Below are 56,438 nucleotides of genomic sequence, written 5' to 3'. Positions count from 1 at the left end.
CGCCACCGACGTCGCGGTGTTCGCCAGCGCCACCGAGACCTTCGCCCGGCGCAACCTCAACCGCTCGGCGGACGAGGCGATGGCGATGTTCCGCCCGGTGGTCGAACGGGCCGGCCAGGCCGGCGTGCCGGTCCGCGGCTACCTCTCGATGTGCTTCGGCGACCCGTGGGAGGGGCCGGTCGGCACCGACCAGGTGATCCGGCACGGCCTGCAGTTGCTGGAGCTGGGCTGCGCCGAACTCAGCCTCGGCGACACCATCGGCGTGGCCACCCCGGGCCAGGTGACAGCGCTGCTGGCCGGGTTCGTCCGGGCCGGCGTCCCGGTCGAGCGGCTCGCGGTGCACTTCCACGACACCTACGGCCAGGCGCTGGCCAACACGCTCGCCGCGCTGCGCAGCGGGGTGACGGTGGTCGACGCCTCGGCCGGCGGCCTGGGCGGCTGCCCGTACGCCAAGAGCGCGACCGGCAACCTGGCCACCGAGGACCTGGTCTGGATGCTGCACGGCCTGGGCATCGAGACCGGCGTCGACCTGGCCGCGCTGGCCGCCACCAGCGGCTGGATGGCCCGCCGGCTCGGGCGGCCCAGTCCGTCCCGGACGGTCCGGGCCCTGCTCGGGGCGGACGGCTGAGCCCGCCCGGGCCGCCCACCGCCTCCCCCCTCGTGTTCCCCCGTCCCGGCGCCGCTCCCGCGGCCGGGACCCGTGCGGCCGGCGGCCGAACCCGCCGGCCGCGCCGAAGGTCGCCGGGCACCGCCCGGCCCGGACCGGACCGCTCCGGGCCCGCCGACTGCCCTCCGAACCGCCCTCACCCCGGCCGTACCGGCCCGATCCCAGGAGGATCCCCATGCTCGACCACAGGCTGGACCACGAGCACGAGCAACTGCGCCGCACGGTCGCCGAGTTCGCGCAGGACGTGATCGCGCCCAAGATCGGCGAGTTCTACGAGCAGGAGGAGTTCCCGTACGAGATCGTCCGGGAGATGGGGCGGATGGGCCTGTTCGGCCTGCCCTTCCCTGAGGAGTACGGCGGTATGGGCGGCGACTACTTCGCGCTCGGCCTGGTGCTGGAGGAACTGGCCCGGGTGGACTCCTCGGTGGCCATCACGCTGGAGGCCGCGGTCTCGCTCGGCGCGATGCCGATCTACCGGTTCGGCACCGAGGAGCAGAAGCGCTCCTGGCTGCCGCGGCTGGCCTCGGGCGAGATCCTCGGCGCCTTCGGCCTGACCGAGCCCGAGGCCGGCTCGGACGCCGGCGGCACCCGCACCACGGCCCGCTACGACGAGGCCACCGACGAGTGGGTGATCAACGGCACCAAGTGCTTCATCACCAACTCGGGGACCGAGATCACCGGCCTGGTCACGGTGACCGCACTGACCGAACCGCTCGCTCGTTCGAGTGAAGGTGCCGGAGAGGTCTCGCCGTCGCGCGAGATCTCGTCCATCATCGTGCCCACCGGAACTCCGGGGTTCCAGGTGGCCAAGAAGTACTCCAAGGTCGGGTGGAACGCCTCCGACACCCGCGAACTCTCCTTCACCGACTGCCGTGTCCCCGCTGCCAACCTGCTCGGCCCGCGCGGCCGCGGCTACGCCCAGTTCCTGCGGATCCTCGACGAGGGCCGCATCGCCATCGCAGCCCTGTCCACCGGCCTGGCGCAGGGATGTGTCGACGAGTCACTCAAGTACGCCGCCGAGCGCCGGGCCTTCGGCCGCCCGATCGGTGCCAACCAGGTCATCCAGTTCAAGCTCGCCGACATGGAGATGCGCGCCCACACCGCCCGCCTGGCCTGGCGGGACGCCGCCTCCCGGCTGCTGCACGACGAGCCCTTCAAGAAGGAGGCTGCGATCGCCAAGCTCTACGCGTCCGAGGCCGCCGTCGACAACGCCCGGGAGGCCACCCAGATCCACGGCGGCTACGGCTTCATGAACGAGTTCCCGGTCGCCAGGTTCTGGCGTGACTCCAAGATCCTGGAGATCGGCGAGGGCACCTCCGAGGTGCAGCGCATGCTCATCGCCCGCGAGTTGGGCATGCGGTACTGAGCCGACCACCACGACCCGACCGTCACCGCTTCGTCGCCGTCCGGGCCCGGACCCGGGCGGCGGCGGGGATGGCGGCCGGGACGGTGCTCCCCCTGCGACCGGCCCCGGAGCCAGGCCTCAGGGGATCACGATGACGGGTCGGTTGGCCCGGCGGGCCAGCCGGCCCGACACCGAACCGAAGAGCTTGCCCAGCAGGCCGTGGGTGCTGCCGACGACGATCGCGTCGGCCGCGTACTCCCGGCCGACCTCCTCGATCTCGTGGCAGATGTCCCCACCGCGCTCCACCAGGATCCACGGCACCCCGGACAGGAAGTCGGCGCAGGAGAGTTCCAGGCCGAGGATCTCGGTGCGGTGGTCGGGCAGGTCCACGAAGACCGGGGGCTCGCACCCCGCCCAGACCGTGGCCGGCAGCCGGTTGGCCACGTGGACGATCACCAGCCCGCACTGCGAGCGCCGGGCCATGCCGACGGCGTAGGCCAGCGCCCGCTCGCTCGACAGCGATCCGTCGAAGCCGACCACCACCCCGTGCTGGAACGCCGGGTCGCACGGCCGGACGGCCTGCTCCTGGGGTTCCCGCTCACCGGCACCGCTGACCGCAGGGCCGCCGGCTCCGGCGGTGGCCCGGCGCACCGGCCCGGCCCCGCGGCCGCCCGTCTGCGCGCCCTCGCCGGCACCGTCCCGCTGCACCGCCTCGGCCCGGATCGCTCCGGACGCCCCCGACAAGCCCGACAAGCCCGACGGCCGGGGAACTCCCGCACCGTCCGCCGGGTGGCGCTGCTGCCTGCCGAGTCGCAGGATCAGGCCGGCCCATGCGCGGGCGCTCCGGCGGGCGTCCCGGGAGCGGGGCACGGAGTCATCGACCCGGCGTGCGGCGGCGTCCGCCTGGGGGGAGGCGGGAGGCTCAAAACCAACCATGGCTCAAAGCTCTTCAGACTGAGGCGGGCCGACAGGAGGGGCGAGTTCTGCCCCGGCAACAAGTCCCGTTCGCGGCACCGAGCCGTTCCGCACCGTGCACCACAGAATGTGACCTGTTCCTTTCAGAGTACGACGAGCCGGGTCCCCGGCCCAGCAGCAGAGCCCCCGATTCCGGCGATCATCCCGCTGATGGCGGGTGCGCGCCGGACCGTGCGCGCCCCCCGACCCGCCGGGCCGACGGGTGCTCCCGAGCCCGGCCGGAGAGAAGGTTCCCTGGAGCTTGACCGACCAGCCCCCCGCACGCAACAGGATGTCCACACAACGTGACCCGACCGACACCCCGTTGCGTCTTGTCGGACCGGTCATACCGGTTGTCCCGGTCGTTCCACCCTTCCCGTCCACGGCACCGGCGAACCGCCGCCGACGCCGCAGTATCAGTGGGATCCGGCCAATCCCCGGCATTTCGGGCCGCCGTTTGGCAATTGCCAGATGCATAGGGATCGCCGCTGGCAGCATGCTGCGCATGTCGCTGCTCCTGTTCGACCTCGACAACACGCTGCTCCCGAGAGACGCCGCCTACCGGGCCTGGGCCCAGGACTTCCTGGCCGAACACCGGCTCCCCACCACCGACATCGACTGGTTCTCCACCATGGACGGGAGCGGCTACGTGCCGCGGAGCACGGTGTTGGGTGCAGCCAAACGCCGCTACGGTCTCGACCACTCGATGGACCTGCTGCTGGCCCACTACCGGCGCGGCATCAACTCCCACATCGCCTGTCCGGATTCGCACATCCAGGCACTCCGGGCGGCCCGCGCCGCGGGATGGACCCTGGGCATCGTCAGCAACGGCGGCACCCGGCCGCAGTTGGAGAAGATCCGCCGGACCGGGCTCGGTGCGCTGGTCGACGGCTGGGTGATCTCCGAGGAGGCGGGCTGTGTCAAACCCGATCCGCTGATCTTCGAGATCGCCGCCAAGCGCTGCGGCGTCCCGCCGGTGCTCGACTGGACCGCCCACACCTGGATGGTCGGCGACCACGCACCGGCCGACATCGCCGGCGCCGAGGCGACCGGCCTGCGCAGCGTCTGGCTGCACCACGGCCGCCCGTGGAGCGAACAGGGGTACCGGCCGACGGTGAGCGCACGCGGCCTGCCGGAAGCGGTCGGCCTGGTGCTGAGCGCCCGCAACGCCCCGACGGCCGGCTCCCGTACCCCGGCGGCGCGCGCAGCCGCCGCCCCGGTCACCGCCGACGCCGCCGCCCTCGTCGGGGCCGGCGTCGCCAAGCCGGCCCGGCTCCGTCCGCGGGGCGCCCGGTTCGACCCCGCGGCCACGCCCCCGGCCGAGCAGTTCGGCACCGTGGCCCGGATCGCCGCCGGCGTCCTGGCCGGCGCACCCGGCTCGCCCGGCGCCTCCCGCTCGCCCGAGCACCGGGCCGCCCGGCTGGACACCGCCTGACCGTCGCCCGTCCGAGCGCCGTTCCCCGAACTCCCCCGAACTCCCCGAACTTCCCCGACCGGATGCCCGCCTGGCGCCCGATCAACCCCCGGCGCCGATCAACTCCCGGACCGCTCCCCGCCGTACGCCGGCGGGGCGCCCGGGAACCGCCACCAGCGGCTCACCCCGTGCTCACGGAACCCCATCCGCCGGTACAGCGGTTCGCCGAGCAACGTGGCCGTCAGCGTCACCGCCCGCTCCTGGTACCCGGCGAGAGCCCGCTCCAGCAGCGCCCGGGCCGCCCCCTTGGAGCGGTGCTGCGGCAGGGTGGCCACCCAGTAGACGCCGACGCTCTCCCCGTCGTCGTACGTCACGCAGGCGGCCGCCGGTGCCCCGTCGATCCGGGCGAGCCAGGCGCGGTGGCCCGGCAGGCCGAGCAGCACCTCCGGGAGCAGGCCCCCGCGCTGCCACGGCAGTCGGGAGAACACCGGGAAGCCGTCGACCACCGTCCGCTCCACCACCGCCAACCCGTCGGCGTCGACCGCCTCGTGGACCGTCAGTCCGTCGGCGGTCGCGCGCCCGGCCACCGCCGCGTCCCGACCGGCGGCGCCGGGCTCACGGACCATCACGGCCTGACCGATTCCCGCCTCGCAGCCGTACCGGGAGAGGTCGAGGCCCCCGTACGGGTCCTCCAGGCAGAGGTGCCCGGTGCGCCACTCCTTGAACAGGGCGACCAGTTCGGCCTCCAGCGCGGTCCGGTCCGGGTAGCGGCGGGTGACCACGACGCGGTGCGCCTCCAGCGGTTCCGGGTCGCAGCGCACGGCGGCGTACCCGGGGCGGCGGAGGTGTTCCCACCCCCGGACGGCGGCCTGGGCGAGGTGGAACGCGGCCGCGTTGTCGTTGGCCAGTTCGAGCCGGCCGCGCATCTCCATGGGCCGACCCTAGTCGGCCGCGGACGGTCGGTGCCCGGCCACCCGGGCCGCCCCGTGGCCGAACCCCGTACCACCGGGCGCCTCGTGGATCCGGCGCCCGCCCAGCGCCCACTCCGCGCACGCTCGGCGCGGTCGTCGCAGCGTGACCGCCCCGTCCGACCGACCACCGGCAGCGCGCGTGACCGGGTCGCACGCCCCCGTTTCCCACCGCCTGTTTTCGGTCAATCTGCAACCACCCCCTTCCGCTTGGACAAAGCCGCAGTCCACGGCGGTGACGGAGGGGTGGCGATCGGCGACGGCGGGTGATCGGTCGTGCGACAACCAGCCAGCATTGCCCCCGCCCCCTTCACAGGGGGGTCGACGGGTGCCACGCTTCGTGATCGAATGCATCGCGCCAAATTGCCATGTCGACATAGCGTCGGATGGTGAACTTGTCACAACGGCAACGGTCCACCAAGTAGATTCGATCTTGGCGAACAGCGCGGCACCACCACACCACACCACCGAGGGGGCTGGAGCGCCTTGAGCAGGGTGAGCAGGAGCGACACGGGTCCTGACAGCGGCCGGCCGTCGACCAGTCTCCCGGGCCGTACCGCCTCCAGAGCCGTCGCCCCCCGTCCGGACCGGTTCACCCCGGGGCACCCCGGCCACCCGACCGGTGGTCAGTTCGGCCACCGGGCGGCCGATTCGGCCACCAGCTCCGGCTCCACCGCCACCGGCCCCGGCCCGATGACCGGCTTCGGCTCCGCCGCCGGAACCGGCCGCACCGCGCCGACGCACAGCCAGTTCGCCACCGCCACGGGCCAGTCGGCGGGCTTCGGCGCCTCCGGCGGCTGGGGGCAGTCCGCACCGCACCCGGCCGACGGCCCGTCCGCCGCCGGGCCGGGCACCGCGATCCTGTCGGCCGGCCCGTCCGCCGCCGGCTCCGCCACGGCTCCTGGCGCCCCGTCAGCCGGTACGGCCCAGCTCGGCCCGGGCGGCGGCCCCGGGGGCATGAACGGCGGCGCCGGGCCGGCCGCGCTGATCACCCCCGCCCCGCGCAAGCTCTCCGGCCGGCGGCGCCGCGAGACGGTCGCGGTCCTGATCTTCAGCGGTGCGCCGATCTTCGAGAGCTCCATCCCGCTCTCGGTCTTCGGCGTCGACCGCCAGGACGCCGGCGTCCCGCGCTACCGCCTGCTGGTCTGCGCGGGCGAGGACGGCCCGCTGACCACCACCGGCGGGCTGACCCTGACCGCCCCCTACGGCCTGGAGGCGCTCTCCCGGGCCGGCACCATCGTGGTCCCGGCCTGGCGCTCGATCTCCCAGCCGCCGCCCGCCGAGGCGATCACCGCGCTGCGCAAGGCCCACCACGAGGGCGCCCGGATCATCGGCCTGTGCACCGGCGCGTTCGTGCTCGCCGCCGCCGGCCTGCTCGACGGCCGCCCGGCCACCACGCACTGGATGTACGCGCCGACGCTCGCCAAGCGCTACCCGCGGGTGCACGTCGACCCGCGCGAGCTCTTCGTGGACGACGGCGACGTGCTCACCTCGGCCGGCACCGCCGCCGGCATCGACCTGTGCCTGCACGTGGTCCGCAGCGACCACGGCGCCGAGGCCGCCAACGCGCTGGCCCGCCGTCTGGTGGTGCCCAACCGCCGCAGCGGGGGCGGACAGGCCCAGTACATCGATCAGTCTTTACCTGAAGAGATCGGCAACGACCCGCTGGCCGAGGTGGTCACCTGGGCGCTGGAGAACCTCAACCAGCAGTTCGACGTCGAGGTGCTGGCGGCTCGCGCCTACATGAGCCGGCGCACCTTCGACCGGAGGTTCCGCACGCTCACCGGCAGCGCGCCGCTGCAGTGGCTGATCACCCAGCGGGTGCTGCAGGCCCAGCGCCTGCTGGAGACCTCCGACCTGTCGGTGGACGACGTCGCGCGCCGGTGCGGGTTCCGCTCGCCGGTCGCGCTGCGCGGCCACTTCCGCCGCCAGCTGGGGGTCTCGCCCGCCGCCTACCGGACCACCTACCGGGCCCGCCGGCCCGCGCCGGCCGGCGGGGTGCCGCCGCAGGCGCTGCCGGGCGACCGGTCGGTGCAGAGCCTGGGCGCGGGCGGTGCGGGCACCCTGACGGGTGGTCCGGGCCTCGGCGGCGGGCTGGTCGGCGCGGGTGCCGGCGGCCCGTCCGCGGCCTCGGCACAGCCGTACGCCGGTGCCTCGGCGGCGGCGTACGCCTCGGCCTACCCCCCCGTCCAGCCGCAGCCCGGTCACCCGGGCGGCTACCAGCCCTCCGGGCAAGGAGCGGCGGCGCAGGCCGGTGCGGGCGCCCCCGGCGGGCGGCCCCGGATCCGGCCGCTGGTCCCGCCGCAGCCCGGCCCGGTGCTGCCCCGCGCGGCCCGGCCGGCCGAGCGGGCCCCGGAGCGTCCGGGCGGACGGCCGGTCACCGGGGCGGACGGCCCTCCCGAGGGCCGGACCGGCCCGCGCACCGGACTGCGGGACGGCCTGCGGGACGGGATCCGCGACGGTGTCCGGGACGGCGCCCGCGAGGACCGGACGGTGGTGGAGCACGCGGTCGCCGACGAGCACGGGCACGACCAGCCGAGCGCCCGCGGCCAGGGCCTCGGCCACCGCCCGGACGGCGCCGCCAGGCCGGCGGGCCCCCATCCGGACGAGCCGGCCACCTCCGGCGCCGGCCCGGACGCACCACCGCACCCGGAGGACGGGACGGACCACGGCGCCGGGGCGCAGCACCCCCGCACGGCCCGACCGCTGTCCGCCTCGCGCGATCGCGCCGTAGGGTGAGTGGCGTGAATGACCGCTTGGTATGGATCGACTGTGAAATGACCGGCCTCGACCTCGACCGGGACGCCCTGGTCGAGGTCGCCGCCCTGGTGACCGACTCGGAGCTCAACATCCTGGGCGAGGGCGTGGACGTCATCATCCGCCCCCCGGCCGAGGCGCTGGAGACCATGCCCGAGGTGGTGCGCACCATGCACACCTCCTCCGGGCTGCTCACCGAGCTCGAGCACGGGGTGACCCTGGCCGAGGCCGAGGAGTTGGTGCTCGCGTACATCCGCGAGTTCGTGCCCGAGGCGGGCAAGACGCCGCTGTGCGGGAACTCGGTCGCCACCGACCGGGGCTTCCTGGCGCGGGACATGCCCACTCTGGAGGGCTACCTGCACTACCGGATCGTGGACGTCTCCTCGATCAAGGAGCTGGCCCGCCGCTGGTACCCGCGCGCCTACTACAACAGCCCGCAGAAGGGCGGCAGCCACCGGGCGCTCGCGGACATCCGCGAGAGCATCGCCGAACTCCGCTACTACCGCGAGGCGGTGTTCGTCGCCCAGCCCGGACCCGACGGCGACACCGCTCGGGCGATCGCGAGCAAGCACCAGCTGCCGACCCCCTGACCAGCCCTCCGGTCCGGACGATCGGGGAAACCCTGGCGCGAGCACTCTCCCGGATCCTGTAGAGTTCTTCCTGTCGGAGCGGGAACGCTCCGGACAGATGGTGGGTGTAGCTCAGTTGGTAGAGCACCTGGTTGTGGTCCAGGTGGCCGCGGGTTCGAGTCCCGTCACTCACCCCATCGAGCCTGAGGGCCCGGTCTCTTCGAGAGACCGGGCCCTCAGGCCTTTTTCGTGCCCGCCGGTGCCCGTGCCCGCCGGCTTTCCGTGCCCCCGGTGCCCGTGCCCGCCGGCTTTCCGTGCCCCCGGCACCCGTGCCCGTCCGGTTTTCCCGCCCGGCACCCCTCCCCGTTCAAGCTACCCACTAGTAACATTGCTGCCATGACCACTCCTTCGGTCGGGCAGCTGCTCGACTCCACCGTCCCGATGGCCCACACGCTCAAGATCGAGTACCTGGAGACGACGCCCGAGCGGGCCGTCCTCCAGCTGCCCGACCAGGCCGAGTTCCACAACCACGTGGGCGGTCCGCACGCCGGCGCGATGTTCACCCTGGCCGAGTCGGCCAGCGGCTGCATCGTGCTCGCCGCCTTCGGCGACCAGCTGTCCCGGGCGGTGCCGCTGGCCGTCAACGCCGAGATCGCGTACAAGAAGCTCGCGATGGGCGTGGTCACCGCCACCGCCACGCTCGGGCGGCCGGCCGCCGACGTGGTCGCCGAGCTGGACAAGGGCGAGCGCCCGGTCTTCCCGGTCACCGTGGAGATCACCCGCGCCGACGGCGCCGTCACCGGTGTGATGACCATCACCTGGACCCTGCGCCCCAACTCCTGAGCCACCGGGGCACCTGAGGGCCCGAGCGGCCCACGGGCAGCCACGGCCGCCGGACCGCCCCGGCAAGCGTCCGGCACCGTCCGTGGCGACCCGAGCGGTTCGCCACGGCGCCGTCCCGGACGGTGCCGGCGGCCGACCGGTGCCCCCTCCGACCACCGCCGGCGGGGGCACCGGTCGCCCGAGTACGCCTCCCGGCCGGAGCGGACCCGATTCGGCTGGAAATCGCCCCTCCCGGCCCCCGTACGGTGGAAGTCGCCCCCGGACGGTGATGACGGACAGTCACCACCCGGCGTGACCCGACCGCCGTCCGGTCGTTGCCCTCACGTGCGAGCCAATCACGCGAACCACCCGCCGTCCGAGGCCGACGGAGACCGCCGTGCCGCCTGCCGGGCCGGCGCCGGCCGGCTGCCCAGGGCCCGGACGCTGGCGGCGGGAGGTGCCGTGCTCGCCCAAGTCTGGGGACTGGGGCTCGGGTTCTGCGCCCCGGCGGAGGCCGCGGCCGGCGAGCCCGGCACCGGCCGCTCCCAGCACGCGGACGCCCCGGCGCCCGGCCTGGTGGACGGGCTCACGGAGACCGTCGCCCCCGTCCTGGACGGTGCGGCCGCTCCGGTCGGACAGGTGCTCCGGGACCGCATCCGGGCGGGCGACCTCCCGCTCCCCGGCCAGGCGGCCACCGTGCCGGACGCGTTCACGATCGCCACCGTGCTGCTCCCGACCGTCCCGCCGCAGCCCCGCCGCGAGCTGCCGGCCCGCGCCTCCCGCTCGGGCCAGGCCGTGGAAGCGGTGCTCCCCGCCGCCGGGGCGACCGCCACCGGCCCCGCGCAGGACGCCGGCACCCGCCCCGGCCCGCAGGCCCCGCCCCCGGCCAGGCCGCCGTCCGGCGCGACCCCGACCGCCGTCCCCCACCCCGCGACGGCCCCCGACGACCGGGACCGTCCGCCGACCGCGGACGAACTCGCGCTCGCCGCAGCCACTCCCCTGCACCCGGACGGCACGGACGGCGGCACGGCCGTCCTGGTCCCGATCGCCGCCGGCCTGCTGCTCGCCGGCGCCGCCGCCTTCAAACACCGGGGCCTGCCGAGCGGCCACTGAGCCGACCACCGGACGGCAGCCACGACCGGGCGCGGACACACACCCGGAAGCCCCGCTCGCAGAAGGGTGGTTCGGTCCCGATCGGGCCAGGTGTCAGTGGAAGACGCCCGGGGGTGGGGTCGGGGACGGGGCGGCGGTGGCGTCGGTGGCGGCGGGGGCGCCGGCGGTGAAGTCGGCCAGGGCGCGGCCGTGTTCGAGGCGGCCGAGGTAGGAGTCGGAGGCCACCCGGCGGCCCAGGTCCTCCAGCGGCAGGGGTTGCTGCCCGGCCGCCAGGATCAGGTTGCCGAACCGCTTGCCGCGCAGCACCGCCGGGTCCGCGATCAGGCAGACCTCGGGGAAGACGGCCAGCAGAGTGGCGGCCTGGCTGCGGGCGAAGGCAAGCGCCGAGCCGTCGGTGAGGTTGGCGGCGAACCGGCCGCCCGGGGCCAGCGCCTTGGCGGCGAGCGCAGCGAACTCGACGGTGGCGCAGTGCGCGGGCACCCGGGCGCCGGCGAAGACGTCGGCGATGACCAGGTCGACGGTGCCCTCGGGGGTCCGTTCGAGCACCGCGCGGGCGTCCGCGCCGCGCACCTTGATCTGCCAGCCGCGCTCCAACGGGAGTTCCGCGCGCACCAGTTCGGTCAGCGCGGTGTCGATCTCGGCGACCTGCTGCCGCGAGCGCGGGCGGGTGGCGGCGACGTACCGGGCCAGCGTGAGCGCACCGCCGCCCAGGTGCAGCACGGTGATCGGACGGCCGGGCGGGGCGGCGAGGTCGATCAGGTGGCCGAGCCTGCGCTGGTACTCGAAGCCGAGGTGGGTCGGGTCGTCGAGGTCGACCAGCGACTGCGGGGCGCCGTCCAGCAGCAGCTGCCAGCCGCGCGGGCGGTCCCGGTCCGGACGCAGTTCGGCCCGCCCGGAGTCGACCGCGCGCACCAGCGGGCCCTGCGCGTGGGTGCGGCCGCCGGGTGCGCCGGCGGCGGAGGTGGCCTCGTCGGCCCCGGTCGGAGCCCTGCCGGCCCTGCTGCGTCCCATGGTGACCATTATCGCCGCAGCGGACGACCGGGCTCAGAACGGGCCGAGGCCGCCCGCGGTGAGCGTGCAGGCGGCCTCGCACAGGGCGGAGCGCAGGACCCAGGCGTCGGTGGGCCGGGCCGTCGCCCCCGGGCCGGCCGGCGGCATCACCCAGCGGGGGTCGGTCGGGGGCAGCGGGACGGCGCCGGCGGTACAGGAGCTGCCGGGCAGGTGCCAGCTGGCGGCCGTGCCCGCCGGCACCAGGAAGGCGATCGCCGAGCCGCCGGCGGTCTGCAGCACCGCACCGCACGCCCGCCGCAGCCGCAGGATGTCGACGGTCTCCAGGCCGTGCCGGACCGAGACCGTCACCAGGTCGTACCGGACGGCCGGGCGCACCGCCCCCGCCCCTCCCCCGCCGAGCGCGGGGAGTTCGCCGCCGGGCGCCTCCGGCAGGACCGCGGGGGCGACGCCCGGCGGCACCCACCGGGTGCTCAGGCCTCGATGGTGCGGCAGTCCGGTAGCCATGAGCCCTCCTGTCACCTCGTCAGGTCGGAAGCCGGGTCACTCGGTCGGGTGGGGGCGAGCGGCGCGGGCGTCCAGGTACACAGGACAACGCGGACCGGGCCCGGGAGGCCACGGGGTGGCGTACGGCAAGCCATGGCATTTCATGGCGGATCCCGGGCGGAGCGGGCGAATTGTCCGCTATTGCCCGGAGCCCGGACCGGCACGCGCCGTGGCCGGACCGTAACTGCGAGTACTCTCGGTGCCGACGCCGGACGGACCCCCGATCCCGTCCGGCACACCAGCACCCGCCGGCCCCACCCGGCCCGGCACCACGGCCGCACCACCGCCCCACCCCCGGCGGCGCTGTCCGACAGTGCCGCCCGGGACCGGCACGACGTTCGGTGCACGATCTCGGAGCGCAGCATGACAGCCACGCGACCGGACGGGCCCGGGCCCGCTCCCACGGCCCCCAACACCGTGATGCGCGAGCTGCGCGGCGCCCTGTCACCCGGAGAGTTCGCCACCGCGGTCCGCCGGGCGGCGCGGGAGATCGGCGAGCACGTGTCCTGCGACGCGCGCTACGTCGGACGGGTGGAGGCCGGGGAGATCCGCTGCCCCAACTACGCGTACGAGCGGGTGTTCCGCCACATGTGGCCGGGACGTTCCCTGACGGACCTAGGCTTCGCCCCGCGGACCGCGGTCCGCCGCCGGGCCCCCGGCGGCGGACCGGCCGCCGCTGCCCCGCCCGACGAACCGCCATGGCCCGATGAGGAGATCGACGACGTGCGTCGCCGGACATTCGTGAGCGGCGGCCCGACCGCCCTCGCGGCCGCGCTCGGCCTGGACGGCCCGGCGCGGGCCGCGGCCCCGCCGCCGCTCGCGGCGCGGCCCGAGCTGCCCGCACCCCGGAAGGTGGGCGCCGCCGAGGTGCGCGGGGTGGAGGAGGCCGTCCGCGAGATCCGGCTGCTCGACGACGCGCACGGCGGTGACACCCTCTTCGAGCGGGCCGGGCAGTCGCTGCGCACCGCCTACCTGCTGCTCAACGACGGCACCTACTCGGCCGCCACCGAACGGCGGTTGCAGGCCGGCGCCGGCGAACTGGCCATCTCGGTGGGCTGGTTGGCACACGACTCGAACCGGCTGATGGACGCCCGCTCGTTCTACTCGGAGGCGCTGGCGACCGCCCGGATGGCCGGGGACGCGGCGCTGGAGGCCCATGTCTTCTGCAACAGCGCCTTCCTGGCCCGGGACGCCGGCCGGCCGCGCGAGGCGCTGCGGGCCGCCCAGGCCGGGCAGGCCGCCGCCCGGCGGCTGGGTTCGGACCGGCTGCTGTCGCTGCTCTCGATGCGCGAGGCCGGCGGCTGGGCCCTGCTGCAGGATCGATCCGCCTGCGAGCAGGCGCTGACCCGGGCGCACACGCTGTTCGAGCGGGGCGGGCGGAGCACCGACCCGGAGTGGATGTCGTTCTTCGGCGAGGCGGAGATCGCCGGCCTGGAGGCCCAGTGCTGGGCGGCGCTCGGCGTGTGGGACCGGGCCGGCGAGCGGGCCGGGCTGGCCTGCGACCTCCAGGAGCCGCAGTTCGTCCGCAACCGGGCGCTCTACACGGCCGAGCTGGCCCACGACCGGCTCGGCCGGGGCGACCTGCCGGGGGCGGCGGCGCACGCCGAGGCGGCCGCCCTGCTGCTCGCCCGGGTGCGGTCGGCCCGGATCCGCGGGATGCTCGCGCATACCGCCGAACGGCTGCGCGAGCACCGGCGGGTGCCGGAGGTGCGGCACTTCCTGGACGTCTACCAGGGCACCCCGGCGGCCGCCTGACCCCGACCGGTCACCTGGCCCCGACCGCCCGCCCGCCCAGCCGCCCCCCGACCCAGGACCGGCGCCGTCACTCCAGGTGGCTGTGGTCGTTCCAGATCTCGACCGCGGGCAGGCCGTACTCCCAGGACAGCACCGAGAGCGCGGCGGTGCCGAGCTTGAACCGCTGCGCGTACTCCGGCGGCAGGCCGAGCCAGCGGGCGGTGAGGATCCGCAGCAGGTGCCCGTGGGCGAAGAGCACCACGTCGCAGTCGGCGCCGTGCATCTCGGTGGTGTCCGGGTGCGGCTGCCCGTGGCGGGAGTTGAGCTCCTCGATCAGGCCGTCGACCCGGGCGGCCACCTCGGAGAGCTTCTCGCCGCCGGGCACGCCGTCGCGCCAGATCAGCCAGCCGGGGTGGTCGGTGGCGCGGATGTCGACGCCGGTGCGGCCCTCGTAGCGGCCGTAGTCCCACTCCAGCAGTTCGGGCCGGTCCACGGCCCGGTCGCCGAAGCCGGCCAGCTCGCAGGTCTCCCGGGCGCGGGAGAGCGGGCTGGTGTAGACGACGGCGTCGGGCAGGCCGTTCCAGGGCGCCCTGGCCAGCCGGGCGCCCAGGGCGCGGGCCATCGCGCGGCCCTCCTCCGTCAGCGGGACGTCGGTGCGGCCGGTGTGCCGCCCGGTGGCCGACCAGGAGGTCTCACCGTGGCGGACGAGCACGATACGGGCTGGCATGCGGTTCTCCTCGCGACGTGGTACGCGGCCGGCTCGCCGTTGAGGGCCTGCCTCCATGATCCCGCACCGGGGGGCCGCGGGGCGCGCCGGGCACCGATCCCGGCCGCCACCACCGGACCGCGGACCGGGCGGGCGGACCGGGCGCGGACCGGGCCCGCGGCGGGGTGCCCGCCCGGATTGTCGGTGCCTGGTGCAACACTGGGGCGCACCATGAACGTCTCGCATCCCGCGCAGGCCGAACCCCTGGCGCAGCGCCTCGCCGAGTTGCGCGGCGCGGCGCCCCAGCGCAGCCTCGACGCCCGCGCCCTCGCCGCCCTGGCCGCCAATCCCGGCTGCCGCCGCCGGGCCGTGCTGGACGCCGCCGGCATCGACAAGGCCGCCGTCGCCCAGCAGCTCGGCCGCCCCGCGCCGTTCGGCCAGTCCCCGTTCGCGATCGCCCGCGGCAACGTCTTCGAGGCGCGGCTGAAGAGCGACGGCTACGCGGCCCTGCTGGGCCCGCTGCGCCGGCTGCTCGGCCTGCCGCCCGAGGGCGGCGCGCCACCCGCCGTGCCGGACCTGCTCGCCCGGGCCACCCCGGCGGTGCGGGCCGAGCGCACCCGGGAGGCGCTGGCCGAGGCCGCCGCCGACCCCGAGGGCTGGACGCTGCTGGACCACCCGATGCTGCGGCTGACGGTGGCCGGCAGCCAGGCCTACCTGGAGCCGGACGCCGTGGTGGTGCACGGCGGCCGGTGCACGGTGGTCGAGATCAAGTCCTTCCCGGTGCTGGACGGCTCGGCCGACCCGGCCAAGGTGGGCGCGGCGGCCCGGCAGGCGGCGGTGTACGTGCTGGCGCTGCAGGAGACGGCCGCCCGGCTGGCCGGCCGGGAGCCCGCCGCCGGCCCGTACGCCGTGGACGAGCTGCCGGGGAGCCCGGCGCTCACCGTGCTGCTGGTCTGCCCGAAGGACTTCTCCAACCTGCCGACCGCCGAGGCCGTCGACGTCCGGCGGGAACTGGCCACCACCCGGCGCCAGTTGGCCCGGCTGACCAGGATCGAGCAGCTGCTCGACACGCTGCCCGCCGGTACCACCTTCGACCTGGCCCCGGACAGCAGCGGCGCCCCGGCCCGGCCCGCCGAGGAGCTGGCGGCGGCCGTCGCCGCGGTGCCCGCCGCGTACAGCCCGGACTGCCTGGCGGCCTGCGAGCTCAGCTTCCACTGCCGCGACCAGGCCCGCTGCGCGGACTCGGTGGAGCAGCTGGGCCGCGGGGTGCGGGGCGAGCTGGGCTCGATCCGTACGGTCGCCGGGGCCCTCGCGGCGGCCGAAGGCGGCAGGACTCACGAGACGCACGGCACCGACGGGACGGACGGGACGGACGGTCCCGACGAGGCCGCGGCCCGGCTGGCGTACGCGGCGGCGCTGCGCGCCGAGGCGCTGGGGAGGCCGGCCCGATGAGCCTGCTCACCACGCTCGCCCGGCTGGAGGCGGTGCGCAGCGGCCGGGCCGAGCCGCTGGCCACCGTCCGGCACCGGCACCTGTCCGAGCGGCCGATGGTGCTGGTCCCGCTGGCGACCGCCGGCGAGGACGGGGCGCCGCTGGCCGTCCTGCTGGGCACCGAGCGGGACGCGCCGAAGCTGCTGCTGGTGCCGCAGCCGCTCAACCGCAGCCAGCGGTTCGAGTTCCTGGCCGACTTCGCCGCCGAACTGCTGCCCTACCTCGACTCGTTCGCGGACGAGGTGGAGCAGGTCGAGGGTTCGGAGAAGGACCCGGAGACCGGCGAGAAGGTGCCGGTGCTGCGCGAGCTGTGCGCGGACGCGCCGCAGCTGATCGTCCCCGGCTCCGGTGCGGTGCACCACCTCGCGCTGCTCGGCCGGTCGACCAGGTTCCGCCGGACGGCCGAGGACCCGGATCCGGGCCCGTACCCGGCCCCGACCCGGGTGCCGCTGCTGGGGCGCTGGCTGACCCACCTGACCGACCGCGCCCGGGTGCCGGGCAGCAGCCTGCTGCTGCCGATGACCGGCCTGCTGGCCCGGCACTGGGCGACCGGCCAGAGCCACCTGGAGGACCAGCACCTGGCCGCCCAACTGGCCTGGCACTTCCCGCCCGAGGGGATGACCGGGGCCGCGGCCGCCGAGCGCGCCGAGACCGGGAGGGACGCGGACGGGCGGCTGCTCCACCCGCCGGCCGGCCCGGCCACCGACCCGCGCTTCGACACCAAGGTGCTGGCCCCGGCGATCACCCGGCACGACGCCGCCCTCGCCGCGCTGCGGCAGGCCGCCGCGGGCGAGGAGGCCCGGTCCGAGCTGTACCTCAAGCAGGCCCGCGAGCGGCTGCACGAGGCCCTGGAGTCCGAGCTGCTGCCGACCTGGCGGGACCTGTGGCAGGGGCTGGACCTGCTGCGCGCCCTGCCGCCCGCCGCCCACCTGCCCGAACGCTGGGAGGGTGACCGCTGGTCGTACACCGGCCACCGGGACCGGCTGGCCGCCGGCGAGCCGCCGCAGCCGCGCCGCGACGACGCCGTGACCGCGGCCCGCAAGCTGGCGCAGCGCGAGCGCGAGCAGGCGCGCCTGGACATCCAGGAGGCGCTGGACGATCCGCTGGCGATGGCCGGGCACCGGCTGGCCGGGGAGGCGTTCAGCGGCACCGTGACCGCCGTGCTGCTGGAGTACGACACCTCGGGCCGCTCCGCCAAGCCCCGTCCGCTGCTGACCCTGGCCACCCCGGACCGCCCGCACGCCGACGCGGGCCGGGAGGTGCACCGGGCCGGGGCGGCGTCCGCGCAGAAGGCGGAGATCGTCGCGGCCGGGCCGGGCGAAGTGACGGTGCGGGTGCTGTCCGGGATGGGCCGCAAGCGCGAGCCGGAGCCGGGCAGCCTGCCCGAGGTCGGCGAGCAGGTCGTCTTCACCCTGTTCGAGCTGACCGCCCGGCAGTCCGCCCCGCTGCCGGAGCCGGACGACACCCCGTGGACGCACGGCGGCCCGCCCGGCGCCGACCGGACGTCGCCTACCGGACCCGAAGACTGGGAATGAACACCGTCATGACTGCTCATCAGCCGTCCGCCGCCGGTACCGCGGGCCCCGCGCCCGACTCCCCCGGGGCCGCCGCCGACGCCGCCGTGGCGGCGATCCTGGCCGCCGCCGTCCGGCCCGGCCCGGGCGCGCCGCGCGGCGTGGTGGTGGACTCCCCACCGGGGGCCGGCAAGTCGACCCTGGTGGTGCGGGCCGCCCGGGAGCTGGTCGCGGCCGGCGAGCGGCTGATGATCGTGGCGCAGACCAACAGCCAGGTCGACGACCTGGTGGACCGGCTCGCGGTCAAGGGCCCGGACCTCACCATCGGCCGGCTGCACGCCGGCGACGCCCGCCCCGCCCCGGAGGCGCTGCGGCACGGCAACGTGACCGCCTCCGCCAAGGTCGGCGACCTGCTGGAGACCGACGTGGTGATCTCGACGGCCGCGAAGTGGCAGTGGGTCAAGGACGTCGACCCGTGGCGGCACGCGATCGTGGACGAGGCGTACCAGATGCGGTCGGACGCGCTGCTCGCGGTGGCCCGGCTGTTCGAGCGGGCGCTGTTCGTCGGCGACCCGGGCCAGCTGGACCCGTTCACGGTGGTGGGTACCGAGCAGTGGGCGGGCCTGTCCTACGACCCGTCGAGCAGCGCGGTGGTCACCCTGCTCGCGCACAACCCGACCATCCGGCCGCACCGGCTGCCGGTCTCCTGGCGGCTGCCGTCGACCGCCGCGCCGCTGATCTCCTCGGCGTTCTACCCGTACACCCCGTTCCGCTCCGGCACCGGGGAGGGCGACCGGCTGCTGACCGCCGCGGTGCGGGCGGACGGGTCGGCGGTGGACGCGGCGATCGACGAGGCTGCCGAGCACGGCTGGGCGCTGCTGGAGCTGCCGGCCCGGCACACCGTGCGGACCGATCCGCAGGCGGTCGCGGCGGTGGCGGCCACCGTCCGGCGGCTGCTGGACCGCGGGCTGGCGGCCCGCTCCGAGCAGGGCGTGGCCCCGCTGACCGCCGGCCGGATCGCGGTCGGCACCGCGCACCGGGACCAGGCGGCGGCGGTGCGCGCCGCGCTGGCCGGGCTCGGCGTGCCGGTGGACCCGGCGGCCGGGCCGGCCGTCACGGTGGACACCGCCAACCGGCTCCAGGGCCGGGAGTACGACGTCACGGTGGTGCTGCACCCGCTCTCCGGGCGGCCGGACGCGACCGCCTTCCACCTGGAGACCGGGCGGCTGTGCGTACTGGCCTCCCGGCACCGGCACGCCTGCATCGTGGTGGCGCGGGCCGGGATCGCCGAGCTGCTGGACGAGCACCCGTCCGCCGAACCGGTGCAGCTGGGGGTGGCGGTGAAGTTCCCGGACGGCTGGGAGGCCAACCACGCGGTGCTGGCTCATCTCGCGGAGCACCGGGTCCGGCTCGGCTGAGGGCCCCGACCGGCCCGCGGGCAGCGGTCCGTGCCCGGGCGGCGACCCCCGGTGCACGGCCCGTCCGGGGGGCGCGCTGGTCGCGGCCGCGCTCCCCGTGCGGGGAATAGCAACCGCACGCGCACCGTTCCGCTACCCGTGTCCGGCGAGTGACAATGGACGGCGGTCCGGTCCCGACCGGCCGGCCCGCGAGCCGGCCGACCATCTGGAGGAGCGTTCATGCCCGATGCCCACCGACAGGCGTCCGACCGCAGCGGCATACCCGCCCCGGCCGACCGCGAGCTGGGCAGCACCGCACCCCGGCGCATGCGCCCGGCCCAGCTGATCTTCGAGCCGCAGGCCGACGAGCCCGAGGCCGAGCGCTTCTTCGACCTGGACTCGATCGACGACCCGGCCGAACTGCTCCGCCGCTCGACCGAATTGACCCTCGCCTTCCGGGCCGCCGCCGAGCGGGCCAGCGACTTCCAGGCGATCGCCGCCGCCCAGCTCGCCGACCCCCGGCGCTTCGACGCGCTGACCCCGGCCGAGATCGCCGCCCGGGCCGACTGGACCCCGGACTACGCCTCCCGGATGGTCGACTACGGCCGCGGCCTGCAGCGCCGGGGCGAGGACCACTAGGCCCACCGCTCGGTCCCACCCGTCCCACCGGGACCACCCGTACCCCGCGAATCGCCTCTGGCATATGCGGCCGGTAAGGGTACGCCGTCCGCCCCCGGCTTGTCCGCCGAACGTCACTTTCCGCGCGCACCCCGGGCCGGGCGGTCCACGCTGCTGCCGTGGACATCTGGACGTATCAATCCGTGGAGTACGTCACCGTGGCCGGCGAGAGCTGGCTCGCCTCCGCCAGCGAGTACCCGCGCAGCATGCGGGCGCTGTGGGAGTCCCGTCCGTGGGCGCCGGCGGTGCTGCCCTGCGGCCGGGTCTTCGACGTGATCAGCATGCCGGCGCTGTTCGGGCGCCGGGTGCTGGACGAGCTGTGGGCCTCCGGCCCCGGGTGCGGCCCGGTCGCCTCGTTCCGCGGCCGCACCCTGCTGTTCGTGCAGCCGGGGGCGGCGGCGCGGCTGCGCTCGCTGCTGGCCTGGGAGGAGTGGGCCCGGGACGTGCCGCCGCTGCTCTGCCACGGCCAGGGCGACGCCGTGACGGTGCCGCCGGTCCAGCGGATGGTGCACGCGCCGGACTCCCCCGGCCAGGGCCCGGGGCGCTGGATCGTCGCCCCCGACAGCCAGGAGCCGTGGCTGCCCGGCGCGGCCGTGGTGCTCTGGGCCTGCGTGCGCGCGGCCCGGGCCGGTGCGGCGGCGGCGGACGCGCCCGAGGAGGCCCCCGGGCCGGAGCCGGTGCCGCGGGCGTGACGGGCGGCGGAACGCCCGGCCAACCCCGGGTGCCCGGGCAGCGGTATTCGATTTTGGATCCGCGCCGGGCCGCTGCTAAAGTCTTCCTCGTCAGCAGGCGCCGCTAGCTCAGTTGGTTAGAGCAGCTGACTCTTAATCAGCGGGTCCGGGGTTCGAGTCCCTGGCGGCGCACAGACGGTCGAAGGCCCCCTCGCTCTCGCGAGGGGGCCTTCGGCGTTCCCGGAGCCGGATCGGCCCCGCCGGACGAGACGAGACGAGCGGCCGCCGGTCCGGCCCGGGGCGCCGCGCACCCCGGGCCGGACCGGGCCGGCTCAGCGGCCGCGCAGCTCGCGGTAGCGGGCGACCAGGGCCGCCGTGGAGCCGTCCAGCGCGTCCAGGCCCTCACCGGTGAGCAGCACCGGCTCGATCCGCTTGGCCAGCACCTTGCCGAGTTCCACGCCCCACTGGTCGAAGGAGTCGATGTTCCAGATCGCGCCCTGGACGAACACCTTGTGCTCGTACAGCGCGATCAGCTGGCCGAGCACCGAGGGGCTGAGCTCGGTGGCCAGCACGGTGGTGGTCGGGTGGTTGCCGCGGAAGGTCTTGTGCGGGACCAGCTCGGCCGGCACCCCCTCGGCGGCGACCTCCTCGGCCGTCTTGCCGAAGGCGAGCGCCTGGGTCTGGGCGAAGAAGTTGGCCATCAGCAGGTCGTGCTGGGCGGCCAGGCCGCTCTCCAGGTCGTCGACCGGCCGGGCGAAGCCGATGAAGTCGGCCGGGACGGTCTTGGTGCCCTGGTGCAGCAGCTGGTAGTAGGCGTGCTGGCCGTTGGTGCCGGGGGTGCCCCAGACCACCGGGCCGGTCTGCCAGCCGACCGGGTGGCCGTCCCGGTCGACCGACTTGCCGTTGGACTCCATGTCCAGCTGCTGGAGGTAGGCGGTGAACTTGGACAGGTAGTGCGAGTAGGGCAGCACGGCGTGCGACTGGGCGTCGAAGAAGTTGCCGTACCAGACCCCCAGCAGGCCGAGCAGCAGCGGCACGTTCTGCTCCGGCGGGGCGGTGCGGAAGTGCTCGTCGACCAGGTGGAAGCCGTCCAGCAGCTGGCGGAAGGCGTCCGGGCCGATCGCGATCATGAGCGAGAGGCCGATCGCGGAGTCGAAGGAGTACCGGCCGCCGACCCAGTCCCAGAACTCGAACATGTTGACCGTGTCGATGCCGAAGTCGGCCACGCCCTCGGCGTTGGTGGACAGCGCGACGAAGTGCTCGGCGACCGCCTCCTGGCCGGCGCCCAGCTCGGCCAGCAGCCAGGTCTTGGCGGAGACGGCGTTGGTGATGGTCTCGATCGTGGTGAAGGTCTTCGAGGCCACGATGAACAGCGTCTCGGCGGCGTCCAGGCCGTGCAGCGCCTCGTGCAGGTCGGCGCCGTCCACGTTGGAGACGAAGTGCAGGTCGAGCCCGCGGTCGGTGAACGGGCGCAGCGCCTCGTACGCCATCGCCGGGCCCAGGTCGGAGCCGCCGATGCCGATGTTGACGACGTGCCGGATCCGGCGGCCGGTGTGGCCGGTCCACTCGCCGCTGCGGATCCGGTCCGAGAAGGCGGCCATCCGGTCCAGCACGGCGTGCACGGCGGGCACCACGTTCTCGCCGTCCACCTCGACCACGGCCCCGCGCGGGGCGCGCAGCGCGGTGTGCAGCACGGCGCGGTGCTCGGTGATGTTGATCTTCTCGCCGCGGAACATGGCGTCCCGCAGCGCCGCCACGCCGGTGGCCTCGGCCAGCTCGCGCAGCAGGGTCAGGGTGCGGTCGGTGACCAGGTGCTTGGAGTAGTCGACCTGGAGGTCGCCGACACCGAGGGTGTAGCGGCGGCCGCGGTCCGGGTCGGCGGCGAACAGCTCGCGCAGGTGCTGCTCACCGAGCTCCGCCCGGTGCTTCCCCAGCGCGGCCCACTGCGGCGTGCGGTCCAACGGGGTACGGCCGGTGGCGGGGTTCTCCGACATCGGTTTGCTCCTCAGGATCATCCGGGTTGCGGTTACCGGCAGGGCCTGGCGGAGGGTTGCGCGAGGTCCGGCGGTACAGCGGTGCGTGCGCCGACTCCGTTGACGGCCTTGCCCACGGCCAGCCTAAGGCCACCCGCGCCCGGGGCCGCCACGGCGCCGCGCCCGGGCTCACCCGGTGTCAGGTCGAGCCGCCGCGGGGCCTGGTCACCGGGCGTCACTTGCGGTCCGAGCGCAGGTCGAGCTGGCGCAGCACGTGGTCGGCGACCTCCGGGTCGGCGCCGGGCTCGCTCCGGGCGGCGAGCACCTCGCGGCGGGAGGCGGCGATCATCTCCTGCTCGATGCCGTACGCGCGGCGCCACCGCGAGAGCCGGCGCTTCGCGTCGGCGGCCTCCTCCTCCTCGTACCGCTCGGGGTAGATCCGGGCCAGCCGGTCGTGCTGGCGCTCGCGCAGCCGCTCGACCAGGTCGGAGGGCAGCTGCTCCTCGTCCTCCAGCTCGCCCAGGCGCTTGAGCCCGGCCTTGGAGGCGCGCCACCAGAGCTGCTTGGCGGCCTGCTCGTGGGCGTCGGCGCCGGCGTCCAGGCCGAGCCGCTTGACCAGCCAGGGCAGGCTGAGCCCCTGGATCAGCAGGGTGAAGAAGACCACCGCGAACGCGACGAAGATCAGCTCGCTGCGGCCGGGGAAGGGGCTGCCGTCCTTGAGGGTGAGCGGCACCGCGAGGGCGAGGGCGACGGTGGCCACCCCGCGCATGCCGGACCACCAGAGCACCACCGTCTCCCGCCAGCTGATCGGGGTGTCCTCCTCGCCGTGGCTGACCCGCCGGGAGAGCCAGGCCGCGGGCAGCAGCCAGACCAACCGGACCAGCACCACCGTGGCGATCACCGCGGCGGCGTCGCCGAGCATGCCGCGCCAGCTGTCCTTGACGTCCTCCAGCACGGTGGACAGCTCCAGGCCGATCAGGCCGAAGGCGACGCCGGTGATCAGGGTCTCGACGATCTCCCAGAACGCGTTGCCGACCAGCCGGTACGCCACGTCGTCGGCGTCCGCGGCCCGGTCGGCCAGGTAGAGCGCACAGACCACGACGGCCAGCACCCCGGAGCCGTGGCCGACCTCGGCCAGGGTGTAGGCGGCGAACGGGACCAGCAGGTTCAGCGCGACCTGGAGGGTCGGATCGTCCAGCAGCCCGGCCAGCCGGGCGTTGAGCCAGCCGAGCAGAACGCCGATCACCACCGCCACCACCGCGGACAGCACGAACCGGGCCAGCGCGTGCGGCACCGAGAGGTCGTGGCTGACCACGGCGGAGACGGCCAGCGAGTAGATCACGATCGCGGTCACGTCGTTGAACAGGCCCTCGCTCTCCAGCACCGCGACCAGCCGCCGGGGCAGGCCGACGGCGTTGGCCACCGCGACGGCCGCCACCGGGTCGGGCGGCGAGACCAGGGCGCCCAGCGCCACCGCGACGGCGAGCGGGACGGCCGGCACCAGCCACTGGTAGACCCCGGCGACGACCAGCGTGGTGACCACCACCAGGGCGACGGCGAGCAGCAGGATGGAGCGGATGTTGGTGCGGAAGTAGTGCACCGAGGAGCGTCTGGCCACCGCGAAGATCAGCGGGGGCAGCACCAGCGGCAGGATCAGCTCGGGTTCGATCTTCACGTCGGGGAGCTGCGGGATCACCGCCATCACGATGCCCAGCAGGGTCATCAGCACGGGCTGGGGGATGCTCGTCCAGCGCGCCAGCGGCACCGTCACCACTGCGGCGAGCAGCACCAGGAACAGCAGCGACAGCTGGGCCACCGGGCGATCCTTCCCTCGGCCCGGTCCGACCGCGCGGGCGCTCGGATCAGCTTAAAAGCGGTTAACCACACCCATGCGGCGGCACGCCGGGCCCGGACGGCCGGGCGGGCCGGGAACCGATTGGGAGTTTCGGCCGCTGACCAGGTAATGTTCTCCACGTCGGACAGGCGCCGCTAGCTCAGTTGGTTAGAGCAGCTGACTCTTAATCAGCGGGTCCGGGGTTCGAGTCCCTGGCGGCGCACAGACGGTCGAAGGCCCCCTCGCGAGAGCGAGGGGGCCTTCGGCGTTCCCGGAGCCGGGCGGACAGGCCTAGCCGCCGCTCACCTCGTGCACGCACAGGATGTTGCCCTCGGTGTCCTTGAACCAGGCGGCCCGCATGCCGTCCGATTCGGCGACCCCGTCCAGGGTCTTCAGGCCGGGGAGGTCGTACTCCTCGAAGACGATCCCGCGTCCCCGCAGGTCCGCCATCTCGGCGTCGAGGTCGGCGACCTTCCAGCTGGCCAGGGTGTGTGCGGCCTGCCCCGCACTGGGCGTCTCGTACAGGTCGAACCGGGTACCGCCGCAGATGAAGCCGATCCCTTCCGCACTCTCGTCCACCAGGGAGAGGCCGAGGGTGTCGCGGTAGAACCGCTTCGCGCGATCCACGTCGCCGACCGGGACGACCGCTTGCAGGGGCGCGTCTGACAGCATCGCCACCACCTCCTCACTCCAGGCTAGGCAGCCCGCCGCCGCTCCGCACGCCCCGCACCGGCCGGCACCCTGGGGTGACCGGCCGGCGACGGGGCGTGACGGGCGGCGGGCGCCCGGTGGATCAGCCGAAGTAGCTGTCGAAGTTCTTCGAGAACTCCTTGCCGCCGAACTGGTCCCAGTTGATCGACCAGGTCATCAGGCCGCGCAGGTTGGGCTGCGCGCCGCTGCGGGGCTGGTAGCCGCCGCAGCCGACGGCCTTGGTGAGGCAGTCCAGCGCCTTGTCCACCTCGGCGGGGGCGATGTAGCCGTTGCCGGCGTTGACGGTGGCCGGCATGCCGATCGCGACCTGGGAGGGGGCCAGCGCCGGGAACATGTTGGCGGTGTTGCCCGCCACCGGGAAGCCGGTGAGCAGCATGTCGGTCATCGCGACGTGGAAGTCCGCGCCGCCCATCGAGTGGTACTGGTTGTCCAGGCCCATGATCGAGCCCGAGTTGTAGTCCTGGACGTGCAGCAGGGTGAGGTCGCCGCGCATCGCGTAGATCACCGGGAGGTAGGCGCCGGCCCGCGGGTCCTGGCCGCCCCACGGCCCGGAGCCGTAGTACTGGTAGCCGAGCTGCACGAAGAAGGTCTCCGGCGCCATGGTCAGCACGAAGTTCGGGCCGTACTTGGCCTTGAGCGTCTTCAGCGCCGAGATCAGGTTGACGATCACCGGGGTGGTCGGGTTCTTGAAGTCGGTGTCACCGGTGTTCAGCGAGAGCGAGTGGCCCTCGAAGTCGATGTCCAGGCCGTTCAGACCCCACCTGTCGATGATCGCGGACACCGAGTTCACGAAGGCGTCGCGGGCCGCCGTGGTGGTCAGCTGGACCTGGCCGTTCTGGCCGCCGATCGAGATCAGCACCTTCTTGCCCTGGGCCTGCTTGGCCGCGATCGCGGCCTTGAAGTCGGCGTCCGACTCCACCGAGGGGCATTCGGTGGCCGGGCAGCGGTTGAAGCGGATGTCGCCCGAGGTGACCGAGGTCGGTTCGCCGAAGGACAGGTTGATCACGTCCCAGGAGGCCGGGACGTCGGCCATCCTGGTGTAGCCGGCGCCGTTGGCGAAGCTGGCGTGCAGGTAGCCGACCAGGGCGTGGGTGGGCAGCCCGCCGGGCGGCGGGGTGGTCGGCGGCTGCGACGTCGGCGGCTGCGAGGTGGGCGGCTGGGACGTCGGGGGCTGCGAGGTGGGCGGCTGGGACGTCGGGGGCTGCGAGGTCGGCGGGTTGGTGGGAGCCCCCGGGCCGTCCAGCGAGACGTCGTCCGCGTAGTAGGTGGCCTGGCCGTACCAGCCGTGGGTGAACACGGTGGCGCTGGTCTGGCCGGCGGTGGTGGTGAAGGAGACCGAGAGCTTCTGGTAGCCGCCGCCGGTGCTCGGGGTCCAGCTGCTGGCCCCGCCGTTGACGCCCAGGTAGACGTAGGCGCCCTTGACGTACGCGCTGAGCGTGTAGGCGGTGTTCGGCTGCACCGCGACGGTCTGGGCGCACTGGGCGTTGTCGCTCGCCGAGGCCGCCCCGGCCAGTGCGTAACTGCCGCTGTGGGCCTGGCCGGTGACCACGCTGCCGGTGCCGCCGGTGCAGCTCCAGGGGGCGGCCGAGCCGGTCTCGAAGCCGCCGTTGACCAGGAATTCGCCGGCGCTCGCGGAACCGGCCAGGCCGAAGCTGAGGGCGACCGCGCCGGCGGCGGCGACGGCCCAGGCGGTGCCGGCGGCGACCGCGGTGCGGCTGCCGCGGCGGACGGCTGTTCTTCGGGGAGTACGCATGTGGGGATGCTCCTGCCTCATGACATGGGGGTGCCCAAAGGCCTTGTGGGGAAGGCCGGACGCGGAACGGGCGCCACCTCTTTGGACTAGACCACTGAAGCGAATCCGGCAGGCCGTGTCAATGGATCCGGAGCCGGCCCGCGGCCCGCCCCCGCGCCGCCCGCCCGTCCGAGTCAGTCGCTGGTCAGAGCCTGGTCAGCCGGGCGTGTTCGCATGTTGCCCACGTGGGGCCGGCAGGGACGACGGCCCAGAACCGACGGAGGCGGTCGCATTGCCGAACTTCTCCCCGCGCGGAAACGGGTGCACGCGATGAGTGAATCCATACCGACGATCGAACTGCTCCGGTCGCTGCCCCGGTCCGAGCGCCGGGAGGCCCTGGAATCCCTCGTGGTGACGGAATTCAAGGCCAGCCTGCTGATGGACGAGGACGAGTACCTGCCGACCGACGAGAGCTGGTTCCAGCTCGGGTTCACCTCGCTGCGCATCGTCGAGGTGAAGACCAGGCTGGAGACCCAGCTGGGCATCGCGGTCAGCACCACCGCCCTGTTCAACAGCCCGACGATCGACCAGCTCCTGGAGCACCTGACGGGCGATCTGCTCGGAGACCTGTTCGACGAACTCCCGGCCCGATCCGCCCTCTGACGGGCCCGGACCGGCATCTCCACGACCTGCCGCAGCACGGCGGCTGACCAGTGAAAGGGAAGAACGGGAATGTCGAACAAACCGGAGCAGAACGAGCCCATCGCGATAGTCGGTATCGGTCTGCGCTTCCCGGGCGGCAACGAGTCGCCCGAGGGGTTCGCCGAATTCCTCGGCCAGGGGCGGTCCGGTATCCGCCCGGTGCCCGAGGACCGCTGGGACGTCCCGGCGTTCACCCCCGCCGACGAGGAGCAGAAGGGCAAGGTGCACACCACCGGCGCCGGCTTCCTCGACCAGATCGACCAGTTCGACGCCCAGTTCTTCAACATCTCGCCCAAGGAGGCGAACTTCGTCGACCCGCAGCAGCGGCTGCTGCTGGAGACGGCCTGGGAGGCGCTGGAGAACGCGAACATCGACCCGGGCACGCTGCGCCACGGCAACGGCGGCGTGTACATCGGCGCCAGCTCGATCGACTACGCGCTGGAGATGGAGGGCCTGCCGTACGAGGAGCTGGACGGCCACCTCGCGGCGGGCATCACGCTGTTCCCGCTGTCCGGCCGGCTGTCGTACTTCCTCGGCCTGCGCGGCCCCAGCCTGAGCGTCGACACCGCCTGCGCCTCCTCGCTCACCGCGATGCACCTGGCGGTCGAGGGCCTGCGCAGCGGCGCCACCGACATCGCGCTCTCCGGCGCGGTGAACTGCCTGCACCACCCGCGCATCTTCGTGATGTTCTCGCAGGCCAACATGCTGGCCCCGGACGGGCGCTGCAAGACCTTCGACGAGTCGGCCGACGGCTACGTGCGCGCCGAGGGCTGCGCCGTGCTGGTGCTCAAGCGCCAGTCGGACGCCGAGCGCGACGGTGACCGGGTGCTCGCGCTGATCCGCGGCACCGCGATCGGCGAGGACGGCGAGAGCGCCGGCCTGACCGTGCCCAACGGCACCGCCCAGGAGATCGTGATCCGCTCGGCGCTGCGCAACGCGCACCTGGAGCCCGCCGACATCCAGTACGTCGAGGCGCACGGCACCGGCACCCCGCTCGGCGACCCGATCGAGATGGGCGCGATCAGCGACGTGTTCGCGAAGTCGCACACCAAGGAGAACCCGGTCACGGTCGGCTCGCTGAAGACCAACCTGGGGCACATGGAGCCGGTCGCCGGCATCGGCGGCGTGATCAAGACCGTGCTGCAGATGCGCACCGGCACCGTCTTCCCGCACCTCAACCTGAGCACCCCCTCGGGGCGGATCCCGTGGGACTCCATCCCGGTCACCGTGCCGGTCGAGGCCAAGCCCTGGCAGGCCGAGACCCGGCGCGCGGTGGTCAACAGCTTCGGCTTCGCCGGCAGCATCGCCGCGGCCGTCCTGGAGGAGGCGCCCGAGGCCCCCGCGGCCGGGCCCGCGCAGCGCACGCAGGCCGAGGGCGGCCACGTGTTCACCATGTCCGCCAAGACCAAGCGCTCGCTGCAGCTCCAGGTGGAGCGCTACCGCAAGCACCTGGAGCGGCACCCGGAGCTGGACCTCGGCGACCTCTGCTACACCGCCAACGTCGGCCGCAGCCACTTCAGCCACCGGATCGCCGGACAGGTCGCCGACCGCGAGGCGCTGGACGCGCTGCTGGCCAAGCACGCCGGCACCGAGCCGGCCGGCCCGCGCGGCGACATCCGCAAGGTGGCCTTCCTGTTCACCGGCCAGGGCTCGCAGTACCCGGGCATGGGCGCCGCGCTGTACGGGCAGTTCCCGCTGTTCGCCGAGCACGTCGACGCGTGCGACCGGCTGCTCGCGGAGCACCTGGGCCGCTCGGTGAAGGACGTGATGTTCGACCGGGACGGCCAGGGCGAGCTGCTCGGCCAGACCCTGTACGCGCAGCCCGCGCTGTTCACCCTCGAGTACGCGCTGGCCAAGCTGTGGATGTCCTGGGGCGTGAAGCCCAACGTGCTGATCGGGCACAGCATCGGCGAGGTGGTGGCGGCCGCCGTGGCCGGGCTGTTCGACCTGGCCGACGCCGCCGCGCTGGTGGCGACCCGCGCCAAGCTGATGCAGTCGGTCACCGCCCCCGGCGGGATGGCCGCCGTCGCGGCGCCGGTGGACCAGGTGGCGCCGCTGCTGGAGCCGTACCCGGACCTGGCCGTGGCGGCCGTCAACTCGCCCGAGCAGACGGTGATCTCCGGCGGGTCGGACGCGCTGGCCGCCGTGGTGGCCCAGCTCACCGAGGCCGGGCTGCGGGTCAAGGAGCTGAAGGTCTCGCACGCCTTCCACTCGCCGCTGATGACCGAGGTGTTCGACGAGTTCCGCGCCGCGATCAAGGACATCGCCTTCCGCGAGCCGTCGCTGACCCTGATCTCCAACCTGACCGGCAAGGTGGCCAGGTTCGCCGAGATCAGCGACCCCGAGTACTGGATCCGGCACATCGGCGAGGCCGTGGAGTTCTCGGCCGGGATGCGGACCCTGGAGCGGCGCGGCAAGCACGCGATCATCGAGATCGGCCCCTCCCCGGCGCTGACCGGCGCCGCCAAGCAGTCGGTGACCCCGCAGGACCACCTGTGGATCGGCGGCACCAGCCCCAAGGACACCGACGGCCGGGCGCTGCGGGCCGCCGTCGCCCAGTTCTACGCCGCCGGGCTGGCGTTCTCCTGGCACGGCTTCCACGCCGGCCGCAGCCACCGCCTGGTGTCGCTGCCCGGCTACGCCTTCGACCGCAAGTCGTACTGGCTGCCGAACCGGGCCACCCGGCACGGGCTCGGCGCCCGGGTCGCGGACGGCCGCGCCGCGGTCCACCCGCTGCTCGGCAACGAGACCAGCACCCCCGAGCAACTCGCCGACGGTATCCGCGAGTTCAGCAGCTCGGTGAGCCCCGCGCAGCCGGCCTACCTGGCCGACCACGTGGCGATGGGCCAGGTCGTCTTCCCCGGCACCGGCTACCTGGAGATCGTGCTCGCCCTGCTGGACGCGGTGCACGGCCACACCCGCCGCCCGGTGCGCGACGTCGGCTTCCGGGAGGCGCTGTTCCTGGACGAGGAGCGGCCCACCCGGCTGCGGACCCGGCTGCGTCCGGGCCCGGACGGCACCGGGTCGGTCGAGATCGTCAGCCTCGCCGAGGCCGGCGACGGCCAGGCCGGTGGCGCGGTGATCGAGCGCCTGCACGCGGTGGCCACGATCGGCGCCGAGTCGGAGGTCTCCGACGAACTGACCGACGCCGCCCGGGAGCTGATCGACCTGGCGGCCGCCGCGGGCAACCCGGAGGACGTGCTGCGGGCCGAGGACGTGTACGCCGCGTACTCCGGCGCCGGGCTGGACTACGGTCCGGAGTTCCGGCTGATGCGCTCGGTCGACCGGTACGCCGGCGACCTCACCGTCGGCGAGCTGGAGGGCCGCCCGGCGGGCGCCCTGGAGCACCTGCCGCCGGCCCTGCTGGACGCCGCGATGCACAACATGGCGGCGCTGGCGGACGACGGCAACGACTACCTGCCGGTGCGCTTCGGCCGGTTCCGGCTGTTCCGCAAGCCCAAGGCGGACACCCTGCGCACCCTGCTGCGGGTGGTGCCGGCCGACACCGACGAGGTCGACCTCAGCGCGGACCTGCTGGCGCTCGACGGCGACCGGCCGGTCTTCGAGCTCAAGGGCCTCGGCCTCAAGCGGGTCGCCGAGACCTTCGCCGGGGCGCGCCGGAGCTTCTTCCACGAGATGCGCTGGGTCAAGCGCTCGCAGACCGGCCCGAACAGCGTGACCGGGCGCCACCTGCTGGTGGTCGGCCGCTCCGCGCAGGAGTTCGCCGACCAGGCGCCGGCGGTGGCCGAGCGCGGCGGGCGGCTGAGCTTCGCCGCCACCCCCGCCGAGGTGACCGCGGTGCTGGCCGAGGAGCAGATCACCGACCTGGCCTGGTACTGGCAGGCGGGTGACGGGCAGCCGGGCGCCGCCGCGCTGCGGGCCGAGTCCGAGCGCAACTACACCGCGCTGCTGGAGCTGCTGGCGGCGCTGGAGCAGGCCGGCTTCGGCCGCAACCAGCGGCTGTGGCTGGTCACCGAGCGGGCCCAGGTGCTGTACGGCGACGAGCCGGGCACCGGCGCCGCGCTGGCCGCCGCCAGCCTGTGGGGCTTCGGCCACGTGCTGCTGAACGAGTTCCCGGCGTACCGCACCACCCTGCTCGACCTGCCCGGCACCGGCGGCCACCAGCCGCTGGTGGACGAGGTGCACGCCCGGGAGAGCGGTGAGTTCCAGATCGCGTACCGGGAGGGCTTCCGGCACGTGCGCCGGCTGCTGGCGGTGGACCCGCGCTCCCGGCAGGACGCCAACTTCGGTCTGGCCATCAAGGAGTTCGGCCAGTTCGGCGGCATCAAGCCGGTGCCGGCCGAGGACGTCGCACCGGTCGGCGACCAGATCCAGGTCGAGGTGCACGCGGCCGGCCTGAACTTCAAGGACGTGCTGAACGCGCTCGGCATGCTGAAGGACTTCGGCGACCAGCCGCTCGGCTTCGAGTGCGCCGGCACGGTGGTCGCGGCCGGCCCGCAGGCGCAGTTCGCGGTCGGCGACGAGGTGATCCTCAACTACCTCGACCTGTTCAAGCGCCGGGTGACGGTGCCCTCCGCGGTCGCCGTCCGCAAGCCCGCCAACATCGACTTCACCGCCGCCGCCGGCCTGATCTCGGTGTACGTCACGGCGTACTACGCGCTGCACCACCTGGCCGGGATCAAGGCCGGCGACCGGGTGCTGGTGCACGCGGCGGCCGGCGGCGTCGGCCAGGCCGCGGCGCACCTGGCCCGGCTGGCCGGGGCGGAGGTGTTCGCCACCGCCAGCCCGCACAAGTGGCCGCTGCTGCGGGCCCAGGGCATCGAGCACGTGATGAACTCGCGCACGCTGGACTTCGCCGACGAGATCGAGCGCAGCACCGGCGGCCGCGGGGTCGACATCGTGCTGAACAGCCTCAACAAGGACTACATCCCGGCCGGCATGCGGGCGCTGGGTGAGGGCGGCCGGTTCATCGAGCTCGGCAAGGTCGGTGCCTGGACCCCCGAGCAGGTGGCCGCCGAGCGGCCCGACGTCACGTACCACAACTTCGACCTGAGCGAGCTGCCGCAGGACCAGCTGATCCCGCTCAACCAGGAGATCATGCGCACCGTGATCGCCCTGGTCGAGGCCGGGCAGCTGCCCCCGATCGTCGCCACCTCGTACACCCTGGACGAGGTCGAGGAGGCCTTCGGGGTGCTCAGCCGGGGTGCCAACGTCGGCAAGCTGGTGCTGGACTTCGCCGGCGAGCGGGCCCCCGCGGCGCGCGAGGTGACGATCAGCCCGGACCGCACCTACCTGATCACCGGTGGGCTCGGCGCGCTCGGCCTGGTCACCGCCAAGAAGCTGGTCGACCTCGGCGCCCGCCACCTCGCGCTGGTCAGCCGGCGCCCGGAGCCGGCCGCCGACGTCAAGCACCTGCACGACCGGCTGGCGGAGCGGGCCGAGGTGACCGTCCTGCAGGGCGACATCGCCGAGCCGGCCGACCTGGCCCGGATCGTGGAGCGGCTGCGCGCCGGGGAGCACCCGCTGGGCGGCATCATCCACTCGGCCGGCACCGTGGACGACCGTCCGATCCCGGCGCAGACCTGGGAGAGCATCGACGAGGTCTTCCGCGCCAAGGTGTACGGCACCTGGCTGCTGCACGAGGCCGCGGCGGACTTCCCCGAGCTGGAGTTCTTCGTCGGCTACTCCTCGGCCGCCTCGGTGGTCGGCGCACCCGGCCAGTCCAACTACGCGGCGGCCAACTACTTCCTGGACACGCTGCTGCACTGGCGGGCCGGGCAGGGGCTGCCGGCGCTCTCGGTGAACTGGGGTCCGTGGGCCGAGGTCGGCATGTCGGCCCGGCTCGACGACTCGCTGATCAAGAAGTGGGAGGACGAGGGCATCCGGCTCTTCACCCCGGCGAAGGGCACCCGGGCGCTCGCCTCGATGCTCGGCCGGCCGGTCGCCCAGATCGTCGCGGGCGAGGCGGACTGGGACAGGTTCACCGCCGCCAAGCCGGTCGACGACGCCCTGTACGAGCTGCTGGTGCGCGGTGGCGCCGACGCGGCCCGCAGCCTGGACCTGGACGCCCTGGTGGCCCTGCCGAAGGCCGAACGACTGGTGGCGATCGACGAGTTCGTCCGCTCCCGGGTGGCCGACGTGCTGCACTTCGAGGACGCCGACGCGATCGACTCGTACACCGAGTTCGTCCAGCTGGGGCTGGACTCGCTGGTGGCGGTCGAGCTGAAGAACTCGCTGGAGGCGGCCTTCCGGGTGCCGCTGCCGCCGTCCCTGGCCTTCGACCACCCGTCCGCCGGGCAGCTGAGCGAGTTCCTGGAGCAGCAGATCGCCCCGGCGCCGGCCGCGGCCTGACGCCGCTCCGGGTGGGGCCGCAGGCAGCTGCGGCCCCACCCGGCCTGACCGAGATCGGACGGAGAGGACCATGAACCAAGCAGCAGAGGCCACCATCGGCGCCCGGGCCGCCCGGCACGCCGCCGAGCGGCCGGGGCACACCGCCGTCGTCTGCGACGGCCGCGAGCTCAGCTACGCGCAGCTGCACCGGGAGAGCAACCGGACCGCCCACGCGCTGCGCTCGGCCGGGCTCGGCCGCGGCGCCCGGGTCGCCTACCTGGGCCGGGAGACCGAGCACTACTACGACCTCGCGGTCGGCTGCGCCAAGAGCGGCGTGGTGCTGGTGCCGATCAACTGGCGCCTGACCGCCCGCGAGGTGGAGCACATCCTGGCCGACTCGGGTGCCGAACTGCTCTTCGTGGAGCGGGAGTTCCTGGAGCCGGCGGAGAAGGCCGGGGCCGCCTCGCTGAAGGCGCTGGTGGAGCTGGACACCGACCGGGACCGGGTCGGCGGCTTCCTGGCCTGGAAGGCCGACGCGCCCGAGGACGACCTCGACCACCTGGCGCTGACCGACGACCCGGTGCTGCAGATGTACACCAGCGGCACCAGCGGCCTGCCCAAGGGCGTGGTGCTGGCGCACCGCAGCTTCTTCACCTTCATCGAGTCCATGCACCGGCACGGCACCGACTGGATCGACTGGCGCCCCGAGGACCGCACCCTGATCTGCTTCCCGGGCCTGCACTCGGCCGGGATGGCCTGGTTCATGCACACCCTGAACGTGGGCGGCACCAGCGTGATCATGCGGATGTTCAACGCCGAGGAGGCGGTCCGGCTGATCGAGCGGCACGCCGTCACCACCACCTGGGCCGCGCCGGCGATGCTCGACATGATGCTGGCCGAGCGCGGCGTCACCGCGGCCACCTTCGCCTCGCTGCGCAAGGTGGTCTACGGCGGCGCGCCGATCTCCCCCGCGCTGCTGGCCCGCTCGATCGACGGCTTCGGCTGCGAGCTGGCCCAGATGTACGCCGCCGCCGAGACCGGCAGCGTGGTCACCTGCCTGGCGCCCGAGGACCACGTGCCCGGCAACCCCCGGCTCACCTCGGCCGGCCGCTCCTGCCCGGGGAACCGGGTCCGGATCGTCGACGACGAGGGGCGGGAGCTGCCGCCCGGCCGGATCGGCCAGGTCTGCGTCGACACCCCGGCGCACTTCGTCGAGTACTGGCAGCAGCCGGAGGCCACCGCGAAGGCGCTGGTGGACGGCTGGCTGCGGCTGGGCGACCTCGGCTACCTGGACGAGGACGGCTACCTGTTCCTGTGCGACCGGATCAGCGACACCATCATCGTCGCCGGCCAGAACATCTACCCCGTCGAGGTCGAGAACGCGGTGCGCGAGCACCCGGCGGTGGCCGACGTGGCGGTGATCGGCGTGCCCGACCCGCGCTGGGGCGAGACCGTCCGGGCCTGCGTGGTCCGCGCCGCCGGCGAGCAGGTCAGCGGCCGGGAGCTGATGCTCTTCCTGCGCGGCCGGCTGGCCGACTTCAAGATCCCGAGCAGCTACGGCTTCCTGGACGTGCTGCCGCGCAACCCCACCGGCAAGGTGCTCCGCCGGGTCCTGCGGGACCAGCTGGCCGCACAGAGCCCGTCCTGAGGAGGTCCTTTCGATGGCCGACCGCACCGCCCCGGTCACCGGCCGCTGGTTCCAGGCGGAGTCCGACCCGGACGCGCCGACCCGGCTGTTCCTGTTCCACTACGCCGGCAGCGGCGCCTCGATCTACCGGGAGTGGCTGCCGCTGCTGCCGGCCGACGTCTCGGCCCAGTTCATCCAGCTGCCGGGTCGTCAGGACCGGCTCAAGGAGCAGCCGTTCACCGAGATCGAGCCGCTGATCGAGCAGCTCGCCGACGAGTTCGAGGCCGAGCTCGACGACCGCCCGTTCGCCTTCTTCGGCCACTGCATGGGCTCGCTGCTCAGCTACCGGCTGGCCGAGGAGATCGGCCGCCGCGGCGGCCCGGCGCCGGTGCTGCTGGGCGCCTCGGCCTGGGCCCCGGTCGGTTTCCGCACTCCCCCGGTCGAGCAGCTGGACGTGCCGGAGGAGGAGATCGTCGAGTGGGCCCGCGGCCTGGGCTCGCTGCCGGAGGAGATCCTCAAGGACCGCCAGACCCTCGACATGATGATGCCCACCATGCGGGCCGACCTGCTGGTCTGCGCCAGCTACCAGGACGACGGCGCGCCGGTGCGGTGCCCGATCGTCAGCTACAGCGCCACCAAGGACCCGCTGGTGGAGCCGGCCGCGATGGCCTCCTGGGCGCCGCGCACGCCCGAGTACCTGGGCAACCGGGTCTTCCCCGGCGGGCACTTCTTCCTGCACCAGGAGACCCTCTCGATCACCGCGGACTTCGTCCGGCTGCTGCGCCGCCAGGTCAGCGAGAACGGCTGACGGCCGGCACGGCACGTGCCTGCGCCACCTGAACCGCCTGCGCCACCCGAACCAAGAGGAGAGACCGGCATGACCAACCCGAACGAGTTCGCGGACCGCTACGTCGCGCTCTGGAACGAGACCGACCCGGCCGCCCGCCGCAAGGCCGTCGAGGAGCTGTGGGCGCCCGAGGGCAGCTACTTCAACTTCCTCGCCGAGTCCCAGGGCCACGAGGCGATCGCCACCCAGATCGGCTACGCGCACGACGCCTACGCGGTGGGCGGGTTCGCCTTCCGCTCCTCGGCCAACGCGGTCGGCCACCACGGCACGCTGCGCTTCAACTGGGTGATGGTGGCGGCCGACACCGGCGCCCTGGAGGCGATCGGCTTCGACTTCGTGGTGCTGGACGACCAGGGTCGGATCACCGCCGACTACCAGTACATCGACACCCCGCCGTCCTACACCGTGCCGCCGCCGGCGGCCGCCTGAGCCCACCGAGGCCGGCCGGGGGTTGCAGCCCCGGCCGGCCTCGGTGCGTCCCGGCCCGGATCGGCGGATCAGCGGCGCAGCAGTGCCGCGGTGGCCGCGTCGGCCGGGAAGAAGGTCTCGATCGCCAGCTCGGCGACGGTGATGTCGAGCGGCATCCCGAAGGTGGCGATGGTGCAGAACAGCGCCAGCTCCTCGCCGCGGTGCCCGATCCGCAGCGGCACCATCAGGTCGCCGGTGTCCGGCACCTCCGGCTCGGGGCCGCCGGCGCCCGGGTAGGCGGTGAGCTCGCGGTGGAGCTCGGACAGCCGCGGTTCGGCGGTGAGCGCGACCCGCCGCTGCAACCGGGTGAGCAGGTGGGCGCGCCACTCGGCGAGGTTGAGGATGCGCGGGGCCATCCCCTCGGGGTGCAGGGCGAGCCGCAGCGCGTTCATCGGCCCGCGCAGCAGGTGCGGGGCGGCGCCCTCGGTGAACACCTCGAAGCCCCGGTTGTGCTCGACGATGTTCCAGCCGCGGTCCACCACCAGCGCGGGCAGCGGGTCGTGGCCGGCCAGGATCTGCCGCAGGGTGTCACGCACCGGGGCCATCTCCTCGGCGTCCAGCGGCGAGTCGCCGTACGCGGGCGCGAAGCCGGCCGCCAGCAGCAGGTGGTTCTGCTCCCGGTGCGGCAGTTCGAGCTGCTCGGCGAGGCGCAGCAGCATGTCCCGGCTGGGCGCGGAGCGGCCCGTCTCCAGGAAGCTCAGGTGTCGGGTGGAGATCTCCGCGCGGGTGGCGAGCACGAGCTGGCTCAGCCCCCGCTGCTCGCGCCAGTGGCGCATCAGCTCCCCGACCGGTCGCTGGACCCGCCGGTCCGTGGCGGTGGTCACTCTGGTCACCTCTCCACCCTGCGGCATCCGGGGCGGTCGGCACAACTCGCCGGACCGACGGGCCGTCAGGCTCGGTACGCGCACGGCGGGGGGACGGCTGCGAGCCGTCCCCCCGCCGACTGCCTGTCATCAGATGGTGAACCGGTAGTGGGCGGTGAACAGGCCGTCCTCGCCGCGGATCAGGAAGTCCACGCCGGTGCGGGCGGGGCCGCCGTCGGCCGGGAAGAGCTCCCAGGCGTAGCGGACGGCGTCGTGCTGGGTGGAGGCGTGGCCGTACAGCCGGCGGACCTCGCCCTGCGGGGTGGCGGCCAGCGCGGTGAGCACGTCCCGCTCGGCGGAGTCGTCGACCAGCCGGGCGTCCTGGCTGTAGAGGGCGGCGGCCTGCTTGCGGCGCAGGTCCTCGTCGCCCTCGCGGCCGAGCGCCAGCAGGCGGCCGGCCAGCTCGTCCAGCTCGGCGACGGGGGCCGGCGGCTCGTTGAACTGGTAGTCGACCCGCAGCCGGCCCTCCTCGTCCAGCAGGACGAAGTCGAAGCCGACGGCCAGCACGTCCCGGCTCTTGCCGGGGGTCATCTCCCAGTTGAAGACGCCCGCGTCGTGGTGGGTGACCAGGTTGTCGCGGTGCCGGAACAGCAGGCCGGAGCCGCCCACGAACTGCTCGTACGCCTCGGTGACGCGGGCGTCCAGGGCGTCGGTGCCGCGGAACACCCGGGTCTGGGTGTAGTGCACGCCGTCCGCGGTCCACAGCTGGGCCACGGCGGCCCGGCGGGTGGCCGCGTCGGGCTCGTTCCAGACCGCCACGTAGCGGTCGAGCAGGGTGTCGGTTGCGGTCACGGGGGTTCCTCTTTCGGTGGTTCGCGGGAGCGGGAGGGGACGGCCACCCGCCCCGGCCGTGGTGCTGGTCGGCCGGGGCGGGGTGGGTCGATCGGGTTCGGTCACTTGCCGGAGTTGCCGCGCGGCAGGACCTGGACCAGGGCGGCGAGCAGGACCGCCACGCCGACCAGGAAGATCACGCTGCTGTCGAAGGCGTGCGGGTAGTCGCCGACGGCGGGGGTGTTGCCGAGCGCGTTGTAGAAGATGATGCCGATGATCGAGACGCCCAGCGCGTTGCCGATCTGCAGGGCGGTGGTGAGCACGCCGGAGGCCGCACCCGCGTACTGCGGGGAGACCCGGGCGAGCACGGTGGAGGCCAGCGGGGCGACCGCCAGACCCATGCCGGCACCGTCGATGACCAGGCCCGGGATGAGCCAGAGGATGTGACCGGTGGTGCCGATCTGGGCGGCGGTGATGCCCAGCACCACCAGGCCGGCGCCCATCAGCAGGGCGCCCAGCGCGATCACCTGGCGGCCGAGCTTGGCCGCGAACTTGCCGGCGTTCATCGAGGTGTACATGTACCCCGCGCCGATCGCCGCGAACAGCAGACCGGCCTGCAGGGCGTCCAGACCGCGGCCGCGCTGCACGTACAGGGCGAAGACCAGGAAGAACGAGGCCTGGCCCATCCAGAACACCAGCTGGCTGCCGAGGCCCGCGACGAAGGCACGCTCGCGGAACAGCGACAGGTTGACCAGCGGGGAGCCGCCGCGGGCGGCGAGCCGGCTCTCCTGCAGGCCGAACAGGACGAACAGGACCACGGCCGCGGCGAAGCTCAGCCAGGTCCACAGCGGCCAGCCCTTCTCCCGGCCCTCGATGAGCGGGAGCACCAGGGCGACCAGGGCGAGGGTGATCACGGCGACGCCGACCAGGTCCAGCTTGGGCTTGCCGGGGGCGCGGGTCTCCGGGACGTACTTCAGGGTCAGCGCGATGATCGCGGCGCCGATCGGCAGGTTCACCAGGAAGCAGGAGCGCCAGCCGAGCCCGGCGATGTCCGCCTGGATCAGCAGACCGCCGATGAGCTGCCCGAACACGGCGGCCAGGCCCATCGCCAGGCCGTACCCGGTGAACACTTTCAGCTTGGCCGCACCGGTGTAGATGGTGCCCAGGATGGCCAGCACCTGGGGGGCGAGCAGGGCCGCCGAGATGCCCTGGCCGACCCGGGCGGCGACCAGGTACTCGCCGCTGGTGGCGATGCCGCAGAACAGCGAGGCCACCGTGAAGAGCGCGAGGCCGAGCAGGAACATCTTGCGGCGGCCGTAGAGGTCGCCGAGGCGGCCGCCGGTGATCAGGCCGACGCCGTAGGCCAGGCCGAAGCCGGCCACCACCCACTCGATCGCCGAGGCGGTCGCGTTCAGGTCGGCCTGGGTCGACGGGATGGCGACATTGACGATGAAGAAGTCCAGCGTCGTCATGAATACGCCGGAGAGCACGATCGGCAGAATCGCCCGGTGTGGCTCGGCCGCGACTTCCGCGACCGGCGCCGACGGCGCTGCCGTGGCGGGGTTTGTCTCAGTGGTCATAGGTCCAACTCCTGGTCGATCACGAGGTCCTGCTCTGCCACAGCCGATCCGGAGGCTGTGTCCAGCTTGGCCGCCCCTGACATGGGCGGTCAATTACCTGGGAGGTAATGCGTACGGCCCCGCAGGCTGACGATTCGCTGACGAACGGTATTGCCGCAAAGTCGCCCGAAAGCCCTTCCGCGGGTACCGCCGGAGGATTTTCGGGAATCTGTTCGGGTGCTTGATGATCATTTCGGGAACGCGAAACCGGGGACGCCGTGGCACGTGGTCGGGAGATTCGCCCGATGTCGGACGCCCCCGGAAAGCACGGTGACAGAGCACCCTGGAGCCCCCGCTGACCGGCGGTGGAGCGGCGCTGGAGCCCCGGTCCGAGCGGCCTCGACGGCGCTCACGCCCTCCAGCCGGATTCGAGCCCCCGACCCGACAATCCGCACGCCTGTTCCGCCGGCAACCAACCGCTCATCACACAGGGGGAACACATGCAGTTCAGGATCCTGGGCCCGGTCGGGGCCGTCGTCAACGGCCGCTTCGCCACCGTCCCCGGAACGAGACAACGCACCCTGCTGGCCACCCTGCTGATCCGGGCCCGGCGCCTGGTGCCCACCGAGCAGCTCTACACCGAGCTCTGGGGCGACAACCCGCCGGCCACCGTCGAGAACTCGCTCCAGGCCCACGTCTCCCGGCTGCGCCGCACGCTGCGGCGGCTGGCCGGCCCGCACGGCGAGGTGCCGCCGCTGATCACCCAGGCGTCCGGGTACATCCTGGACGTCGCCCCCGAGGACGTGGACCTCTTCCTGTTCCGCGAACGGCTCGCCGCGGCCCGGCACGCCGTCGCCGGCGACCCGGAGGTGGCCGGCTCGCTGCTCGAGGGCGCGCTCGGCCTCTGGCAGGGCAGCCCGATGCAGGACGTGACCCCCGGACCGCTCTGCCAGAGCATCGCGCTGCAGCTGGACGAGGAGTACCTGGCGGCCCAGGAGGACCGGCTGTGGATGGGCGCCCTGTGGGGCGAACCGACGCACGTCATAGGCGAGTTGAAGCGGATGAGCGTGGCCCACCCGTGGCGCGAGCGGATCACCGAGATGCTGATGCGCGCGCTGTACCGGTCCGGCCGGCAGGCCGAGGCGGTCGAGGTCTACAACACCGCCCGGCAGCGGCTGATCGACGAGCTCGGGATGGAGCCCTCGCCCCAGCTCAAGCAGCTGTTCCGGGAGGTCCTGATCCAGGCCCCCGCCCTGCACCAGCCGGCCGGCCAGCACCTGCTGCGCACGGCCTGACCGCCGGGCGACCGGCCGGATCCGCACCGGCCGCCCGGACGCGAACGGCGCGACACCCGCCCGGGTGTCGCGCCGTTCGCGCGTTCAGCCCTCGACCGCTCCACCCGGCAGGATCCGCCGGAAGCCGGTGTACGGCACCAGCGCCTCGGGCAGCAGCACCGAGCCGTCCGGCTGCACGCCCTGCTCCAGCAGCGCCGCCACGGTCCGCCCGATCGGCAGCGCCGAACCGTTCAGGGTGGCGGCCGGCTGCTTGCGGCCCTCCGCCGTCCGGTGCCGGATGCCCGCCCGGCGGCCCTGGAAGGCGCCGCAGTCCGAGACCGAGGAGATCTCCCGGTACGAGTCGCTGCCCGGCAGCCACACCTCGATGTCGTAGGTCATCCGGGCCGAGAAGCCCATGTCCCCGGCCGGCAACAGGACCACCCGGTACGAGAGTTCGAGTCGACGAAGGCACTCCTCCACCTGGCCGACCATCAGCTCCAGCTGCTCCTGAGCCTCCTCGAGCGCGCAGATCCGGACCAGCTCCACCTTCTCGAACTGGTGCAGCCTGAGCACCCCGCGGGTGTCCCGGCCGTACGAGCCGGCCTCGGCCCGGTAGCAGGGGGTGCGGGCGGTCATCGCCAGCGGCAGGTCCTTGGCCTCCAGCAGCTCCTTGGCCACCAGGTTGGTCAGCGGCACCTCCGCGGTCGGGATCAGGAACAGCTCCCGACCGCCGACCGAGGTGGCGAACAGGTCCTCCTGGAACTTGGGCAGCTGGCCGGTGCCGGTCATGGTCTCGCGGTTGACCAGGTGCGGCACCGCGTACTCGGTGTAGCCGTGCTCCCGGGTGTGCAGGTCGAGCAGGAACGAGGCGAGGGCGCGCTCCAGCCGGGCGCCGGCGCCGCGGCTGACGCTGAACCGGGCCCCGGACAGCGCGGCGGCCCGGCCCGCGTCCAGCACACCGAGCGACTCGCCGAGGTCGGCGTGGTGGCGGGCCTGGTCGGCCGCCGGGCGCAGCGGCGGGCCGCCCTTGCGGACCTCCACCGCGTGCTTCTCGCTGTCGCCGTCCGGCACCGCGTCGAGCGGCAGGTTGGGGATCCCCAGCAGGATCTCCTCCAACTCCAGTTCGACCGTGCGCAGCGCGGCCTCGGCCTCCTGGACCTGCTCGCGCAGGCGGCGCGACTCCTCCCGCGCCGCCTCGGTCGGCCGGCCGCCGCGGGAGGAGCGCTTCAGCTCGCCGCGGAGCCGGTCGACCGCCTCCAGGGCCGCGACCCGGCCGCGGTGCAGCGCGCCCAGGGCCTCCAGGTCGAGCCGGTGCCTGCGCCGGCCGAGCCGGCGCACCGCCTCGGGACCCAGCTCGATCAGCTCGCGTACGTCGTGCACGGGACTCTCCTTCGGAGCGAAGTCGGACTCCTCGACGGGGGCAACCGTCGGTGTCGGGTGATCGGGCGGGGCCTCAGCGGGTGGGCACCAGGTCGGGGGTGGCGGGGCGGGCCGGCTCGGGATCGGGCGCCGCGGCGGCCAGGCCGCGGTAGCGGGCGGGTCGGGCGGCGCGCAGCCACAGGCCGTGGCCGAGGCCGAGCACGCCGATCACCGGGACGGCCCAGGGCAGCGCGGAGACCAGGGCGCTGTGGGTGCCGGTGAGCAGGTCGAAGTTGCCGACCACCAGCCAGACCGTGGCGGCCAGCCCGGCGAAGCCGAGCAGCGGGGCGACCACGCCCTGCCAGACGCCGGCCGCCGCGCCCTTGCGGGCGAGCCCGAGCACGGAGAGCGCCGCCAGGGCCTGGAGCACCACGATCCCCAGCGTGCCCAGCCCCAGCATGCTGGTGGTCAGGTCCGCGTACGGGTCGAGGCCGGCCAGCGCGAAGCCGGCCACCACCAGCACGCTGAGCACGGTCTGCGCGATGCTGGCCAGGTGCGGGGAGGCGTACCGGGGGTGCACCGCGCCGAGCCGGCGGGGCAGCAGGCCGTCGTCGGCGAGCACCTGGGCGTACCGGTTGGCCGCGCTGTGCAGGGCCAGGGTGGCCGCGAACAGGCTGGTGCAGAGCATGATCTGGAGCACGGTGGCGCCGGTGCTCCCGAGGTAGTCCGAGCCCAGCACGAAGAACAGGTCGCCGAGCTGGTCGCCGGCGGTCTGCCGGACGGCGTCGGGGCCGATCGCGCCGACCGCCGCCCAGCTGGTCAGCGCGTAGAAGCCGGCGATCAGCACCACGGCGACGTAGGTGGCGCGCGGCACGCTGCGGCGCGGGTCCTTGGCCTCCTGGCCGTACAGCGCGGCGGACTCGAAGCCGATGAAGGAGACGAAGGCGAACATCAGCGAGACCCCGAGGCCGGGGCCGGTCGCGATGTGCGGGGAGAAGGACTCCAGCGGCAGCGCGGAGGCGCCCTTGCGGCCGAGGATGGCGAGGTCCAGCGCGGCCAGCACGCCGATCTCACCGATCATCAGGACGGCCAGCACCCGGGCGCTGACCGCGATGTCGCGGTAGCCGAGGACGGCGACCGCGACCAGGCCGACCGCGGCGCACAGCTGCCACGGCAGGTCGAGGCCGTGGGCGGCGAGCACCAGCTGGGTGAAGTAGCCGAGCGCGCCGACCAGGCCGACGGTGGCGCAGTTGTAGGCGAGCAGCGCCACCCAGCCGCTGCCGACCGCGAGCGGGCGGCCGAGGCCGTCCGCGATCGAGGCGTAGAAGCCGCCCGAGCCGCCGGTGCGGCGGGCGCTGACGGCGTAGCCGACCGAGAAGCAGAGCAGGGTGATGCCGGCGAAGGCGAAGGCCGCGGGCACGCCCGAGCCGGTGCCGATCGCGAAGGCCAGCGGCACGGTGCCGACCATGGCGGAGAGCGGGGCCGCGGCGGCGACGATCAGAAAGACGATGTGCCCGGTGGTCAGGCGTCTGGAGGTCAGGGGTTCGGCGGTCCGGGATTCGGCGGTCATCGGGGCGCTCCAGGTGGCGGAGGGGTTTGGGGATCCGGCGGGCCGGGCCGGGCGAGGGGGGAGGTCGCCGGGCCCGACCCGCCGGTGTCGGCCGGTCAGGGTGCGGCGATTGCCAGCACCGCGTTCTGCCCGCCGAAGCCGAGGGAGGTGCTGAGGGCCAGCTCGATCCTGGTGCCGGTCTCCTCGGTGGCGACCTTGATCTCCACCTCCGGGTCGAGGGTGTGCAGGTTGGCCGTGGGCGGCACCAGCTGCTGCTCGATCGAGAGCACGGTGAAAGCCGCCTCGATCGCGCCGGCCGCGCCGAGCAGGTGCCCGGTGACGCCCTTGGTGGAGGTGACCAGCGGGTCGCCGGTCAGCGTCCGCCGCAGCATCCGGGCCTCGGCCAGGTCGTTCAGCGGGGTGGCGGTGCCGTGCGCGTTGACGTGCTGGACGTCCCCCGTGCCGGCCCCGGCGTCCGCGAGCGCGGTGCGGACCGCGCTCTCCACGCCGAGCCCCTGGGGGTGCGGCGAGGTCATGTGGTGGGCGTCGGCGGTGGCACCGTAGCCGGCGATCCTGGCCCGGATCCGGGCCCCCCTGGCGCGGGCGTCGGCGGCCCGTTCCAGGATCAGCACGCCGGCGCCCTCCCCCGCGACGAAGCCGTCCCGGTCCAGGTCGAACGGCCGGGAGGCCGTCGCCGGGTCGTCCTCGCGGCGGGAGAGGGCACCCATCTGGGCGAACCCGGCCATGACCAGTGGGGTGATCATGGCCTCGCTGCCACCCGCCACGACCACATCGCAGCGGTCCAGCAGGAGCAGGTCACGGGCGGTGCCGACGGCGGTGGCACCGGAGGCGCAGGCCGTGGCGACCACCAGGTTGGGGCCGGTGGCGCCGAACTCGATGGCGGTCTGGCCGGCCAGCATGTTGGGCAGCTGCATCGGCAGCAGCAGCGGGGAGACCCGGGCCGGCGACTCCTCGACCAGGACCCGGTGCTGGGTCTCCACGGTGCCCGGGCCGCCGTCGGCGCAGCCGAGCACCACGCCGATCCGCGCGCCGTCCCAGGTCTGCGGGTCGAGCCCGGCATCGGCGATCGCCTCCCGGGCCGCGACCAGCGCGAACTGGGTGAAGCGGTCCAGCCGGTGGGCCCGGCGGCCGCCGAGCAGCTGCCCGGGATCCCAGTCGGGCACCCGGCAGGAGATCCGCACCGGGTTCCCCTCCAGGGCGGGGTCGAGCGCTGCGGTCGGGCGGCCGGCCCGGACCGCCGCCCAGGAGGCGGCGGTCCCGATGCCGGCCGGGGTGACCAGGCCGAGCCCGGTCACGGCGACGTCGATGCCGGCCATCAGACCCGAGCGCTCCGCTCTTCGATCAGGGCCGCCATGTCGCCGATGGTCTCGGCGTCCAGCAGCTCGTCGTCGCTGATCTCGACCCCGAGCTCCTTCTCGAGGACGAGCGAGAGCTCGACCACGGCGAGCGAGTCCAGCTCGACGTCCTCCTTGGTGGCCTCCGGGGTGACCTGCTCCGGCGACACCTTGAGCTTGCTGACCAGGATTTCCTTGAGCGTCTCGAACATCGGACAGTCCTTTCCGGGTGTGGCGTCAGTGCCCGAGGTCGGGCCAGGTGATGGTGGTGGCTCCCCAGGCCAGCCCGCCGCCGAAGGCGGTGAGCAGCACCCGGTGGCCGGGCCGCAGTTCGCCGCGTTCGGCGGCCTGGGCGAGCAGCAGCGGGATGGACGCGGCGCCGGTGTTGCCGACCCGCTCGATGTTGGACAGCCGGCGCTCGTCCGGGATCTCCAGACGGTCGGCGACCGCCTGCAGGATCCGGGCGTTGGCCTGGTGGGCGGCGAAGCGGTCGAGCTGGGAGAGCTCCCAGCCGGCCGTGCCGACCGCCTGCCGGGAGGCCTCGGTCATCCGCTCGACGGCGTGCCGGTAGGTGGCCCGGCCGGCCATCTGGAAGTACTCGTCGCCGGGCTTGGGTTCCTGCCGGGCCGAGCGGTGCCGGGAGCCGCCGCCCGGCACCGTGATCAGCTCGGCGTTGTCGCCGTCGCTGCCGAGCACGATCGGGCCGACCGCGCCCGGTTCGTCGGCCTCGCCGGCCCGCAGCACCACCGCGCCGGCCCCGTCGGCGAAGATCACCGCGGTGGTGCGGTCGCCGGGGTCGATGATGGTGGTGAAGGCGTCGGCGGCGATCAGCAGCACCCGTTCGGCGACCCCGGCGGCGATCAGGCCGGAGGCGGTGGCCAGGCCGTAGAGGAAGCCGGTGCAGACCGCGGAGACGTCGAAGGCGGCCACCCCGCCGAGCCCGAGCCGGGCGGCGACCGCCGGGGCGGTGGCCGGGCACGGGTGGTCGGGGGTGGTGGTGGCCAGGACGACCGCGTCGACCTGGGAGTCGTCCGCGGACTTCAGGGCCCGTCGGCCGGCCTCCACCGCCAGGTCGGAGGTGGCGGTGCCCGGGGCGACCATGTGCCGGGTGGAGATCCCGGTCCGGGTCCTGATCCACTCGTCCGAGGTGTCCAGCCGGGTGACCAGGTCACCGTTGGTCACCAGGTCGGGCGGGACGTACGAGCCGACCCCGACGATGACCGCGGCGCGTCCGGGCGGCGGGCCCGCGGTCATACCGCGTCACCCCCGCCGCTCGTGAGCACCTCGACCGGCAGGCCCATGTACGCCATCCGGGACTCGGCCATCTCGTCGGTCCAGCGCTCGGCCATGTCGTAGCGCTGCTCGGGCGTGGTGTCGAGCAGCCGGACGCCCGGCCACACCTCGTAGTCGCCGATCAGGTCGGCGTGGTCGAACATGCCCTGCTGGAAGAGTTCCTCGCGGTGCAGCACGAACGGCTTGTCCGGGATCTCGTCCCAGAGCTTGACGCCGGCCCGCAGGATCTCCAGCAGCCGCGGCCGGTACTCGGGGTGGGCGGCCACGTGGTCGCGCAGGATGGTGCTGGCGACCGTCAGGTGGCGGATCTCGTCGATGGCGGTGCCGCGGGAGATCTCGCCGGTGGCCGGGGAGAGCGGGGTCCACTTGCGCTCGCTGAGCTCGGCGGCCGGGGCGAGCACGCCCTCGATCACGATCGCGAAGACCGCCACCCCGCCGATGAAGTCGCCCTGGTCGCGGACGATGTCCAGGGTGAAGTCCTCGACCGGCTGGAGCACCGTGCGCCGGTAGTCGGCGGCCATCTCCTCGATGTCCCGCAGCAGGGTCGCCTCGGGGAGCCCGAGTTCGACCAGGTGGTTGCGGAACACCCGGGCGTGCCGGGCCTCGTCGAGCAGCTGGGTGGCGTAGAACTCCAGCTCCGGGATGCCCGGGGCGATCGCCACGTAGTACGACAGCAGCCTGGTGGCGATCTCCTCGGAGAGCCCGCGGAAGCCGAACTCCAGGGTCAGCGCCTCGCGAAGCGGGCCGGGGCGCCGCAGGAACTCCGGGACCACCGCGTTCTCGTGGTGTCCGGTGACGCCGCGCTCGCGCAGCGTGCCCTGGGCGACCTCGGTGATCCAGTAGGCCAGGTTGCACTGCTCGGGGCCGAGGGTGAGCTCCTTGGCTCCGTCCAGCAGACCGGGAGCCTCGTCCCAGTCCGCCTCGGGTGCCACTGAACCGGTCATGTCGGTACTCCTTGCTCGGTTGGTCGTCTTGGTGGGTCGGTCAGGCGTCCTGGGCGGGCTGGAGGGCGCCGCCGAACAGGCCGCCGGCGAAGCTGAGCAGCGGGGCTCCCTCGCCGGTGGCCGCGTGCACCACCTGGCCGAGCAGGACCTCGTGGTCGCCGACCCGCACGCACTCGGTGACCCGGCAGGCGTAGTGCGCCAGCGAGCCCTCCAGCAGCGGGGCGTCCGCGTACGGGGCGGAGGTCCAGGGCAGTCCGTCGAACTGCCGCGCGCCGTCCGGGCGGGAGCTGTCGGCGAACCAGCGGGCCACCGGGCCCTGGTCGCCGCCGAGCACGTTGACCGCGAACCGGCCCTCGGCGACGGCCAGTTCGGCGAGCACCGAGCCGGACTTCAGGCAGGCGCCGAGGATCAGCGGGGTGAGCGACACGGTGGTCACGGTGGAGACCGTGGTGCCGTGCAGCCTCCCCTCGTGGCTGACCGTCAGCACCGAGACCGGCGAGGCCAGGTGGCGCAGGGCGCGGCGGCGCAGCTGGGCCGGCGAGGGCGCGGTCCGTACCTCGGCCGCGGTGCTCACCGGGTGGCTCCGGGCAGCACCGGCTCCGGTGCGGCCTCCCCGTGGGCCTGCGGGCGGGCGGCCGGACGGCGGTCGGCGGGCAGGTGGCCCACCGGCACCGGGTCGAAGGTGTGCGCGATCGGCTTGGGGTGGGCCAGGCCCAGGTCGTCCAGCAGCCGCAGGTAGCCGGTCTGCCGGACCGGCTCGAACGGTAGCGCGAAGGACTTCATGAAGTTGCCGAACAGGCCGCGGTCGCCGAACAGGTGGAACGGGATGACCAGCAGCGCCCACTCGGGCTTGACCAGCCAGCACCACAGGGCGGCCACCGCGCCCTGGGTGATCAGGCTGTGCATGATGTTGTAGGCCACGTAGTAGCCCTTGGCGATGGGCTGCCCGCCGGACTTGCGGAAGGCGATGGCACCCGGGATGTAGCCGATCAGGTCGATGTAGAGGAACAGCCCGATCGCCGGCAGCCAGCGGACGTCGCCGAGGTGGGCGATCAGGACGCCGGTGGTCACCGCGAAGGCGACCAGGTACTCGGCGCGGTGCAGCGAGTAGGTTCTCGGGGTCTCGAAGGGGTTTGCCTGGTCCATTGCTTCACTCCTGGAGCGGCGGGCCGAAGGGTCGAGGGGTCAGCGGGCGGCCGCGGCCGGGGTGGTGAGCTCGATGTCGCCGACGATCCGGGTGCCGGTGAACAGGCCGGTGACGGCCCAGGCGACGGTCTCCCGGATGACCCGCTCGGCGATCGGGTCGAGGATGCCTTCGAGGCTGGGGATGCCGAAGTCGAAGTCGGCCTCGAAGTGCACCGCGACGTCGTCGCCGTCCTGGCTCATCCGCCAGGTGCCGGTGAAGCTGTCGAAGTCGCCGTCGGTCTGCTCGAAGCGGATCTCCAGCTGCTCGGGCAGGAAGGTGTCGGCCTCGGTCCAGCGCAGCAGGCCGCTGCGGAAGTGCAGCTCCCAGCTGGAGCTGCCGACCGGCTCGGGGAGGGTGGAGTGCACGGTGGTGGCCCGCACGTGCGGCGCCAGCTCCGGGTAGCGCTCCCAGCGCAGGACGGCCGCGTAGACGTCCTCGGCGCGCTCGGAGCTCACCACGGCGTCGAGTTCGACGTGTCGCATGGGTCAGTTACCGCCTTCCGGCATCTTGGCCGAACCCGAGATCAGGTCGAGGGTGGCCTTGTGGAACGCGTCGAGCAGGTACTCGACGTCGGTGTCGCTGAGGATCGCCGGCGGCGTGAAGCGCACCACCGAGCTGCCGTTCATGGAGTGGTTGGCGACCACGCCGTGGTTGAAGAGCTCGATCAGGAGCTCGCCGGCCAGCCCGGCCTCGACCAGCTCGACGCCGATCAGCAGGCCCTGGCCGCGCACGTCGACCACCAGGTCGGGGATGTTGCGGTGGGCGATCTCGGCGATCCGCGGCAGCAGCCGGGCGCCGAGCTCCTGGGCCCGGGTGACCAGCCGCTCCTCCTGGATCGCCTGGACGGCGCCCTGGACGGCCGCCATCAGCAGCGGCTGCCCGGAGAAGGTGGCGGTGTGGACGTACGGGTCCTTGTCGAAGGGCTTGAAGGCCTGCCGGGTGGCGATCGCCGCGGAGACCGGCACCACGCCGCCGCCCAGCGCCTTGCCGGCCAGCAGGACGTCCGGCTGGATGCCCTCGACGTCCGCGCCCCACCACTCGCCGAGCCGGCCGAAGCCGGTCTGGACCTCGTCCAGGATCAGGAAGCCCTCGAACTCGCGGACCAGCTCCTCGACCCGCTTGAGGTAGCCCTTGGGCGGGATGATCACGCCGCCCTCGCCCTGCACCGGCTCGATGATCACGCAGACCTGGCCCGGGTGGGCGGCCAGCTCGGCGCGCAGCGCGTCCTCGTCGCCGTACGTGAGGTGCGTGACGTCCGGGATCAGCGGGCGGAACGGCGCCTGGTAGACCTCCTTGGCGGTGGCCGAGAGGGCACCGAGGGTCTTGCCGTGGTAGCCGCCCTTGAACGAGACGGTGCGCTTGCGGCCGTTGGCGCGGGCCAGCTTGAGGCCGGTCTCCACCGCCTCGGCGCCGGAGAGGGCGAAGTGCACCCGGTCCAGGCCGTCCGGGGTGACCGAGGTGAGCGCCTCGGCGGCGCGGGCCACGGTCGGCTCCAGCAGGATCCGGGTGGCCACCGGGTGGGTGTGCAGCTGGCGGCTGACCGCCTCGATCACCAGCGGGTGGCGGGCGCCCATGATGAACACTCCGTAGCCGCCCGCGTTCAGGAAGCGCTCGCCGTCGCTGGTGGTCAGCCAGGCGCCGGAGGACTCCACCTCCATGTGGCTGCCGAACAGCTCGGCGAGGGTGGCCCGGCCCTTGCTGAGGTGCGCCCGGTACAGGTCGAGGATCTCCCCCTCGGTCTCCACCCGGCCCAGGTCGGCCCGGGTTTCTTGGATCACGGTCACGTCTGAACTCCTCATCGAAATGACGTCCGGTCAGGACAGGTCGAGCGACTCACCGTTGAAGTACGCCAGCAGCGCCTCGGCCGCACTGGCCCGGGACGGCGGGTGGAAGGCCAGCGGTCGGACGGCGGTGGCCTGCTTGGCGTGGTCGGAGGAGCGGATGAAGTCCAGCCCGCCGAGCAGCTCCAGGGCCTGGTCGGCGGCGCGGTTGAGCGCCTCCTGCGCGGCGAACCGGGCCACCAGCACCTGCGCGACCGCCTCCTCGCCGCCCACCCCGTCGCGGACCGCGCGGGCGGTGCCCTCCAGCAGGCCGGCGGCGGCCTCGATCCGGATCGCGGCGTCCGCGCGGTCGCCCGCGCTGCCGCGGCCGCGCTGCAGGACGTGCTCGACCAGGCCGGAGGCCGCGCCCAGGTAGCCCGAGGAGATCAGCAGCTCGAACCAGACGAAGCCGGCGTTCTGCAGGTCCTCGATCCGGTGCGGGTCCTCCTCGGTGGTGCGGATCACCAGCTCCTCGGGCACGAACACGTCGGCCAGCTGCACCTCGTCGCTCTCGGCGGCGGCCAGCACGTCGTTGCCCCAGAACGGGTGGACGGTCAGGCCGGGCGAGTCGGCCGGGATCAGCGCGAGCGCCAGCTCCGGCCGGCCGTCGGAGCCCGGCACGGCGATCGAGGCGGTCAGCAGGTCCATCGAACCGGCCAGGCTGCACGGCTTCTTGGAGCCGTTCAGCCGGTAGCCGCCGACGGTCACCGCGGCGGTCACCGCGGGGGTCAGGATGTTCTGCTGGGTGCGGCCCTCGGCCCAGCCGGAGGCCATCAGCCGCTGCTGGGGCACCACGCTGTGCAGCAGCGACAGCTGGGGCTCGGACAGCCGGTCGGTGCCGTCCGCCAGCGCGTACAGCATCGCGGCGGTGAAGTGGTGCATGGTCACCGCGGCCGCCAGCGAGGGCGACAGTGCGCCGAGCGCACGCTGCACCCGGACCGCGTCCAGCGGGTCGGAACCGTGGCCGCCGTAGGCCACCGGGACCAGCAGCGCCACACCGTCGTGCGCCCGGAACAGGTCGATCACCGGGCTGTCGGCGGCCTCCCGCTCGGCGTACGGGATGTCGGCGAGGGCCTTCACCAGCCCGGGGTGGTACCGCTCGCTGGTCTCGCGGGCGGTTTCGAGGGAGCGCATGGCAGGACAACCTCCAGCGGGGGTCGGACGGGGGGCCGGCCCGGACGCGCGGCCCGGGCTCTGGGCCGGGCTCGCGGTTCGGGCACGCGGTTCGGGCACGCGGTTCGGGCACGCGGTTCGGGCACGCGGCCCGGGTGCCGGTCAGGCCTCGAAGGCGCCGAACACGGTCTCGATCGGGCTGACGTCGCGTGCGACGCTGACGCCCTGGACGTGCGAGGTCTTGAGCATCGGGTAGTTCGCCTCGCCGTAGACGCCGCCGGTCAGGCCGGTGCCGCCGTGGCTCGGCAGGTACGGCAGGAAGCCGATGTGCGAGTCGTTGATCTTCAGCAGGCCGCCGTTGGTGACCCGCTGCACGAAGGCGTTGATCACCCGGGCGGACTTGGCCCAGAGCGAGTTGCGCAAGCCGTACTCGTTGCTGTTGACGAAGTCGATGAAGCTGTCCAGCAGCTGGTCGTTGGGCGCCGCCTCGGGCACCACGATCGGCAGCAGCGGGAAGAACGTCTCGTGCCGCACCACGTCGTGCTCGCGGGCGCCGGCCAGGCCGTTCACCCGGACCACGGTGGGCTGCAGGAAGACGCCGGTCTCGGACGGGGTGCCGTCCACCTCGGTGCGCTGCCCGCCGGTGATCAGCTCGGCCCCGTGGTCCAGGGTCTGCTTCAGCAGGGCGAAGAACTTCTCGCTCCGGCGGACCGGCGAGAGCAGCACGTCCTCGTCCTCCGGGTAGCCCGGCTTGACGGTGGCGACCTGCTTCTTGACCTCCTCGATCAGCGCGTCGGCGATCGAGGGGTGCGCCAGCACGTAGTTGGGCACCATGCAGATCTGGCCGGAGCCGTAGAAGGACTCCCGGATCGCCTCGGCCGCGTACGTGAGGTCCGCGCCCTCCCAGACGATGATGCCGTCGTTGCCGGCCAGCTCCAGGATCGGCTTCTTGCCGTGCGCCACGCACTGCTCCTGGAAGCGCAGGCCCTCCTGGCTTCCGCCGATGTAGAAGATGTCGTTGACCAGCGGGCTCTCCACCCAGCGGTCCAGGGTCTGCTTGGGGTTGCTGCAGACCGCGTTGAGCACCCCGGGCGGGGCACCGACCTCGTCCAGCAGCGGCGCCACCACGTCGCGCAGCACCCACATGGTGGACAGCGCGATGCTGCGCGGGGCCCGGACGACCACGGCGTTGCCCGCCATCAGGGCGAGCACGGCGAGCGCGGCGCTCGGGGCGGGTGCGTTCTGCGGCGGGTTGAAGGCCACCACGCCGTCCGGCTGGCGGCGCACGATCAGGCGGCGGCCGTTGTGGTCGAACTCGGTGTGCATCCGCTGGCGGTACCAGTCGATGCTCTCCTCGCTGTAGACCTGGAGCAGGCAGCTGAGCTCCCAGCGGGCCAGCTTCACCGGGTGAGCCTCGGAGACCAGCATGTCGACGAACTCGTCCTGGCGGCGCAGCAGTTCCTCGCGGAACAGGGTGCCCAGGCGCAGCCGCCGCTCGAGCGGCACGGCCGCCCAGCCGGGGGCGGCGGCCGCGGCGGCCTCGGTGGCGAGGTCGATCGCGGCGTCGCCGGCGATCGCGCAGCGGCCCACCACGTACGGGTGCTCGGCGGCGTCCGAGTCCGGGTCCTGCTCCAGCGCGCGCTTCAGGCTGACGCTGGTGAACACGTCCTCCAGCAGCGAGCGGGCGCTGACGGTGTAGACCCAGCCGTCGCCCTCCACGTCCTTTCCGGCGATGTACAGCGGGTAGCTGCTCAGCGGCTTTTCCCGACCGCCGGAATTACCGGGAAGAATCCCCGACGCCGTTTCGTCAAGAAGCATGATCAGGCCTTTCCGAAGGCACGGTTCCATGTCCGAATCGACTTGATGGTGACAAGGGGGTCTGACCCGCGCCTGACACGGAACTGATGCCGCCGCGCCGGCGCCCGGTACGGCGGCGACCGGGGCCGCGGAGCACCCGGGCGGTGCTCGGCCGGCGCTCGGGGCGGGCTCGGGACCTGCTCGGAACCGGCCCGAGAGCTGCTCGGAACCGGCCCGGAACCGGGACCGGAACCGGCTCGGGAACGGCCGATGCCCGGCCGCCAGAGCAGGCGACCGGGCATCGGACTCGCGCGGAGAGGGCAGGATTCGAACCTGCGAAGGCGGGCAGAACCACCCGACCGGAGCCAGGGCCCCGGCCCCCGATGAACCGCTCCGGGCACCTCTCCTCGTGTTCGGCCGGGTGTCCCGTGCCGTTCACAGGAGCAACTCTGCCAGCCATTCCTGATATTCGCCTGACCGGCTGCTGACTCTGCGCCACGGTCTTTCTCCAGCCCTTTCCCCTCGTCATTTCCGGGTGCTGTACTTGCTTGACCGCCCCACCCCGCGAAGGGAAATCCACATGGCACCGTCCGCCGCGACCGCGACCGAGGCCGAGAGCCCGGTCCTGTCCGCCGTCAGCACCCACACCCAGTCCGAGAACCCCAGCTCCTTCCTGGCGCTGAACTCCGGCAACAGCGTCTTCACCACCCCCGGCGCGGACGGGATCGCCGTCTACCGCCGCACCGGCCGGCACCTGGTCCAGTTCGGCGGCCCGTTCGTCGCACCCGAGACCTACGACCTGCTGCTGGACGGCCTGGTCGACCACGCCCGGTCGCAGGACCTCCAGCTGGTGGCCGTCCAGCTGCAGCGGGCGGACGCCGAGCGCTACGCCGCCCACGGCTTCACGGTCAACCAGCTCGGCGCCTCCTGGGCCGTCCACCTGCCGGACTTCAGCCTGCGCGGCACCCGCTTCATGCAGCTGCGCAACAAGATCTCCCGGGCCTTCCGCAACGGCCTCCAGGTCAAGGAGGTGACGGCCGAGGACTGGCAGGACGGCATCGCCGAGATCGACAACGCCTGGCTCGGCTCCAAGGGCGACCACGCCCGGCAGCTGGAGTTCCTGGTCGGCCAGATCGGCGGCCCGGCCCAGGCGCACCGCCGGCTGTTCGTCGGCACCATCGACGGCGCCCCGGTGGCGTACATCTCGTACTCCCCGGTCTTCGGCAGCCGGGCCGGCTGGATGCACGACCTCAGCCGCCGCATCCCCGGTGGCTCGCCCGGCCTGATGGAGGCGATCAACTCGAGCGCCATCGAGGTCTTCCGCAGCGAGGGCGTGGACTGGCTGCACTTCGGCTTCACCCCGTTCACCGGGCTCGGCGAGGAGAACGAACTCCCGGGCTACAGCCCCTCGTTCCAGTGGCTGATGCACTTCCTGTGGGAGCACGGCGAGGCGATCTACCCGGCGCAGACCCAGCTCGCCTACAAGGACAAGTGGGCCCCGGACGTGCTGCTGCCCGAGTACGTGGCCTTCCAGGGGCCGGCCTCGCTGGCCTCCTTCGCGCACATCTTCCGCGCCTGCAACGCCTTCTGACCCCGACCGACCCGACCCCGCCCCACCCGAGGAGAGCACTCATGACCGAGCAGGACCTCTCGACCGACGCGCTGAAGGAGAAGGTCGTCGAGTCGTTCATGGCCATCATCGGCGCCCCGGACGACCTGGCGACCGCGCAGGCCGCCGACGACGTGGTGCGCGCCCTGGACGCCCGGCTGACCGTCGAGGCGGCCGGCGTCTGAGCCCCCCGTACCGCACCGGCCGACGGCGCGGTGTCCAGGTCCCGCCCCGCGGGCCTGCGGCACCGCGCCGTCCGGCTCCCGGCCCCACCCCCGTCCCGCGATCCGTCCGAGCCCGAGGAGCAGCCATGGCATCGCCCGTCCCGCACCGCCCGGCCGTCCGCCCGGTCGCACCCGCACCCGCACCCGCACCCGTCCGCCTGACCCTCGTCCGGCCGCCCGCACCGGCGCCCTCGAGGGCGCCCGCGGCGGCACCGGCCGAGGCCCCGCCGGCCGGCCCCGGCCGGCTGCTGCTGGCCGTCGCCGACGCCGGGCTGGCCTTCGCCGTCCTGCTATCGCTGTGGGAGCTCGGCACGTACGGCTACCGGCTGCTGTGCGACTGACCCGCCCGGCGCGGCCTGCGTGGCCGGGCCGGCCCGGGCGGCCGTCCGGGCCCGGACGCCGCAATGCCCCGGGGCCCGGCGCCGTCCACCGTGCGGTGGACGGCGCCGGGCCCCGGGGGGGCGCGGGGGCCGGGCGGGCCGGGGGGGGGGGGGCCGGGGGCGCCCGCCACCCGGGCGCGGGCCGCGGCCCAGGCCCGCCCCCGGGGGTGCTCGTAGGCCACCGCGGGCTCCAGGTAGAGCTCGAACTTCTCCTCGATGTCGCCGAAGAGGCTCAGCGCCGCCACGGAGTCCATCCCGAACTCAGCGAACGGCATCTCGGTGTTGATCTCGCTCTCCGGGCGGGAGAGGTAGCTGCTGAGCCGCTCGACCAGCCAATCGCGGATGTCCTGCTCCACCTGCTCAAGGTGAATCGATCCCTGGACTGTCATCAGATACTCCTTCGCAGTGGCGTCTCGCCCGCAGGGTGCACCTCCTCCCTCAAGAGCGACTCGAACCGATCTGGATCTGCTGCTCGGGGGCGGGCCGGAGCCCGGCCCGCCCCCGGTCAGGCCGCGGTGCGCCAGCTGCGCGGCGAGGGGTAGTCGATGCCGACCGGCCGCAGCCAGGTCCGCACCCGTCGGGAGGCCGGCTCGGCGGCCTCGGCGCGGGCGGCCAGCGCGGCGGCCAGCACCACGGTCAGTACGGCGAGTTCCTCGTCGGTCGGCGAGCCTCGTTCGACGATGATGGTCATCCGGTCTCCCTCAGGTGGGCGGGTTGCCGTGCTTGCGGCTGGGCAGGTCGGCGTGCTTGGTGCGGAGCATGGCGAGGGAGCCGGCGAGCACGGCCCGGGTCTCGGCCGGGTC

46 protein-coding genes, 4 tRNA genes and 2 pseudogenes (1 of these 52 running past the window's edge) are annotated in these 56,438 nt (G+C 73.9%); 25 read left to right on the top strand and 27 right to left on the bottom strand.

What is annotated here, in order from left to right:
• Both ABT014_RS29070 and ABT014_RS29065 read left to right on the top strand, forming a co-directional pair.
• Window positions 1-628, top strand: partial view of a hydroxymethylglutaryl-CoA lyase gene (locus ABT014_RS29070; protein WP_350642191.1) — the 3' portion only. 353 nt of this gene lie to the left of the window's left edge; only the last 628 of its 981 coding nucleotides appear in the window; its start codon lies off the left edge, out of view; its stop codon occupies window positions 626-628.
• A 214-nt stretch (window positions 629-842) separates the two neighbouring features.
• Window positions 843-2,033, top strand: coding sequence for an acyl-CoA dehydrogenase family protein (locus ABT014_RS29065; protein WP_350642190.1), 1,191 nt, complete (start codon window positions 843-845; stop codon window positions 2,031-2,033).
• Window positions 2,034-2,150: 117 nt separating this feature from the next.
• Here the strand turns inward: ABT014_RS29065 and ABT014_RS29060 are convergent.
• Window positions 2,151-2,597, bottom strand: a pseudogene (locus ABT014_RS29060) (universal stress protein); the annotation flags it as partial.
• Window positions 2,598-3,471: 874 nt separating this feature from the next.
• Here ABT014_RS29060 and ABT014_RS29055 point away from each other — a divergent pair.
• A complete protein-coding gene (locus ABT014_RS29055) occupies window positions 3,472-4,401 on the top strand; it encodes an HAD family hydrolase (RefSeq protein ID WP_350642189.1) in 930 nt (309 codons plus the stop codon).
• A gap of 98 nt (window positions 4,402-4,499) precedes the next feature.
• Here ABT014_RS29055 and ABT014_RS29050 read toward each other — a convergent pair whose 3' ends face one another.
• The gene (locus tag ABT014_RS29050; RefSeq protein WP_350642188.1) at window positions 4,500-5,312 is read right to left on the bottom strand and encodes a GNAT family N-acetyltransferase; all 813 of its coding nucleotides are present in this window, start codon (window positions 5,310-5,312) and stop codon (window positions 4,500-4,502) included.
• Window positions 5,313-6,305: 993 nt separating this feature from the next.
• Here ABT014_RS29050 and ABT014_RS29045 point away from each other — a divergent pair.
• The 5 genes and pseudogenes from ABT014_RS29045 to ABT014_RS29025 form a co-directional block, all read left to right on the top strand.
• A pseudogene (locus tag ABT014_RS29045) lies at window positions 6,306-7,331 on the top strand (helix-turn-helix domain-containing protein); the annotation flags it as partial.
• 761 nt (window positions 7,332-8,092) lie between these two features.
• On the top strand, window positions 8,093-8,695 hold the full coding sequence (gene orn / locus ABT014_RS29040) for an oligoribonuclease (protein ID WP_350642187.1): 603 nt from the start codon (window positions 8,093-8,095) through the stop codon (window positions 8,693-8,695).
• 100 nt (window positions 8,696-8,795) lie between these two features.
• Window positions 8,796-8,871, top strand: a tRNA-His gene (locus tag ABT014_RS29035).
• A 199-nt stretch (window positions 8,872-9,070) separates the two neighbouring features.
• Window positions 9,071-9,517: a DUF4442 domain-containing protein gene (locus ABT014_RS29030; RefSeq protein WP_350642186.1), complete on the top strand. Its 447-nt coding sequence runs from the start codon at window positions 9,071-9,073 to the stop codon at window positions 9,515-9,517.
• Window positions 9,518-9,958: 441 nt separating this feature from the next.
• Entirely contained in the window at window positions 9,959-10,609 is a 651-nt protein-coding gene (locus ABT014_RS29025) for a hypothetical protein (RefSeq protein WP_350642185.1), read from the top strand.
• Window positions 10,610-10,702: 93 nt separating this feature from the next.
• Here the strand turns inward: ABT014_RS29025 and ABT014_RS29020 are convergent, their stop codons facing one another.
• A complete protein-coding gene (locus tag ABT014_RS29020; protein WP_350642184.1) occupies window positions 10,703-11,620 on the bottom strand; it encodes a spermidine synthase in 918 nt (305 codons plus the stop codon).
• A gap of 33 nt (window positions 11,621-11,653) precedes the next feature.
• A complete protein-coding gene (locus ABT014_RS29015; RefSeq protein ID WP_350642183.1) occupies window positions 11,654-12,124 on the bottom strand; it encodes a hypothetical protein in 471 nt (156 codons plus the stop codon).
• A 402-nt stretch (window positions 12,125-12,526) separates the two neighbouring features.
• Between ABT014_RS29015 and ABT014_RS29010 the strand changes: the two genes are divergently transcribed.
• Entirely contained in the window at window positions 12,527-13,918 is a 1,392-nt protein-coding gene (locus tag ABT014_RS29010; RefSeq protein ID WP_350642182.1) for an NsdA family TPR-like regulatory protein, read from the top strand.
• A 67-nt stretch (window positions 13,919-13,985) separates the two neighbouring features.
• On the opposite strand, the gene ABT014_RS29005 is transcribed toward ABT014_RS29010, so the two are convergent.
• Window positions 13,986-14,624 (bottom strand): histidine phosphatase family protein, encoded by a 639-nt coding sequence (locus ABT014_RS29005; RefSeq protein ID WP_350642181.1) that lies wholly within the window; start codon window positions 14,622-14,624, stop codon window positions 13,986-13,988.
• A 210-nt stretch (window positions 14,625-14,834) separates the two neighbouring features.
• On the opposite strand from ABT014_RS29005, the gene ABT014_RS29000 reads away from it, so the two are divergent.
• From ABT014_RS29000 to ABT014_RS28975, 6 genes are all read left to right on the top strand, one after another.
• Window positions 14,835-16,055, top strand: a complete 1,221-nt coding sequence (locus ABT014_RS29000; RefSeq protein ID WP_350642180.1) for a hypothetical protein — start codon at window positions 14,835-14,837, stop codon at window positions 16,053-16,055.
• On the top strand, window positions 16,052-17,629 hold the full coding sequence (locus tag ABT014_RS28995) for a hypothetical protein (protein ID WP_350642179.1): 1,578 nt from the start codon (window positions 16,052-16,054) through the stop codon (window positions 17,627-17,629). The genes ABT014_RS29000 and ABT014_RS28995 overlap by 4 nt, the downstream gene beginning before the upstream one ends.
• 8 nt (window positions 17,630-17,637) lie before the next feature.
• Entirely contained in the window at window positions 17,638-19,026 is a 1,389-nt protein-coding gene (locus tag ABT014_RS28990) for an AAA family ATPase (RefSeq protein WP_350642178.1), read from the top strand.
• 219 nt (window positions 19,027-19,245) lie between these two features.
• Entirely contained in the window at window positions 19,246-19,644 is a 399-nt protein-coding gene (locus ABT014_RS28985; protein ID WP_502895122.1) for a DUF8844 domain-containing protein, read from the top strand.
• A gap of 158 nt (window positions 19,645-19,802) precedes the next feature.
• Window positions 19,803-20,375: a bifunctional DNA primase/polymerase gene (locus ABT014_RS28980; protein ID WP_350642177.1), complete on the top strand. Its 573-nt coding sequence runs from the start codon at window positions 19,803-19,805 to the stop codon at window positions 20,373-20,375.
• Window positions 20,376-20,472: 97 nt separating this feature from the next.
• Window positions 20,473-20,546: transfer RNA gene (locus ABT014_RS28975), tRNA-Lys, on the top strand.
• 140 nt (window positions 20,547-20,686) lie between these two features.
• Here ABT014_RS28975 and pgi read toward each other — a convergent pair.
• Together pgi and ABT014_RS28965 are read right to left on the bottom strand one after the other, a co-directional pair.
• Window positions 20,687-22,348, bottom strand: a complete 1,662-nt coding sequence (gene pgi / locus ABT014_RS28970; protein ID WP_350642176.1) for a glucose-6-phosphate isomerase — start codon at window positions 22,346-22,348, stop codon at window positions 20,687-20,689.
• 214 nt (window positions 22,349-22,562) lie between these two features.
• Window positions 22,563-24,143, bottom strand: a complete 1,581-nt coding sequence (locus tag ABT014_RS28965; RefSeq protein WP_350642175.1) for a Na+/H+ antiporter — start codon at window positions 24,141-24,143, stop codon at window positions 22,563-22,565.
• Between the two features lie 167 nt (window positions 24,144-24,310).
• Between ABT014_RS28965 and ABT014_RS28960 the strand changes: the two genes are divergently transcribed.
• Window positions 24,311-24,384: transfer RNA gene (locus ABT014_RS28960), tRNA-Lys, on the top strand.
• A 68-nt stretch (window positions 24,385-24,452) separates the two neighbouring features.
• On the opposite strand, the gene ABT014_RS28955 is transcribed toward ABT014_RS28960, so the two are convergent.
• Entirely contained in the window at window positions 24,453-24,833 is a 381-nt protein-coding gene (locus tag ABT014_RS28955; protein ID WP_350642174.1) for a VOC family protein, read from the bottom strand.
• A 121-nt stretch (window positions 24,834-24,954) separates the two neighbouring features.
• Entirely contained in the window at window positions 24,955-26,625 is a 1,671-nt protein-coding gene (locus ABT014_RS28950; RefSeq protein WP_350642173.1) for a chitinase, read from the bottom strand.
• Window positions 26,626-26,934: 309 nt separating this feature from the next.
• Here ABT014_RS28950 and ABT014_RS28945 point away from each other — a divergent pair, with 309 nt between their 5' ends.
• From ABT014_RS28945 to ABT014_RS28925, 5 genes are all read left to right on the top strand, one after another.
• The gene (locus tag ABT014_RS28945; RefSeq protein ID WP_350642172.1) at window positions 26,935-27,267 is read left to right on the top strand and encodes an acyl carrier protein; all 333 of its coding nucleotides are present in this window, start codon (window positions 26,935-26,937) and stop codon (window positions 27,265-27,267) included.
• Between the two features lie 69 nt (window positions 27,268-27,336).
• Window positions 27,337-33,618 carry an SDR family NAD(P)-dependent oxidoreductase gene (locus tag ABT014_RS28940; protein WP_350642171.1) on the top strand — a complete coding sequence of 2,094 codons (6,282 nt, stop codon included), beginning with the start codon at window positions 27,337-27,339 and terminating at the stop codon, window positions 33,616-33,618.
• 70 nt (window positions 33,619-33,688) lie between these two features.
• Window positions 33,689-35,245: a long-chain-fatty-acid--CoA ligase gene (locus ABT014_RS28935; protein ID WP_350642169.1), complete on the top strand. Its 1,557-nt coding sequence runs from the start codon at window positions 33,689-33,691 to the stop codon at window positions 35,243-35,245.
• A gap of 13 nt (window positions 35,246-35,258) precedes the next feature.
• Window positions 35,259-36,032: a thioesterase II family protein gene (locus tag ABT014_RS28930; protein WP_350642168.1), complete on the top strand. Its 774-nt coding sequence runs from the start codon at window positions 35,259-35,261 to the stop codon at window positions 36,030-36,032.
• Between the two features lie 69 nt (window positions 36,033-36,101).
• A complete protein-coding gene (locus ABT014_RS28925) occupies window positions 36,102-36,500 on the top strand; it encodes a nuclear transport factor 2 family protein (protein ID WP_350642167.1) in 399 nt (132 codons plus the stop codon).
• A 68-nt stretch (window positions 36,501-36,568) separates the two neighbouring features.
• Here the strand turns inward: ABT014_RS28925 and ABT014_RS28920 are convergent, their stop codons facing one another.
• The 3 genes from ABT014_RS28920 to ABT014_RS28910 all read right to left on the bottom strand — a co-directional run bounded on the left by ABT014_RS28920 (window position 36,569) and on the right by ABT014_RS28910 (window position 39,753).
• Window positions 36,569-37,363, bottom strand: a complete 795-nt coding sequence (locus tag ABT014_RS28920) for a helix-turn-helix domain-containing protein (protein ID WP_350642166.1) — start codon at window positions 37,361-37,363, stop codon at window positions 36,569-36,571.
• A gap of 129 nt (window positions 37,364-37,492) precedes the next feature.
• Complete coding sequence (locus tag ABT014_RS28915; protein ID WP_350642165.1) at window positions 37,493-38,194, bottom strand: hypothetical protein; 702 nt, start codon at window positions 38,192-38,194, stop codon at window positions 37,493-37,495.
• 101 nt (window positions 38,195-38,295) lie between these two features.
• Entirely contained in the window at window positions 38,296-39,753 is a 1,458-nt protein-coding gene (locus tag ABT014_RS28910; RefSeq protein WP_350642164.1) for an MFS transporter, read from the bottom strand.
• 479 nt (window positions 39,754-40,232) lie between these two features.
• Here ABT014_RS28910 and ABT014_RS28905 point away from each other — a divergent pair, with 479 nt between their 5' ends.
• Entirely contained in the window at window positions 40,233-41,027 is a 795-nt protein-coding gene (locus ABT014_RS28905; protein WP_350642163.1) for an AfsR/SARP family transcriptional regulator, read from the top strand.
• A gap of 84 nt (window positions 41,028-41,111) precedes the next feature.
• Here ABT014_RS28905 and serS read toward each other — a convergent pair whose 3' ends face one another.
• From serS to ABT014_RS28840, 13 genes are all read right to left on the bottom strand, one after another.
• Entirely contained in the window at window positions 41,112-42,386 is a 1,275-nt protein-coding gene (gene serS, locus ABT014_RS28900; protein ID WP_350642162.1) for a serine--tRNA ligase, read from the bottom strand.
• 73 nt (window positions 42,387-42,459) lie between these two features.
• Window positions 42,460-43,935 (bottom strand): APC family permease, encoded by a 1,476-nt coding sequence (locus ABT014_RS28895; protein WP_350642161.1) that lies wholly within the window; start codon window positions 43,933-43,935, stop codon window positions 42,460-42,462.
• A gap of 95 nt (window positions 43,936-44,030) precedes the next feature.
• Window positions 44,031-45,251: a beta-ketoacyl-[acyl-carrier-protein] synthase family protein gene (locus ABT014_RS28890; RefSeq protein ID WP_350642160.1), complete on the bottom strand. Its 1,221-nt coding sequence runs from the start codon at window positions 45,249-45,251 to the stop codon at window positions 44,031-44,033.
• Window positions 45,251-45,481 (bottom strand): acyl carrier protein, encoded by a 231-nt coding sequence (locus ABT014_RS28885; protein WP_350642159.1) that lies wholly within the window; start codon window positions 45,479-45,481, stop codon window positions 45,251-45,253. The genes ABT014_RS28890 and ABT014_RS28885 overlap by 1 nt, the downstream gene beginning before the upstream one ends.
• Window positions 45,482-45,506: 25 nt before the next feature.
• Complete coding sequence (locus ABT014_RS28880) at window positions 45,507-46,523, bottom strand: beta-ketoacyl-ACP synthase III (protein WP_350642158.1); 1,017 nt, start codon at window positions 46,521-46,523, stop codon at window positions 45,507-45,509.
• Complete coding sequence (locus ABT014_RS28875) at window positions 46,520-47,506, bottom strand: ferritin family protein (RefSeq protein WP_350642157.1); 987 nt, start codon at window positions 47,504-47,506, stop codon at window positions 46,520-46,522. Before ABT014_RS28875 ends, ABT014_RS28880 begins: the two co-directional genes overlap by 4 nt.
• Before the next feature lie 40 nt (window positions 47,507-47,546).
• Complete coding sequence (locus ABT014_RS28870) at window positions 47,547-48,080, bottom strand: flavin reductase family protein (RefSeq protein ID WP_350642156.1); 534 nt, start codon at window positions 48,078-48,080, stop codon at window positions 47,547-47,549.
• Window positions 48,077-48,652 (bottom strand): hypothetical protein, encoded by a 576-nt coding sequence (locus ABT014_RS28865; RefSeq protein WP_350642155.1) that lies wholly within the window; start codon window positions 48,650-48,652, stop codon window positions 48,077-48,079. Before ABT014_RS28865 ends, ABT014_RS28870 begins: the two co-directional genes overlap by 4 nt.
• A gap of 39 nt (window positions 48,653-48,691) precedes the next feature.
• Entirely contained in the window at window positions 48,692-49,174 is a 483-nt protein-coding gene (locus tag ABT014_RS28860; RefSeq protein WP_350642154.1) for a type II toxin-antitoxin system RatA family toxin, read from the bottom strand.
• Between the two features lie 3 nt (window positions 49,175-49,177).
• The gene (locus ABT014_RS28855) at window positions 49,178-50,476 is read right to left on the bottom strand and encodes an aspartate aminotransferase family protein (RefSeq protein WP_350642153.1); all 1,299 of its coding nucleotides are present in this window, start codon (window positions 50,474-50,476) and stop codon (window positions 49,178-49,180) included.
• Between the two features lie 30 nt (window positions 50,477-50,506).
• Window positions 50,507-51,646 carry an acyl-CoA dehydrogenase family protein gene (locus ABT014_RS28850; RefSeq protein ID WP_350642152.1) on the bottom strand — a complete coding sequence of 380 codons (1,140 nt, stop codon included), beginning with the start codon at window positions 51,644-51,646 and terminating at the stop codon, window positions 50,507-50,509.
• A gap of 141 nt (window positions 51,647-51,787) precedes the next feature.
• On the bottom strand, window positions 51,788-53,443 hold the full coding sequence (locus ABT014_RS28845; protein ID WP_350642151.1) for an aldehyde dehydrogenase family protein: 1,656 nt from the start codon (window positions 53,441-53,443) through the stop codon (window positions 51,788-51,790).
• Window positions 53,444-53,734: 291 nt separating this feature from the next.
• Window positions 53,735-53,829 (bottom strand) — tRNA-OTHER (locus ABT014_RS28840).
• Window positions 53,830-54,002: 173 nt separating this feature from the next.
• Here ABT014_RS28840 and ABT014_RS28835 point away from each other — a divergent pair.
• From ABT014_RS28835 to ABT014_RS28825, 3 genes are all read left to right on the top strand, one after another.
• A complete protein-coding gene (locus ABT014_RS28835; RefSeq protein WP_350642150.1) occupies window positions 54,003-55,013 on the top strand; it encodes a DUF2156 domain-containing protein in 1,011 nt (336 codons plus the stop codon).
• A 41-nt stretch (window positions 55,014-55,054) separates the two neighbouring features.
• The gene (locus ABT014_RS28830; RefSeq protein ID WP_350642149.1) at window positions 55,055-55,216 is read left to right on the top strand and encodes a hypothetical protein; all 162 of its coding nucleotides are present in this window, start codon (window positions 55,055-55,057) and stop codon (window positions 55,214-55,216) included.
• 125 nt (window positions 55,217-55,341) lie between these two features.
• A complete protein-coding gene (locus ABT014_RS28825; RefSeq protein WP_350642148.1) occupies window positions 55,342-55,596 on the top strand; it encodes a hypothetical protein in 255 nt (84 codons plus the stop codon).
• Here ABT014_RS28825 and ABT014_RS28820 read toward each other — a convergent pair.
• Window positions 55,575-56,024, bottom strand: coding sequence for an acyl carrier protein (locus ABT014_RS28820; RefSeq protein ID WP_350642147.1), 450 nt, complete (start codon window positions 56,022-56,024; stop codon window positions 55,575-55,577). The two genes, ABT014_RS28825 and ABT014_RS28820, sit on opposite strands and share 22 nt — an antisense overlap.
• A 116-nt stretch (window positions 56,025-56,140) precedes the next feature.
• A complete protein-coding gene (locus ABT014_RS28815) occupies window positions 56,141-56,326 on the bottom strand; it encodes an acyl-CoA carboxylase epsilon subunit (protein WP_350642146.1) in 186 nt (61 codons plus the stop codon).
• Between the last annotated feature and the right edge of the window lie 112 nt (window positions 56,327-56,438).

It is taken from the genome of Kitasatospora sp. NPDC094015 (genome assembly GCF_040304075.1).
Lineage (GTDB): Bacteria > Actinomycetota > Actinomycetes > Streptomycetales > Streptomycetaceae > Kitasatospora.
Note: the sequence above shows the minus strand (reverse complement) of the source record. Positions and strands in the feature narration are given on the sequence as shown.

Bases quoted from the DNA above. Each gene is read 5' to 3' on its own strand.
- ABT014_RS29065 (WP_350642190.1), top strand. From the start codon at position 843: ATGCTCGACCACAGGCTGGACCACGAGCACGAGCAACTGCGCCGCACG.
- ABT014_RS29055 (WP_350642189.1), top strand. From the start codon at position 3,472: ATGTCGCTGCTCCTGTTCGACCTCGACAACACGCTGCTCCCGAGAGAC.
- ABT014_RS29050 (WP_350642188.1), bottom strand. From the start codon at position 5,312: ATGGAGATGCGCGGCCGGCTCGAACTGGCCAACGACAACGCGGCCGCG.
- ABT014_RS29030 (WP_350642186.1), top strand. From the start codon at position 9,071: ATGACCACTCCTTCGGTCGGGCAGCTGCTCGACTCCACCGTCCCGATG.
- ABT014_RS29020 (WP_350642184.1), bottom strand. From the start codon at position 11,620: ATGGGACGCAGCAGGGCCGGCAGGGCTCCGACCGGGGCCGACGAGGCC.
- ABT014_RS29015 (WP_350642183.1), bottom strand. From the start codon at position 12,124: ATGGCTACCGGACTGCCGCACCATCGAGGCCTGAGCACCCGGTGGGTG.
- ABT014_RS29010 (WP_350642182.1), top strand. From the start codon at position 12,527: ATGACAGCCACGCGACCGGACGGGCCCGGGCCCGCTCCCACGGCCCCC.
- ABT014_RS29005 (WP_350642181.1), bottom strand. From the start codon at position 14,624: ATGCCAGCCCGTATCGTGCTCGTCCGCCACGGTGAGACCTCCTGGTCG.
- ABT014_RS29000 (WP_350642180.1), top strand. From the start codon at position 14,835: ATGAACGTCTCGCATCCCGCGCAGGCCGAACCCCTGGCGCAGCGCCTC.
- ABT014_RS28995 (WP_350642179.1), top strand. From the start codon at position 16,052: ATGAGCCTGCTCACCACGCTCGCCCGGCTGGAGGCGGTGCGCAGCGGC.
- ABT014_RS28990 (WP_350642178.1), top strand. From the start codon at position 17,638: ATGACTGCTCATCAGCCGTCCGCCGCCGGTACCGCGGGCCCCGCGCCC.
- ABT014_RS28985 (WP_502895122.1), top strand. From the start codon at position 19,246: ATGCCCGATGCCCACCGACAGGCGTCCGACCGCAGCGGCATACCCGCC.
- pgi (WP_350642176.1), bottom strand. From the start codon at position 22,348: ATGTCGGAGAACCCCGCCACCGGCCGTACCCCGTTGGACCGCACGCCG.
- ABT014_RS28955 (WP_350642174.1), bottom strand. From the start codon at position 24,833: ATGCTGTCAGACGCGCCCCTGCAAGCGGTCGTCCCGGTCGGCGACGTG.
- ABT014_RS28950 (WP_350642173.1), bottom strand. From the start codon at position 26,625: ATGCGTACTCCCCGAAGAACAGCCGTCCGCCGCGGCAGCCGCACCGCG.
- ABT014_RS28945 (WP_350642172.1), top strand. From the start codon at position 26,935: ATGAGTGAATCCATACCGACGATCGAACTGCTCCGGTCGCTGCCCCGG.
- ABT014_RS28940 (WP_350642171.1), top strand. From the start codon at position 27,337: ATGTCGAACAAACCGGAGCAGAACGAGCCCATCGCGATAGTCGGTATC.
- ABT014_RS28935 (WP_350642169.1), top strand. From the start codon at position 33,689: ATGAACCAAGCAGCAGAGGCCACCATCGGCGCCCGGGCCGCCCGGCAC.
- ABT014_RS28930 (WP_350642168.1), top strand. From the start codon at position 35,259: ATGGCCGACCGCACCGCCCCGGTCACCGGCCGCTGGTTCCAGGCGGAG.
- ABT014_RS28925 (WP_350642167.1), top strand. From the start codon at position 36,102: ATGACCAACCCGAACGAGTTCGCGGACCGCTACGTCGCGCTCTGGAAC.
- ABT014_RS28910 (WP_350642164.1), bottom strand. From the start codon at position 39,753: ATGACCACTGAGACAAACCCCGCCACGGCAGCGCCGTCGGCGCCGGTC.
- ABT014_RS28905 (WP_350642163.1), top strand. From the start codon at position 40,233: ATGCAGTTCAGGATCCTGGGCCCGGTCGGGGCCGTCGTCAACGGCCGC.
- ABT014_RS28895 (WP_350642161.1), bottom strand. From the start codon at position 43,935: ATGACCGCCGAATCCCGGACCGCCGAACCCCTGACCTCCAGACGCCTG.
- ABT014_RS28890 (WP_350642160.1), bottom strand. From the start codon at position 45,251: ATGGCCGGCATCGACGTCGCCGTGACCGGGCTCGGCCTGGTCACCCCG.
- ABT014_RS28885 (WP_350642159.1), bottom strand. From the start codon at position 45,481: ATGTTCGAGACGCTCAAGGAAATCCTGGTCAGCAAGCTCAAGGTGTCG.
- ABT014_RS28880 (WP_350642158.1), bottom strand. From the start codon at position 46,523: ATGACCGCGGGCCCGCCGCCCGGACGCGCCGCGGTCATCGTCGGGGTC.
- ABT014_RS28875 (WP_350642157.1), bottom strand. From the start codon at position 47,506: ATGACCGGTTCAGTGGCACCCGAGGCGGACTGGGACGAGGCTCCCGGT.
- ABT014_RS28865 (WP_350642155.1), bottom strand. From the start codon at position 48,652: ATGGACCAGGCAAACCCCTTCGAGACCCCGAGAACCTACTCGCTGCAC.
- ABT014_RS28860 (WP_350642154.1), bottom strand. From the start codon at position 49,174: ATGCGACACGTCGAACTCGACGCCGTGGTGAGCTCCGAGCGCGCCGAG.
- ABT014_RS28850 (WP_350642152.1), bottom strand. From the start codon at position 51,646: ATGCGCTCCCTCGAAACCGCCCGCGAGACCAGCGAGCGGTACCACCCC.
- ABT014_RS28845 (WP_350642151.1), bottom strand. From the start codon at position 53,443: ATGCTTCTTGACGAAACGGCGTCGGGGATTCTTCCCGGTAATTCCGGC.
- ABT014_RS28835 (WP_350642150.1), top strand. From the start codon at position 54,003: ATGGCACCGTCCGCCGCGACCGCGACCGAGGCCGAGAGCCCGGTCCTG.
- ABT014_RS28830 (WP_350642149.1), top strand. From the start codon at position 55,055: ATGACCGAGCAGGACCTCTCGACCGACGCGCTGAAGGAGAAGGTCGTC.
- ABT014_RS28825 (WP_350642148.1), top strand. From the start codon at position 55,342: ATGGCATCGCCCGTCCCGCACCGCCCGGCCGTCCGCCCGGTCGCACCC.
- ABT014_RS28820 (WP_350642147.1), bottom strand. From the start codon at position 56,024: ATGACAGTCCAGGGATCGATTCACCTTGAGCAGGTGGAGCAGGACATC.
- ABT014_RS28815 (WP_350642146.1), bottom strand. From the start codon at position 56,326: ATGACCATCATCGTCGAACGAGGCTCGCCGACCGACGAGGAACTCGCC.